Raw genomic sequence first — 53,929 nt, forward strand, 5'->3', positions numbered from 1 at the left:
TCACCACCGTGCCATGGCCGCTCGCCCCTCAGAGCAGGCGCCGTTCTCTCTCCAAAACTTTTTGCAGAACCTTCAGCACACTATCCGACTGACGTCCGCCCGGGCCTAAATGGCCGCTTTGCGCCTAATGTCGGCCGTTAAAGTTAGTTGTGCCACCGCCTTACAGCGGACATCACCGGCGACCGCGCTTGAGGGCGTAGTTGCGCCAGGAGCGGTCATTCGATGTTCTGCCGTTGAACGGCTTCATTCGCCAGTTTAGCGGAAATTGGGCGACAGCATGGTTGCCTCAACAGGGAAGTTCGAAACCCTCTTGGTCCGCGAATCCCGCTGATTGCACGCTGCGGTGCGATATTCTGCAAGATAGCCACCCAACCAACGCCGATAGCCGCATTGCTCTCGACAAGAGCACTCCTGCCGCAGACCACCTAGCTGGCAGACACTTGGCTGATCCCGGCATCGACCCAGGCACGCGTCTGCTCAAGCACTTCATCCGAGAGCGCGGGATCGTCGATCGCCCGGGCGAGGATTACTGCCCCCACCATCGCTGCCCAGCTTCCGATCGCCGCGCGGCGTCTGTCTGCCGGATCCAACTCCGGGAGCGCCTTGCCGATACGGTCGATCTGCGATCGTAGGCCTTCCGTCATGGCCGAGCGTGCAGCCGGGGTCTGATGGCGGATGGCTGCGGCAAGGCCCGCCGTCGGGCAACCGCCGGCGCAGTTGTCGCGATGCCGGGGCGAAAGATAGGAACCTACATAAGCGCGAAGATCGCCCCCTCCGCCTGAGTCCGCGGCGAGGACGTGGGCAAGGGTCTGCGCGATCAGGTCGTCCTTCGAACTGAAATGGCCATAGAAGCCGCCATGGGTGAGCCCGGCGGCCTTCATCACTTCCGCCACGCTGACCGCGTCGAACCCCTTCTCGCGAAACAGCCGGCTGGCCGCATCCAATATCCGGTGACGGTTCTCCGCCATCTGCTCTCGACTGACCTTCATTTCAAAATTCTCCGTCGGCCCCGTTGACATGTACATGATGCCCATCATATTTAGCCGCAATCATGATGATCGTCATGAATATAGGTTCCATCAGAGAAAAGAGCAATGCCATGACCACCATTCCATCAGTCCTCATCACCGGCGCCTCCACGGGCATCGGAGCTTCCTATGCCGAACGGTTCGCCCGCCGCGGACACGACCTCGTGCTGGTTGCCCGTGACGTGGCACGAATGGAGGCACTGGGAGCCCGGCTCCGTCAGGAAACTGGCGTTGCGATCGACATCGTCCAGGCTGATCTTACGCAGCCTGCCGAGCTTGCAACGGTAGAGACGAGGCTGCGCGATGACGCCCGCATCGGGATTCTCGTCAACAATGCCGGAACAGCCATCGGCGGAAGCTTCATCGAGCAGAGTACCAATGACGTCGCCCGGCTCGTTGCGCTCAACACGACCGCGCTTCTGCGACTTGCCAGCGCCATCGCCCCGCGACTTGCGAAGGCGGGTGCAGGGGCGATCGTCAACATCGGTTCCGTGGTCGGGCTGGCGCCGGAGTTCGGCATGACGGTCTACGGCGCAACCAAAGCCTTCGTGCTGTTTCTGTCGCAGGGGCTCAGCCTCGAGCTTGAGCCGAAGGGCGTCTACGTCCAAGCCGTGCTGCCCGCCACGACGCGAACCGAGATCTGGGGCCACGTCGGCGCCGACATCAACACGCTCTCCAACGTGATGGAGGTGGACGATCTGGTTGACGCGGCGCTGGTCGGCTTCGACCGCCGCGAACCGGTGACCATCCCGCCACTCCCCGATGCCGGTCAGTGGGACGCGCTTCAGGCCGCGCGCCAGGCCATGCTTCCGAACTATCGGAACGAACATCCCGCCGAGCGGTACCGCAAGGTCGCCTGAGCACCAACGAATCCATTTGATAACGACCTCGTCGCGGCGGGGACAAACAAGGTGACCTATGACCAACAAAGCACTTTTTGAGCCTTATTCTCTCGGCTCGCTGACGCTCTCCAATCGTATCGTCATGGCGCCCCTCACGCGCAATCGCGCTGGCCCGGGCTTCGTTCCGGGTGATCTTGCCGCCGAGTATTACGGCCAGCGGGCCTCCGCCGGCCTGCTGATCTCCGAGGCCACGCAGATCTCGCGGCAGGGACAAGGTTACCAGGACACGCCCGGCATCTATTCTCAGGCTCAGATCGACGGCTGGCGAAAGGTCACGACCGCGGTGCACGCCAAGGACGCGCGGATTTTCCTGCAGCTCTGGCACGTCGGCCGCGTCTCGCACGTCGATCTGCAGGAGAACGGCGCCGCGCCCGTCGCGCCCTCGGCAATCCGGGCCGCGACCAAGACGTTCGTGAACAACGGCTTTGTCGAGGTTTCGGAGCCCCGCGCGCTGGCGCTCGACGAGCTTGCGGGGATCGTCAACGATTTCCGGCAAGCAGCGGCGAACGCCATTGAGGCCGGCTTCGATGGCGTCGAGATTCATGGCGCCAACGGCTATCTGCTGGACCAGTTCGCCAAGGACGGTGCCAATGTCCGCACGGATGCTTATGGCGGATCGGTCGAGAACCGCGCCCGGCTGATGCTGGAGGTTGCGACTGCGGTGGTCGAGGAGATCGGCGCAGAGCGCACCGGCATTCGGATTTCGCCCGTCTCGCCCGCCAACGGCGTCTCGAGCAGCGCCCCCCAGGCGCAGTTCGACTATATCGTCGATCAACTCGATGCTTTGGGCATCGTCTATATCCATGTCGTCGAGGGCGCCACGGGCGGATCGCGCGATGTCGCGCCGTTCGACTTCGGATCGCTCCGCCGGCGCTTCAACAATACCTATATCGCCAATAACGGCTATGACCTCGAACTCGCGGCGTCGCGGCTCGCTGAGGGCAAGGCGGACCTCTTCGCCTTCGGGCGCCCGTTCATCGCCAATCCCGACCTTGTGGAACGGCTGAAGACGCGCACGCCGCTGACGGAGTTCAACTCGGCGACGCTCTATGGCGGCGGCTCCGCTGGCTATACCGACTATCCCGCGATCGCCGCCTCAAGCCGCCCATGAGCTATCGGAGGGCGGCGCCTGCGAGGCAGCCATCCCACGTGACAGCAGCGCCTCAGGGCATCTCTCTGGCGCTCCGCTCGAACTGGTGTCCAAACCCAGGGATTCAGGAGGGCCATGGAGGGCTATAGCATAGACGTTAGCTCCTCTGGTCCGCCCAGGACCAGCCAGGCGAGATTCGTAGCACGTCGTACGTTCGCTTTACAGGCGCAAGCGGACCCGTTCACCGTGATTTCGACTGTCGTGAATGGGTCAGATCGCGTCGATGCATGGGGGCGCCTGAACGTCCGCTTCTCACATTCCAAGCCGCCAAGCCGCAAGTCCGCTTCCGGCCCCGAACAAGACGTTCATCGAAGCGCCGCAGAACGTCCGCTATTTGCGCTACCTGCTCGTTCCGATCGATGAGACGAATGGCATCTCGGCCATTCTCGGGAGCTAGCTGATTAACCTCGGCGGTGATTCCGAACCGAAGGTCAGCGCCGCAAGATGAAACCGGTTTCGGAAAAGATCTAACAGGAAGTGCCGGGCCCTGGTCAGACCGGCCGCACCAGAACGTGTTTCTTCTTGCCGAGCGACAGTTTCGCGACGTTTTCCGGGCCAAGGTCCTGCAGCGTCACCATCCTGCGATCGTCGGAAACTGGCTGGTCGTTGAGGCGCACGGCGCCGCCCTGGATATGCCGCCGTGCCTCGCCGTTGGACCCAGCCAGCCCGGCGGTGACGAACAGCGACAATATGCCGACGCCGGCTTCAAGATCGGCCCTGCCCACCTCGACGGTTGGCAGTGTTTCGGCGAGCGCCCCTTCTTCGAACGTCTTACGCGCCGTTTCGCTGGCCTCCTCTGCCGCCTCGCGGCCATGCAGCATGGCGGTGATTTCGGTGGCGAGGATCTTCTTGGCTTCATTGATCTCCGAGCCGCCGAGCCGTTCGAGGCGTGCGACCTCGGCGAGTGGCAGGGTCGTGTAGAGCTTCAGGAAGCGGCCGACATCGGCATCCTCGGTGTTGCGCCAGTATTGCCAGAACTCGTACGGGCTCAGCATCTCCGCATCGAGCCAGACCGCGCCCGAGGCCGACTTGCCCATCTTGGCGCCGGAGGAGGTCGTGAGCAGCGGCGTCGTCAGCGCATAAAGCTGCGCGCCTTCCATGCGATGGCCGAGATCGATGCCGTTGACGATGTTGCCCCACTGGTCGGAGCCGCCCATCTGCAGCCGGCAGCCGAGGCGTTTGTAGAGCTCGACGAAGTCGTAGGCCTGCAGGATCATGTAGTTGAATTCGAGGAACGACAGCGACTGCTCGCGATCCAGCCGGAGCTTGACCGAATCGAAGGCCAGCATGCGGTTGACCGAAAAATGCCGGCCGACATCGCGCAGGAAATTGACGTAGTTGATGTCCATCAGCCAGTCGGCATTGTTGATCATGACGGCGTCGTTGGGGCCGCTGCCAAATTTGAGGTAGGGTGTGAAGTTGCGGCGGATGCCGGCGAGATTGTCCTCGATGTCCTGCGGCGTCAAAAGCTTGCGCGCCTCGTCCTTGAACGACGGATCGCCGATCATCGAGGTGCCGCCGCCCATCAGCGCGATCGGCCGGTGGCCGGTCTGCTGCAGCCAGTAAAGCATCATGATCTGGATCAGCGACCCGGCATGTAGGCTTCTGGCGGTGGCGTCGAAGCCGATATAGGCGCTCACCGTTTCCGTGGCGAAAAGCTGGTCGAGGGCGGCATCGTCCGAGGTCTGGTGGATGAAACCGCGCTCGCTCATCGTGCGCAGGAAATCGGATTTGAAGGCGGACATTTTCTTTCCCGAAAGGCTTCCGGCCGAATGCGGCTCGGCTATGCATGAAGGCGGGCGTTTAGCACTCAAGCGCGATCAGCAAAAGTGGAATCCGGTTTTGCGACACCCTCTTGCCTTCTCCCCTTGTGGGAGAAGGTGGATTGGCGCGCAGCGCCAAGACGGTTGAGGGGTGTTGGACGGAGTGCCGTCGTTGCCAAGCTGGAACACCCCTCATCCGACCGCGCTTCGCGCGGCCACCTTCTCCCACAAGGGGAGAAGGGAGAACCCCAAGCGTGCAGCCTGCTTGCGTCATTGTTTCGGCTGGCGTAATGAGGCGCCGCCAACGGGTCTCATCCGCTGGACCGCACGGCATCGATCGAATGCCATATCCTATGACAGAGTCGAGATGCCGGAGATATCCATCGTCATTCCTTGCCGGAACGAGGCGGCGAACCTGCCGCTTCTGCTCGACGAGATCGGCGCCGCGATGGCCGGGCGCGACTTCGAGGTCATCGTCGTCGACGATGGCTCGACCGACGACACGCCTTCGGTGCTTGCCGCACAAGCAGCGCTTCGCCGGTTTCCGCTGCGCCATCTCAGGCATCAGAAATCCGCTGGCCAGTCGCTCTCGGTGCGTTCGGGCGCCTGGGCGGCGCGCGGCGATATCGTCGCCACCATCGACGGCGACGGCCAGAACGACCCCGGTTATATCCCAGTGTTGATAGACGCGCTGCGGCAGGCTGGTCCCGATGTCGGGGCCGCGCAGGGACAGCGTCTGAAGCGCCGCGACAGCAAGATCAAGCAGCTGGCGTCGCGTTTCGCCAACGGGCTGAGAAAGGCCATCCTGCACGACGAGACGCGGGATACCGGCTGCGGCCTCAAGGCGATCCATACCGACATTTTGAGGAAATTGCCGTTCTTCGACGGCACCCACCGCTTTGTTCCGGCGCTGGTCATCCAGGAGGGCTACCGCGTCGTCCATTGCGACGTCGTCGATCGCTCCCGCCGTCACGGCAAATCGAATTACGGCATCTTCGATCGCGGCCTGCAGGGCGTGCTTGATCTTGCCGGCGTCTGGTGGCTGCGCCGCAGGCGCCGCAGAATGCCCAAAGTAGAGGAAATCAGGCATGGGTAACGTGCTTCAGGAATTGGCGACCTGGCTTCACGATGTTTTCGTCAAGCAATTCGATGCCTGGGTTCTGCTTGGCTTCGTCGCCCAGTTCTTCTTCACCATGCGCTTTCTGGTGCAGTGGGTGGCGTCGGAAAAGGCCAAGCGCAGCGTCGTGCCGATCGCCTTCTGGTTCTTTTCGCTGTTCGGCGGCGGCCTGCTGCTGATCTACGCCATCCAGCGTCAGGATCCGGTGTTCATCGCCGGCCAGGCCATGGGCCTGTTGATCTATATCCGCAATCTCTGGCTGATCGCCAACGAGCGCAAGGCGGCGATGACGAAGGTCGATTGAGCCCTCGACCGGCCTGAAACCGGTCGAGCAAGCACTCCAGATTACTTGCCGTCCAGCCCGCCGTAGGACCTTACCAGCCGGACCATGTCGGCCGAGTTGGCAGTCTCGCTCTCGAGCCCCTCGGCGACACCGACGCGGTCGGCGGCCGGGCGGTTCTGGCTGACTTTCCATTTGCCGCTGATTTCGGTGATTTCGATCTCCAGGCCGACGATGCCTTTGATCTGCGACTGGATGAAGGGTGCCGGCGCGTCGGTCACCGCCCACGGCGCCGAGCGGCTGCCCTCCTGCGACATCGTCAGATCGGAAATCTGCTCGGCCAGCCAATCCTGGTCTTCGATCACCGTGACGATGCCGTGCACCTGGACGATGGCGTAGTTCCAGGTCGGTACCACCTTGCCGGTTTCGCGCTTGGTCTCGTACCAGGACGGCGTCACATAGGCATCGGCGCCCTGGAAGACGACCAGCACCCGCGACAGGGGATTGTCGGCCAAAAGCCGCCATTGCGGATTGGCCTTGGCCAAATGGGCGCGCAGCCTGCCGTTCGGTGGCACATCCGCGTCTAGAAGAAAGGGAATTGCGTTGGCGATCGGCCCCTCGGCGCCGTTCGAGACCAGCAGGCCAAGCGGATGCGACCGGATCAGCCCGTGCAGGACGTCCTGCCGGGTTTCCTGGAAGTGAGGCGGTTGGTACATCGCCGACTATCTCAGCCGCTTCGGCCGTGGGTCGGACAATTCCCCGGCCAGCCGGCGATCCAGATAGTCCGCGCATTCCTCGATCAGAAGCTCCGCATGGTTGGCAAAGAAATGGTTGGCGCCAGGCAAGGTCTTCTGGGTGATGGTAATGCCCTTTTGCGTGTGCAGCTTGTCGACCAGCCCCTGCACGTCCTTGGGTGGCGCGACCTTGTCGGCGTCGCCGTGGATGATCAGGCCGGACGACGGGCATGGCGCCAGGAACGAGAAATCATAGGTATTGGGCTGCGGCGCGACCGAGATGAAGCCCTCGATCTCCGGCCGGCGCATCAGAAGCTGCATGCCGATCCACGAGCCGAACGAATAGCCGGCAACCCAGCAGCTCTTGGAATCCGGATGCAGCGACTGCACCCAGTCGAGCGCCGCGGCGGCGTCGGACAATTCGCCGGTGCCGTGGTCGAACTCGCCCTGGCTGCGGCCGATGCCGCGGAAATTGAAGCGCAGCGTGGTGAAATTGCGCTTCTGGAACATGTAGAAGAGGTCGTAGACGATCTTGTTGTTCATCGTCCCGCCAAACTGGGGGTGAGGGTGCAGGACGATGGCAATCGGCGCGCTCTTTTCCTTCGAGGGCTGATAGCGACCCTCCAGACGGCCGGCCGGACCGGTGAAAATGACCTCAGGCATGAAATACTCCACTTGGTATAAATTTGCGCGGCGCCCGGAACAACTCTTCCTCTGGCCCCAGTCTTCCCTAGGCCCCAGTCTTCCCTAGGCCTTGACGCAGGGCGAGCGTCTTTCTAGAAGCTAGTTTAGAATTGTTCAAAACTGGGCGGCCAAAAATTGTGGCTCGGCCACCCGCGCCGCAAGCCGCGTAAATAGGACGTCTTGCCTTGCAATTTCAAGGAAATAACGCGCTATCTTCGCGGAACGGCTTTTGAAGGGACCAGTTGGACGGAAATGGCCGGAGCACGCGCCTATCTCGACTACAACGCCAGCGTGCCGCTGCTTGCCGCCGCGCGCGCGGCCGTGGTCGCTGCGCTCGACGTCGCCGCCAACCCGTCCTCGGTCCATGCCGAGGGCCGCGCTGCACGGCGGCTGATCGAGGATGCCAGGCGCGACGTGGCGCGACTGGTCAGCGCCAAAGCCGAGCATGTCGTATTCACCTCCGGCGCGACGGAAGCGGCCTCGACGCTGCTGACGCCGGACTGGCAGATGGGGCGCGGTGCTGTCCGTATGAGCCGGCTCTATGTGTCCGAGGCCGATCATCCTTGCCTGCTGAACGGCGGGCGCTTCCCAGCGGCGCAGGTGACACGGATCGGCGTCGACGCCGACGGCGTCGTCAGGCTCGACGTTTTGGCCGAGGCTCTCGTCCAGCATGACAAGGCCGAAGGCTTGCCGCTGGTGGCCGTCCACGCTGCCAACAATGAGACCGGCGTGATCCAGCCGGTTGGCCGCATTGCCGAAATCGTCAAGGCGGCGGGTGGCATCCTGGTTGTCGATGCCGTGCAGGCGGCCGGCCGCATTCCGCTCGATATGTCAGCGGGTTACGCAGACTATCTGATTCTCTCGTCGCACAAGATCGGCGGACCCAAGGGCGTCGGCGCCATGGTCGCGGCGTCGGACCTGATGATGCCAAGACCGCTGGTCAGCGGCGGTGGCCAGGAAAAAGGCCATCGCGGCGGCACCGAAAACCTGGCGGCGATTGCCGGGTTTGGCGCGGCGGCGCGCGAGGCGGCTGCCGGCTTGCAAACGATCGAAACGGTGCGGCAGCGTCGCGACGAAATCGAGGCGATCGTGAAAACGCTTGTTCCGGACGCCGAAATCTTCGGGATCGGCGCGCCAAGGCTTGCCAATACGACATTCTTCGCTATTGCCGGCATCAAGGCCGAGACGGCGCAGATTGCCTTCGACCTGGCCGGTGTGGCGCTGTCGGCTGGATCGGCCTGTTCGTCGGGCAAAGTAGGGCCGAGTCACGTGCTGAAAGCCATGGGTTATGGTGACGGCCTCGGCGCGTTGCGCGTGTCCGTCGGCCACGCGACCAGCGCTGAAGATATCGAGCTGTTCCGTTCGGCGCTGGCGACGATCGTCGCGCGCCAAGCCGGTAAGGAAAAGGCAAGCAGGGAACGAGCCGCCTGAGCGCGGCAGACGAAATGTAGGGCCTTGCGGCCTGGTAGAGCCGTGCGTTCGCATTTGGCCGGGTGAATTTCCGGCATGAACGCACTATATGAAACTTACGCCGCCTCCGGTGCCTGATGGGTGCTCGTTTGCGGTGCCATAGTTTGAAAACTGCCGGGCCTTGACCCCGGCGTGGATGGAGAACGCTGATGCCTGCTGTGCAGGAGACGATCGATCGAGTTCGAAAGATCGATGTCGACCAGTATAAATACGGATTCCAGACCGAAATCGCGATGGACAAGGCCCCCAAGGGCCTGAGCGAAGACATTATCCGCTTCATTTCGGCGAAGAAGGACGAGCCGTCCTGGATGCTGGAATGGCGCCTGGAAGCCTATCGCCGCTGGCTGACGCTGGACGAGCCGAAATGGGCGCGCGTCCACTATCCCAAAATCGATTTCCAGGACCTCCACTATTACGCCGCGCCCAAGAGCACGCCCGGGCCGACTTCGCTCAGCGAGGTCGATCCCGAACTGCTGAAGGTCTATGAGAAGCTCGGCATTCCGCTCAGGGAACAGGAAATCCTCGCCGGCGTGCAGAAGACCGATGCGTCGGAGCTCGAGGAAGCCAGCGACAACGTCTACAAGTCGGGCCGCGTCGCCGTCGATGCGGTGTTCGATTCCGTCTCTGTCGTCACCACTTTCAAGAAGGAACTGGCGCAGGCCGGCGTCATCTTCTGCTCGATCTCGGAAGCCATCCGCGAGCATCCGGAACTGGTGAAGAAATATCTCGGTTCTGTCGTGCCGACCTCCGACAATTTCTACGCAACGCTGAATTCGGCCGTGTTCACCGACGGTTCGTTCGTCTTCGTGCCCAAGGGCGTGCGCTGCCCGATGGAACTGTCGACCTATTTCCGCATGAACGAGAAGAACACCGGCCAGTTCGAGCGCACGCTGATCATCGCCGAGGAGGGGGCTTACGTCTCCTATCTCGAAGGCTGCACGGCGCCGCAGCGCGACGAGAATCAGCTTCATGCCGCGGTGGTCGAGCTGATCGCGCTCGACGATGCCGAGATCAAATATTCGACGGTGCAGAACTGGTATCCCGGCGACGCCGAAGGCAAGGGCGGCATCTACAATTTCGTCACCAAGCGCGGCGACTGCCGCGGCCATCGCTCGAAGATTTCGTGGACGCAGGTCGAGACCGGTTCGGCCATCACCTGGAAATATCCGAGCTGCATCCTGCGCGGCGACGATTCCAGCGGCGAGTTCTATTCGATTGCCGTGTCGAACGGTTATCAGCAGGTCGACAGCGGCACCAAGATGATCCATCTCGGCAGGAACACGTCGAGCCGCATCATCTCCAAGGGCATTGCCGCCGGCTTCTCGCAGAACACCTATCGCGGCCAGGTCTCGGCGCACCGCAAGGCGACCAACGCCCGCAACTTCACCAATTGCGATTCCCTGCTGATCGGCGATCAGTGCGGCGCACACACCGTGCCCTACATGGAAGCCAAGAATTCGACCGCGCAGTTCGAGCACGAGGCCACCACCTCGAAGATTTCCGAGGACCAGAAGTTCTATGTCATGCAGCGCGGCATTCCGGAAGAAGAGGCGATCGCGCTGATCGTCAACGGCTTCGTCAAGGACGTCATCCAGCAACTGCCGATGGAGTTCGCGGTCGAGGCGCAGAAACTGATCGGGATCAGCCTCGAGGGGAGCGTTGGGTGAGTGACGATGAGGCAGAGGACGGTCCGCCGTTGGTCGCACGCGTTCACCAGTTTGACAGGCATTCTGGTGAGCTACCCGACAACTATCGGGCCGACCTCGATGAGCAGATTTGCGGAGAATTGGCAACGTCGCTCGGGAACTACCTTCGAAGCTTTGCTGCCGAAAGGAAAGTTGTCGTCAGGATCGAAGTCGAAGCCAACCGAATTAGCGCTGGGCGCGAAGACGGCACGGAGTTGATGATCACCGTCTACGGCCCTGAGATTTTTGAAATCACCAGGTGGCCGAATCCCGCCGACGCCGTCGAGGACGGAAGTATGCGATTTGACTTGGCACCTGAACTTGAAAGCGACGTCGCCGTTGCCCTAGCTCGGCGATATGTAGTTAACGGAACGATAGAGCAAGAGAATGCTTGAAATCAGAAACCTCCATGCCCGTATCGTCGACGACGGCACCGAGATCATTCGCGGCCTGAATCTTTCGGTGAAGGCCGGTGAGGTCGCCGCCATCATGGGGCCGAACGGCTCGGGAAAATCGACGCTGTCCTATATCCTTGCCGGGCGCGAGGATTATGAGGTCACCGAGGGCGATATCCTCTACAACGGCCAGTCGATCCTCGAAATGGATCCGGCCGAGCGCGCCACCGCCGGCATCTTTCTCGCCTTCCAGTATCCGATGGAGATACCGGGCGTGGCGACGATGGAATTCCTGAAAGTGGCGATGAACGAGCAGCGCAAGGCGCGCGGCCAGGAACCGCTGAAGATCCCGGAATTTCTCAAGCGCGTGAAGGAAGCGGCGGCCTCGCTCAACATGGACATGGCGATGCTGAAGCGGCCGCTCAATGTCGGCTTCTCCGGCGGCGAGAAGAAGCGTGCCGAGATCCTGCAGATGAAGCTGCTCGAGCCAAAGCTCTGCGTGCTCGACGAGACCGATTCCGGTCTCGATATCGACGCGCTGAAGATCGTCGCGGACGGCGTCAACACGCTGCGCTCGCCGGACCGGGCCATCGTCGTCATCACCCATTACCAGCGCCTGCTCCAATACATCGTGCCGGATACGGTGCACGTGCTCTACAGGGGTCAGGTGATCAAGTCGGGCGACAAGTCGCTGGCGCTCGACCTCGAGGCCAATGGCTATGCCGGCGTGATCGGGCAAGCCGCGTGAGATGCCAGCAGGCCCGGAAGGCAAGCCAAATAAGGCGATACTGATGAATATGCACACGACACCCCAGCGAACATTGGCCGAAACGGCGCTGATCGACGCCTTTGGCGAGCGGCTGTCGCTGCTGCCCGGCGACGGCGCGGTGATGCTGAAGCGCGACGACGCCATCGAGGCGATCAAGGGCGGCCTGCCGACGCGGCGCGTCGAATCCTGGCATTATACGGACCTGCGCCGGCTGCTGACTTCGGTGCCGGACTTCGATCCGGCAGCGGTCGCGAAAGCCATTGCGCCGATCGTCGAAGGCTCCAGCGTTTTACCGGTGCTGAACGGCGTTTCGAGCGCGAAATGGGCTGTTGTCGAGGGCGTCACGGTACAGCGCCTATCGGAGAAGCTGACCGACGGCAGCATCGCCCCGGGGCTGGATTCCTATGGCAGCGACGATGCCATCGGCGCGCTCAACACCGCCTTTGTCGCCGACGGCTATTTCGTCGACATCGCCGACGGTGCCCAACTGGACAAGCCGGTCGAAATGCAGAATTTGCAGGCCGGTGGACAGACGCATGTACGCTTGGCCGTCCGCGTCGGTGCCCGCGCCAACGCTGTTATCGTCGAACGCCAGGCGGGCGAGGGGGCGGCGCTGGTCAGCGCGGTGAGCCAGCTTGTGCTTGGCGAGGGCGCCGAGGTGACATGGCTCATCGTGCAGGAGCAGCCGGATACGGCGACGCACCTTGCCCAGTTCAAGGCGCATCTCGGCAAGAATTCGAAGCTGACGCTGTTCGTCATGAATGCCGGCGGCAAGCTGGTGCGCCAGGAGGTCGTCGTGAAGACGACCGGCGAGGGCGCCGAATTCACCCTGCGCGGCATCAATCTGCTCGCCGGCGACACCCATACCGACGTCACCATGGTGCTCGACCACGCCGTGCCGCATACGGCCTCGACTGAAGTCATCCGCAATGTGGTGACCGGCAGAGCGCGCGGCGTCTTCCAGGGCCGCATCAACGTCCATCAATATGCCCAGAAGACCAACGCCAAGATGGCCTGCAACACGCTGCTTCTGTCGGACGACGGCGAGTTCTCGACCAAGCCGGAGCTTGAAATCTTCGCCGACGACGTCGTCTGCGGCCATGGCGCGACCGTCACCGAGATCGACCACAATCATTTGTTCTACCTGATGGCGCGCGGCATCGACGAGAAGACCGCGCGCGGCTTGCTGGTCAAGGCCTTCGTCGCCGAGGTGATCGAGGAACTGGACGACGAGGCCATCGTCGAGGCGCTGGAACGTCGGCTCGACGATTGGTTTTTGACGCACGGGTAGAGGTGACTGAGGGGTTGGTGCCAATACCCCTCATCCGTCGCCTTCGGCGCCACCTTCTCCCACAAGGGGAGAAGGAGAGGCGCTCTTCCTTCTCCCCTTGTGGGAGAAGGTGGCCGAGCGAAGCTCGGTCGGATGAGGGGTGCTGGACGGAATGAGGCGGTGCCTCGAGAGAGTTGTGATGGACCAGAAAGTCGAAAACATCCCCTACGACGTCGAGGCGATCCGCCGCGACTTCCCGATCCTGTCGCGGCAAGTCTACGGCAAACCGCTGGTCTATCTCGACAATGGCGCCTCGGCGCAGAAACCGCAGGCCGTGCTCGACGCCATCCAGCACGCCTATTCCCAGGAATACGCCAACGTCCATCGCGGCCTGCATTTCCTGTCGAATGCCGCGACCGACGCCTATGAGAGGGCTCGCGAGACGGTGCGCCGTTTCCTCAATGCGCCGAGCACCGACAACATCGTCTTCACCTCGAACACCACGGCGGCGATCAACACGGTCGCCTATGGTTTCGGCATGCCGAACATCGGCGAAGGCGACGAGATCGTGCTCTCGATCATGGAGCATCATTCCAACATCGTGCCGTGGCATTTCATCCGCGAGCGGCAGGGCGCCAAGCTGGTCTGGGTACCGGTCGACGATCTCGGCGTCTTCCATATCGAGGAATTCGAGAAGCGGCTGACCGACCGGACAAAACTGGTCGCCATAACCCACATGTCGAATGCGCTGGGCACGGTGACGCCGATCAAGGAAATCGTGCGCATCGCGCATGCGCGCGGCATCCCGGTGCTGGTCGACGGCAGCCAGAGCGCCGTGCATATGCCGATCGACGTGCAGGACCTCGACTGCGATTTCTTCGTCTTCACCGGCCACAAGGTCTATGGCCCGTCGGGCATCGGCGTGCTCTACGGCAAGAAGGATATTCTGGAGCGCATGCGCCCGTTCATGGGCGGCGGCGAGATGATCGAGGAGGTGACGCAAGACATCGTCACCTACAACGATCCGCCGCACCGTTTCGAGGCCGGCACGCCGCCGATCGTCCAGGCGATCGGGCTGGGTGCCGCGCTCGAATACATGGAAAACATCGGCCGCGAGCGCATCGCCGCGCACGAGGCCGATCTGAAGGATTATGCGCATCAAAAACTGCGCGCCATCAACTCGCTGCGCATCTTCGGCGATGCGCCCGGCAAGGGCGCCATCATCTCGTTCGAGCTGCAGGGCATCCACGCGCATGACGTGTCGATGGTCATCGACCGGCAGGGCGTGGCGGTGCGCGCCGGCACCCATTGCGCCCAGCCGCTGTTGAAACGCTTCGGCGTAACATCCACATGCAGGGCATCGTTCGGCATGTATAATACCAGGGCCGAAGTCGATGCTTTGGCCGATGCGCTGGAAAAGGCGCGAAAGTTCTTCGGGTGACGATCATGGATGATGCCAGCCACACCGCCGAAAGCACGGCACTGGATATGACCACCAATGCGGCGGTTTCCGGGTCAACGATTCCCGCCGACGAACTGGCGCGGCTGACCGACGACATCGTCTCGGCGCTGAAGACGGTCTATGACCCGGAAATCCCGGCCGACATCTATGAGCTCGGCCTGGTCTACAAGATCGACATCGAGGACGACCGCTCGGTCAAGATCGACATGACGCTGACCGCGCCGGGCTGCCCGGTGGCTGGCGAAATGCCGGGCTGGGTCGAAAACGCCGTCGGCGCCGTCGAAGGCGTCTCCGGCGTCGAGGTCAACATGACCTTCGACCCGCCCTGGTCGCCCGACCGCATGTCGGAAGAGGCGCAGGTGGCGGTTGGGTGGTACTAGCATCCGACCAGCCAGAGGCTGGCGCACTTGCGCCGGGTACAAAACTTCACCATTTTAGGTGAGGAATCATTCGGCAGGCCTTGAACCTGCGCGCATGGAGAAGGAAAACATGGGACGCTTCGCCGTCATCACGATGACCGAAAAGGCCGCCGACCGGGTTCGCGAGATCGTTGCGACCCGTGAGAATGCGCATGGCATTCGCCTTGGCATCAAGAAGGGCGGCTGCGCCGGCATGGAATATACGGTCGATCTGGTGACCGAACCCAATACCAAGGACGACCATATCGAGCGTGACGGCGCCCATGTCTATGTCGCGCCGGAGGCGGCCCTTTTCCTGTTCGGCACCGAGATGGATTTCGAGCAGACGACGCTGCGCACCGGATTCACCTTCCGCAATCCGAACCAGAGCTCGGCCTGCGGCTGCGGCGAATCGGTCGAATTGAAGCCGGCTGATCTGAAGGCACTGGCCGAAGCACGCGCTTCGGCCTGAGAATTTTCTTTTCCTTAGTAGGATTTCGCGAGACCCCCTCATCCGGCCGCTTCGCGGCCACCTTCTCCCCGAGGGGAGAAGAGGTCGCGAACGGTTGAGCCAGTCTCTTCTCCCCAGCGGGGAGAAGGTGGCCCGAAGGGCCGGATGAGGGGGACTGCCGAAGCTAATCCACCCACATCCCCGTTCGCTTGTGCCAGTCTGCGATCGACTCCTCCGGGTAGACGTCGAACACCTTGTCACCCTTGCCGATGTCGGGCTCGACCCAGTTCGCCTTGTATTTCAGCATCAGATGCACCTTCTCCGGCGGTTTCGGCAGGTCTGTGTCGATCGCCGAGGCAAACGGATGCACCAGCTCCGGCCAGGTCGGATCGTAGAGCCAGAGTGCCGTCCCGCATTTCGTGCAGAAGTTCCGCTCGCCCGTCGAGGTCTCGCGTTGCGGGTGCTCGTCGTCCTCGATCTCGGCGCGGTAGACGCCGAGATGGCGCTTGCCCTGGATTTTCAGCGTTTCGTAATCGGCGCCGAGATTGATGGCAAAACCGCCGCCGCCCTGCTGCTTGCGGCAGATCGAGCAGTAGCACAGCATGAACGGCACCGGCGTGTGGCTTTCCACCTCGAAACGCACGGCATTGCACCGGCAGGACCCTTTGAGCAGAAGCGGCATGAAAAACTCCGACGAAATTGATTCCGAACTTGTCAGGATGGTGCCGGTTGCGTCGATGACAAGGGGAAATCCGGGTGACATGATCGCCGCATGGACAACGAGCGCATAGAAGAGCTTTTCGAAGGCCTCGGCCCGGTCAGCATCCGCAAGCTGTTCGGCGGCAAGGGCATCTATTTCGACGGCGTCATCGTCGCCATCGTCATCCGTGGCGAATTGATGCTGAAGGCCGACGCCGAAAGCGCCCCGGATTTCGAAGCGGCCGGCTGCCGGCAATGGACCTATACCGGCTCGCGCCACGGCAAGCTCGTGTCGATGCCCTATTGGAGCGTTCCCGACAGCGCCTTCGACGATCCCGACGAGATGGCGATCTGGGCACGCCGCGCCTACGAGGCAGGACGGCGCGCCGGCAAATAGGCTGCGTCATGCTTCGGCAATTCCGGGCCGCACTTCACGCCGGGTCCCGCGCTTCGGGCACGAGCGCCAGCGCCTCGGCAAAGCTGGCGCTGGTGAAGGCGGCGCGCTCGACGGCGAGCATCGCGGCGGCAACGCCTTCGCGCAGCGCTGCGCGCAGCGTCAGGCCGCGCAGCAGGGCGGCGATCGTCGCGCCTGCCAATGCGTCGCCGGCGCCGGCAGCATCGGTCCGCTTTTGTAGCGGCGGTGGCGAGATCGAGAACGCGCTCAATTCGTCGAAACCGAGCACTGGTTCGTCGCCGGCGGTGATCACGCCGCTTTTCAGCCCGGCGCGTCTCAGGCCGTCGACGATGCCTTGATCGATTTGGACGCCGGCGAGCACGCCGGCCTCGTGCCGGTTCATGAAGGCCAGCGCCAGACGGTCGAGCACCGGCGTCAAACGCGCCGCTTTGTTGGGCGAGACCGCAAGCGCAAACACCGGCTTGCCGGCGGCGAGTGCCGCCAGCCGCTCCAGCGCGGTCGACGGCAGGTTGGCGTCGCACAGCACCGCGTCGGCCGAACCGATCGCTTCCCGCACCTTGGCACGGCGGATCTGCTTGGGAAGCGCCAGCTCGTAGAGCACCATGTCGGCAAGGCCGGCGATCAGCCCGCCGTCGCTGTCGATCAGCATCGTATGGCTTGGCGTTGCTCGGTCGAGGAACACCGCCGACAGGTCGGCAATGCCGGCCTCGGTGACGGCGCGTAAAACCGTGTCGCCAAGGGCATCGCCGCCGCGCACCGAAAGCAGCGAGGCCGAGACGCCGCGGCGCACGGCACAGCGCAAGGCGTTGAAGACGGCGCCGCCGACATGTTCGCGCATCGTGCCCGGGTTGGAAGCGGCCGGCACGAAGGCGCCGGCAATCCGGCCGCGCCGCTCGATATAGGCGCCGCCCACGGCCAGGATCGTCGGGGATTTGATCATGCCGTCAAAATGCCCTTTAGCTGTTGCCCGGGGGAGACTAGGTCGCCGGGCGGAACCCTGCAATCGCGGGTCCGATTCGGTTGGTGACGGCAACGGCGCCGCATGCGAGGCGAGACACATCGGAAGCAATAATTGCGAAACAAAAATAGAACAAATATGGATATCCGTTATTTTTCAAACCCTTGGTGCTCATTGACAAATGAGAACAAATGAGGTACATTCTTTTAAGGATTGCGGGATTGTCCGGCCTCCATTGACGACCACGGGGTGATGTATCATGGCTCAGAATTCTTTGCGGCTTGTAGAGGACAAAGCGGTGGACAAATCAAAGGCTCTGGATGCGGCGCTGTCGCAAATCGAGCGTGCCTTCGGCAAGGGCTCGATCATGCGGCTCGGCGCGAACGAGCAGGTCGTCGAGATCGAAACGGTGCCGACCGGCTCGCTTGGGCTGGACATCGCGCTTGGCGTCGGCGGCCTGCCGCGCGGCCGCATCGTCGAGATCTACGGACCGGAAAGCTCGGGCAAGACGACGCTGGCGCTGCACACGGTGGCCGAAGCCCAGAAGAAGGGCGGCATCTGCGCCTTCGTCGATGCCGAGCACGCGCTCGACCCGGTCTATGCCCGCAAGCTCGGCGTCGATCTCGAAAACCTGCTGATCTCGCAGCCCGATACCGGCGAGCAGGCGCTGGAGATCTGCGACACGCTGGTGCGCTCCGGCGCCATCGACGTGCTGGTGGTCGATTCGGTGGCGGCGTTGACGCCGCGGGCGGAAATCGAAGGCGAGATGGGCGATTCGCTGCCCGGCCTGCAGGCCCGCCTGATGAGCCAGGCACTGCGCAAGCTCACCGCCTCGATCTCGCGCTCCAACACCATGGTCATCTTCATCAACCAGATCCGCATGAAGATCGGCGTCATGTTCGGTTCGCCCGAGACGACGACCGGCGGCAATGCGTTGAAATTCTATGCCTCGGTCCGCCTCGACATCCGCCGCATCGGCTCGGTCAAGGATCGCGACGAGGTCGTCGGCAACCAGACCCGCGTCAAGGTCGTCAAGAACAAGCTGGCGCCGCCCTTCAAGGTGGTCGAGTTCGACATCATGTATGGCGAGGGCGTCTCCAAGACCGGCGAACTGGTCGATCTCGGCGTCAAGGCGGGCGTGGTCGAAAAGTCGGGCGCCTGGTTCTCCTACAATTCGCAGCGTCTTGGCCAGGGCCGCGAAAACGCAAAACTGTTCCTGCGCGACAATCCCGACACGGCGCGCGAGATCGAGCTGGCGCTACGGCAGAATGCCGGGCTGATCGCTGAGAAATTCCTTGAGAACGGCGGCTCCGAAAGCAGCGACGACGGTTTCGAGGACGACGCTGGGGTGATGTAGGGCAAGCGACGCCTCGCTGAGCCTCAGCCAGGTTTCGATTTGATGTTTTGATTTTGAGTTTGCGTAATCGATGCGTTTCGAACCGCCGGCCCAGGGCCGGCGGTTCGCGTTTGACGGCGAGGCAGACGCATTTCAAGGCGCTGGTGAACGCCGGGATTTGTGCCCATTTGGTGTTTCTGGACAGGCTGCGGTGCGACCGCTAAAAGGCCATGTCTATTTTCCGCCGGCAGCCGGCGGTTCTCTCGAAAAGGCAGTATTCATGAGTGGCGTCAACGAGATCCGGTCGGCATTTCTCGACTATTTTCGCAAGGAAGGTCACGAGGTCGTCGCGTCAAGCCCGCTGGTGCCGCGCAACGACCCGACGCTGATGTTCACCAATGCCGGCATGGTGCAGTTCAAGAACGTTTTCACCGGTCTGGAGAAGCGGCCCTATTCGCGCGCCACGACCGCCCAGAAGAGTGTTCGCGCCGGCGGCAAGCACAACGACCTCGACAATGTCGGCTACACCGCGCGCCACCTGACCTTCTTCGAGATGCTCGGCAATTTTTCCTTCGGCGACTATTTCAAGGAGCGGGCCATAGAGCTTGCCTGGAACCTGATCACCAGGGAGTTCGGGCTGAAGAAGGACAAGCTGCTGGTCACCGTCTACCACACCGACGACGAGGCGGCCTCGTACTGGAAGAAGATCGCCGGCCTTTCGGACGATCGCATCATCCGCATCGCGACTTCGGACAATTTCTGGGCAATGGGCGACACTGGACCTTGCGGGCCGTGTTCGGAGATATTCATCGACCGTGGCGAGCATATCTGGGGCGGCCCTCCCGGCAGCCCCGAGGAGGATGGCGACCGTTTCCTTGAATTCTGGAACCTGGTGTTCATGCAGTACGAACAGGTGACGAAGGACGAGCGCGTCGACCTGCCGCGTCCGTCGATCGACACAGGCATGGGCCTCGAGCGCATGGCATCCATCCTGCAAGGGGTTGAAAGCGTCTTCGAAACCGACCTGTTCCGCCACCTGATCGACGCTGCGTCGTCGGCGCTCGGCCGCGGTCCGGATGCGGACGCCGTCGCATCGTTGCGCGTCATCGCCGACCATTTGCGTTCGTCCTGCTTCCTGGTCGCCGACGGCGTGCTGCCGTCCAACGAAGGACGCGGCTACGTGCTTCGTCGCATCATGCGCCGCGCCATGCGCCACGCGCAGTTGCTCGGCGCCCGCGATCCGCTGATGTGGCGCCTGGTGCCGGCACTGGTCCGCGAGATGGGCCAAGCCTACCCGGAACTGGTGCGCGGCGAACAGATGATCACCGAAACGCTGAAGCTTGAGGAAACTCGTTTCCGCAAGACGCTGGTGCGCGGCTTGGGCTTGCTTTCGGAGGCGACGGAAAAGCTGGCCTCCGGCGACATGCTGGATGGCGAGACAGCGTTCAAGCTCTACGACACCTATGGCTTTCCGCTCGATCTGACGCAGGACGCGCTGCGCCAGCGCAACATCTCGGTCAACCTTGCCGGCTTCACCGAGGCGATGGAGCGGCAGAAAGCGGAGGCGCGCAAAAGCTGGGCCGGCTCCGGCGACGTGGCGACCGAGACGGTATGGTTTCCGGTGCGCGAGAACGCCGGCGCCACCGAGTTCCTCGGCTATGAGACCGAGCAGGCGGAAGGCCTCATCCAGGCGCTGGTCAGGGACGGCAAGACCGTCGACAGTGCCGGCAAAGGCGACGCCGTTGCCGTGGTTGTCAACCAGACGCCGTTCTATGGCGAGTCCGGTGGCCAGATGGGCGATACCGGCGTCATTTCGGGCGACGGGTTCTCGATCGAAATATCCGATACCCAGAAGAAGGCCGATGGGCTTTTCGTGCATCTCGGCAAGGTGGCCAACGGCACGGTCAAGACGGGCGCGACCGTCGAGCTGAAGGTGGACCACGCGCGTCGCTCCAGGCTGCGCGCGAACCATTCCGCCACGCATCTGATCCATGAGGCGCTGCGCGAGGTGCTGGGTACCCATGTGGCGCAGAAGGGCTCGCTGGTCGCGCCCGAGCGTCTGCGCTTCGACATTTCGCACAACAAGCCGATCTCGCCTGACGAGCTCGAAGAGGTCGAGCGCATGGCAAACGAGATCGTCGTTCAGAACGGCCCTGTAACCACACGCCTGATGTCTGTCGACGACGCCATTGCCGAAGGCGCCATGGCGCTGTTTGGCGAGAAATATGGCGATGAAGTGCGCGTCGTTTCGATGGGCACGGGCTTGCATGGCGCCAAGGCCAACCGGCCTTATTCGGTCGAGCTATGCGGCGGCACGCATGTCAGGGCGACCGGCGATATCGGCCTGGTGCGCATCGTGTCCGACAGCGCGGTCGCTGCCGGCGTGCGCCGCATCGAGGCGTTGACCGGCGAGGCGGCCAGAAAGCATCTCGACGAACAGGACAAGCGGTTGAAGGCGGCCGCCGCCGCGTTGAAGATTTCGCCGGCCGATGTGCCGGCCCGCGTCGAGGCGCTGCTGGACGAACGCAAGAAGCTCGAAAAGGAGCTGATCGAGGCGCGCAAGAAGCTGGCGCTGGGCGATCGCTCGCCAGCCGGTGTGCCTGCGGAAAACGAAACCATTGCCGGTGTCGGTTTTCTCGGCAAGGCGGTATCGGGCGTCTCGCCAAAGGATCTTAAGCCGTTGGCCGATGCCGGCAAGAAGTCGCTCGGCTCCGGCATCGTCGTCTTTGTCGGCGCCGGCGAGGACAACAAGGCGAGCGTCGTCGTCGCCGTCACCGATGATCTGACCGGCCGCTTCAACGCCATCGATCTGGTGCGCGTCGCGTCCGCGGCATTGGGCGGGCAGGGCGGCGGCGGGCGACCCGATATGGCTCAGGCCGGCGGCCCGGACGGCTCGAAGGCCGAAGACGCGATCGCTGCGGTGAAGGCGGCTCTCGAAGCGGCGTGAACCTGCACCGGGGGCGGCACGGCCGAAATGGCGCGCCGCCCAGCGGATATCTTTGAGGGCCGATATGCCGACGCTGACGATGTATCAGGTCGATGCCTTTGCCGAACGGGCCTTCCAGGGTAACCCTGCCGCCGTTCTCCTTTTAGAGGAATGGCTGTCGGAGCAGGTAATGCAGGCCATCGCCAACGAAAACAATCTTGCTGAAACCGCGTTTGTGCGGCCGAATGGCAAAGGTTGGGATTTGCGCTGGTTCACGCCGGTCCATGAAGTCGACTTCTGCGGCCACGCCACTCTTGCGGCCGCCCATGTGCTGGCTACGGAATACAATGGTCAGGGCGAAATGGCCTTCGCCACCCGGGTCGGCGAGCTGCGGGTTTCCCGGTGGGGAGGGGCCTATCAGCTTGATCTGCCGTGTTTTCCGCCGCAGCCCATCGAGGAAGAGCTGAACTCGGCGCTGCAAGCGATATTGCCTCAGCGGCCGGTTGCGAGCTTCCGCAATTTCGAGAACCTGTTTGTCGAGCTTGCCGACGAGACAACCGTGCGATCTTTCGTTCCCGATCTGCTCAGGATCGGACGTTTTCATCCTCTCGGCCTGGTTATTACCGCGCCTGGGCGAGCCCACGATTTCGTCTCCCGTTACTTTGTGCCCGGGGCGGGCATTCCCGAGGATCCGGTTACCGGCTCCATTCATGCGACGCTGGTACCTTACTGGGCTGAAAAACTCGGCAAGACGCATCTGTCGGCATTCCAATGCTCGCAGCGCGGCGGGCATTTGCTATGCGAACTGGCCGGAGATCGCGTGCTGATCACAGGCCGTGCGAAGACCTTCATGAAGGCGGAGATCTACCTTCCCGATTGAGCGGCTTGCGAGGCAGAGAAGGCAAGGATCTGGGAGAATTGTCGCCAGCCTCGGCGGGACAGCACCCCCCTCTGTCCGGCAGGACAGAGGGGGGTGCTGTCCCTCGGCCTCTCGTATCTTTGTCACCCTGCCTTTTCGGCTTTCGCAAAACTCGCGCGTTGAGTGATGCGCGCATACCAATCCCGAATATCGGCAAACTCGGCCAGCAGGGCTTGTCCCTCGGCGACCTTAACGAAATAGCCGATGATCGGTGCGGCGTGCAGGTCGGCCAGCGTCAGGTCCGTCCCCAACAGCCAAGGCCCTTCGGCTTTCAGCGAGGAGAGCGCCTGCAATGCCGTTCTTGCCTGCCGCAACCCGTTGGCGATCACGGCTTCGTCGGGCGGCGTTTTTTCCAGCCGCTCGACAGCGACATCCCAGACCATGGTCCTGTAGGCGTAGGCGTCGAGCAGGCCGGTGATCTGGTTCATGCGTGCTCGAGGCCGGGCTCCGGCCGGCTGCAGCGCCGGGCCGTCAAAGGCTTCGTCGACATAACGGGCAATCGCGCCAGTCTCGTAGAGGCGAAAGCCGTCATGCTCGAAGGTCGGGATGCGGCCGAACGGCTGGTGCTCGAAATACCAGCCGGGAATGCCGTCCGCGGCAAAGACGTCGACGGGCACGAGCTCGTAGCCGACGCCCTTTTCCTCCAGCACCAGCCGCACGATGCGCACATAGACGCTGTAGTCCGCGCCGTAGACGACGGGCTTGCCCATGCCGGTTGGGCTCAGGCCATCGCTTTCTGCAAATTCTCGTCGATCTTGTCGAGGAAGCCGGTGGTCGAAAGCCATGGCTGGTCGGGGCCGATCAGCAGCGACAGGTCCTTGGTCATGAAGCCGGACTCGACCGTCTGGATGCAGACCCTTTCCAGCGTCTCGGCAAAGCGCTTCAGTTCGGCATTGTCGTCGAGCTTGGCGCGATGCGCGAGGCCGCGCGTCCAAGCGAAGATCGAGGCGATCGAATTGGTCGAGGTCTCCTCGCCCTTCTGGTGCTGGCGATAGTGGCGGGTAACGGTGCCGTGCGCGGCTTCCGCCTCGACGGTCTTGCCGTCCGGCGTCATCAGCACCGAGGTCATCAGGCCGAGCGAGCCGAAGCCTTGCGCCACCGTGTCGGACTGAACGTCGCCGTCATAATTCTTGCAGGCCCAGACATATCCACCCGACCATTTCAGGCTCGAGGCCACCATGTCGTCGATCAGCCGGTGCTCGTACCAGAGCTTCTTCGCTTTGAATTCTGTTTCGAACTCCGCCTCGTAGACCTCCTGGAAGATGTCCTTGAAGCGGCCGTCATAGGCTTTGAGGATCGTGTTCTTGGTCGAGAGGTAGACGGGGTAATTACGCAGCAGGCCGTAATTCAGGGAGGCGCGGGCGAATTCGCGGATCGATTCGTCGAGATTGTACATGGCCATGGCGACGCCGGCGCCGGGTGCGTCGAAGACATCGTGCTCGATCACCTGGCCGTCCTCGCCGACGAATTTGATCGTCAGCTTGCCCTTGCCGGGAAAGCGGAAGTCGGTGGCGCGGTACTGGTCGCCGAAGGCGTGGCGGCCGACGATGATCGGCTTGGTCCAGCCGGGCACCAGCCGCGGCACGTTCTTCATGATGATCGGCTCGCGAAAGATGGTGCCGCCGAGGATGTTGCGGATGGTGCCGTTCGGCGACTTCCACATCTTCTTCAGCTTGAATTCCTCGACGCGCTGCTCGTCGGGCGTGATCGTCGCGCATTTCACGCCGACGCCGTATTTCTTGATGGCGTTGGCGGAATCGATGGTCACCTGGTCGTTGGTGGCGTCGCGGTGCTCGATGCCGAGGTCGTAATATTCGAGCTTGAGGTCGAGATAAGGGTGGATCAGCTTGTCCTTGATGAACTGCCAGATGATGCGGGTCATCTCGTCGCCGTCGAGTTCGACGACCGGGTTCGCCACCTTGATCTTCGCCATGGAAAGAATGCCTCGCTTTTGGGGAACGGAACGGCGTTGCCCGCACGGCTGCCGGCCCTGGGATGCGGCCCGTATATCAAAGGCTTTTTGGCCGCGCAAACGGCGAACCGCGCCGTAGTGCCGGCATTCCTTGCGAAAGCTTCATTTTCGCCGCCAAATGTGGCAGGGGACTGCGAAATGCCGCAAACAGCAGTTCACTGACAACCATGGCCGCTACCCAGGATCCCGACACCCCTCTTGCCTCTGGAACTCCAGCGTCCGGACCGGCGATCATCCTGGTCGAGCCGCAGCTCGGCGAGAATATCGGCATGGTTGCACGCGCCATGGCCAATTTCGGCCTTTCCGAGCTGCGGCTCGTCAATCCGCGCGACGGCTGGCCGAGCGAGAAGGCGCGTGCCGCCGCAAGCCGCGCCGACCACGTCATCGATGCCGTCAAGGTGTTCGATGACCTGGCCTCGGCGGTTGCCGATTTGAACTTCGTCTTCGCCACCACGGCGCGCGCGCGCGACAATTTCAAGCCGGTGCGCGGTCCGGTCGAGGCGGGCAGGGCGCTGCGGGCGCGGCAGCGGGCCGGCCAGCGCACCGGCATCCTGTTCGGCCGCGAGCGCTTCGGCCTCTATAATGACGAGGTCGGCCTTGCCGACGAGATCGTCACCTTCCCCGTCGATCCAGCCTTCTCCTCGCTCAACATCGCCCAGGCTGCCCTGCTGATGTCCTATGAATGGATGAAGTCCGGCCTGGAAGACGAGACCAGGACCAACTTCTCCGGCCCCGAAATGCCGCCGGCTGCGAAGGAAGAATTGCACGGCCTGTTTGCGTATCTGGAAGGTGCACTGGAGGCGCGCGGCTATTTCCGCCCGGCAGCGAAGAAGCCGAAGATGGTCGACAATTTGCGCGCTGTGCTGACCCGCCCCGGCTTTGCCGAGCCGGAGCTCAAGGTGCTGCGCGGCATAATATCATCGCTGGACAGGTTCTCGCCGGCCATGCCGCGCGGCGACGGATCGCCCGGCGACGACCCAAGGCGGCTCCCGGCGGCCGCGGCACGCGCTGCGAGGGCGAAAGACAAAGACTAGCCTCGGAACGACCCATACCTCACCAGTAACCGAATGTTATTTGGTGTGATCCATTGTCCGGCGAACGATGGATCCTTTCGATGTTCAATTCAAATATCGGGCGTCTTCGCTTTTTCTTCTATTCCGCGGCCTTGCTGGTTGCGGAAATCGTGACCTTTGTGCTGTGCGTCGTGGGGACCGTCGGCTTCGAGGGTTTGGCCAATTCGAAACCCGGTCCTTCCAGGGAAGGGCTGGCCGCGGCTGTTCTCGTTACCTCGCTGGTGATCGTTCTGTTCCGCGCGAATTTCGCCTGGCGTCGAAGTCGCGACGCGCAAGGGTCGGGTTGGATCCTTTGGTCGTATATCGTGTTCTCGACGCTGTTCGCGATCCTGCAGGCCGGTACTGTTCTTGTCGTAAAATTCGACGGCGAAGATTCGCATTCCGGCCTTAACCTGCTGGGATTAGCTCTTGTCGGGCTGTGGGCCGTCATCTTGGCGGGCAAGCCGGCGGGTGGCGGCTCTTCGGATATGGCGTCATCCCTGAGTTTCGACGATTTCGACCCGCCCGGGCCGCTGCGCGGTCGCGGGGCGCCCTATTCAGAGTCAGCCGCCGGCGTGACGGCCCAGGCTCCAGCCTACGCCACGCGGGCCGCGCCGGTGCCGTCGAACCACCCTGCATCTCAACCTGCATCTCCGGCGAACGGCCGGCCGCGGCCCAGCGGCTTCGGCAAGCGCGGCCTTGTGTGACCGGCTCGCCGCATCAAGGCCATGATGGTTCCACATAGAAGCGGCCGGGATAAAGCATCATTGGCCGAAGCAGCAAGCATGGGCCGGGCCTCCCTCGTGATCTCGTTTGTGATTCCCAGCCCTTAGTGACTCAATGACAATGACCGATCCATCGAGCGCCCGTCCGATCCTGATGTTCGATTCCGGCATTGGCGGCCTCACCGTGCTGCGTGAGGCGCGCGTGCTGATGCCTGACCGCCGCTTCATCTATGTCGCCGACGACGCGGCGTTCCCCTTCGGCGGCTGGGAGGAGCCAGCGCTGAGAACACATATCCTGGAGTTGTTCGCCAGGCTGCTCGACCGGTTTTCGCCGGCCATTTCGGTCATCGCCTGCAACACCGCCTCGACGCTGGTCATCGATGCGTTGCGCGAGAGGTTTCCCGGCCATCCTTTCGTCGGCACCGTGCCGGCCATCAAGCCGGCGGCGGAACGCACGCGCTCAGGTCTGGTTTCGGTGCTGGCGACGCCCGGCACCGTCAAGCGCCAGTACACGCGCGACCTGATCAGCAAATGGGCGCAGAAATGCCATGTCCGCCTGGTCGGCAGCGACAGGCTGGCTGGATTGGCCGAAGCCTATATGCGCGATGGTTTTGTCGACGAGGACGCCGTGCGCGCCGAGATCGCGCCGTGCTTCGTCGAGCATGACGGGCTGCGCACCGACATCGTCGTGCTTGCCTGCACCCATTATCCGTTTTTGGCCAACCGCATGCGCAAGACAGCACCGTGGCCGGTCGACTGGCTCGACCCGGCCGAGGCGATCGCACGCCGCGCGCTGTCGCTGCTTGCCGATACCGAGGCCGGTTATCGCAGAGAGGCACTGCCGGAAGGCGCCGACCTTGCATTCTTCACCTCGAACAGCGCCGATTTTCCGACGCGCCGGCTGATGCAGGGATTTGGCCTGGCGATATCCTGATCGCAGGCAATTTTCGCTTTGGGAACATCACACCGGACAATGCGTTTTCCTCTCATTGGAAACGGGAGAAACCATCATGCCAGCCACCTCAAAAGCCCAGCAGAAAGCGGCCGGCGCGGCATTGTCAGCCAAGCGCGGCGAGACCAAGAAGGGCGCGCTCAAAGGCGCGTCGAAGGGAATGTATAAATCCATGAGCGAAAAACAGCTCGAGGAATTCGCCGAGACCAAGCGCAAGGGCCTGCCGGAAAAGAAGTCGAAACACTGATCGACTGGCCATTCTGACGGCGGATGCCGGTCAATAAAAGGCCCGCGGCTGAGCCGCGGGCCATGAAGTCTCAACGGGACGAAAATTACCAGTTCCAGCCCCACCCGCAGCGCCGCACTTTGTAGCGGATCACCTTGCGATGACCGTGGCGCCACACCACCTTCTTCTTGACCACGATGCGGCAGACCTGGTGATGCCTGTGCCCATGCCAATGCCGGGCCTGCGCCGGCTCGGGCGCGACCGCCATCGTGCCGGCCATCACCGCGGCTCCTACCAACGTAAGGAAGAACTTCTTCATGCGAATTCCAGCTCCTCTGACTTCAGTCCCTTCCTGATGCCGCTGGCGCAACCTCCCGCCACATCCGGCACGTTCTACAACCGTAACACTATCCGGTTCGGCGATTCGCGCCAGCCAGAAGCTTGACAGCGGTTAAATCTCCGTTTAACCAGCCCACCAACACCGGGCCGCAATGCCCGGTGGTTTTCTTTATGTGTGCAAGACGTTTGGGAAGCCGGTTTTACTTTCCCTATGTCTTGTTTGAAATGACGTGTCCCGTGGGTTTTCCGTCGCGTTGCGTGGAAAACCCTGTCAGGTCTCGAAAACGGGGGCCAGAGGAGGGCGCGTTTCCTTCACCCGGATCATGAGGTTCCGGGTGCATTGTTTTGAAAGGGAATGCGATGAGCAAGCGCGAATCCGCGAAGTACAAGATCGACCGCCGTCTTGGCGAAAACATCTGGGGCCGCCCGAAGTCCCCGGTCAACAAGCGTGAATACGGCCCCGGCCAGCATGGCCAGCGCCGCAAGGGCAAGCTTTCCGATTTCGGCCTGCAGCTGCGCGCCAAGCAGAAGCTGAAGGGCCACTACGGCGACGTTTCGGAAAAGCAGTTCCGCAAGGTCTATGAAGAGGCGGACCGCCGCAAGGGCGACACCTCGGAGAACCTGATCGGCCTGCTCGAATCGCGCCTCGACGCAGTCGTCTACCGCGCCAAGTTCGTGCCGACCATCTTTGCGGCGCGCCAGTTCGTCAATCACGGCCACGTCAACGTCAACGGCAGGCGTGTCAACATCGGCTCGTACCGCTGCAAGCCGGGCGACGTCATCGAAGTGCGCGAGAAGTCGAAGCAGCTGGTCATCGTGCTGGAATCGGTGGGCCTGGCCGAGCGCGACGTGCCCGATTACATCGAGGCCGATCACAACAAGATGACCGCGGCTTTCACGCGCATCCCCGGCCTGGCGGACGTTCCGTTTGCCGTGCAGATGGAACCGAACCTGGTCGTCGAGTTCTATTCACGCTGATCGGCGCGTTCGTCGCGATACAATCGAAGGCCGCCCGTCGAGGCGGCCTTTTCTTTTTCGTTCCTTTTCCGCGGCGTGATTCCGAAATCGATTTCGATTTTCGGTCCGATGCGGTACTGCGGGCTGCAACAGGATCTTGGGGCCGAAGCGCCATGAATATGCTGCCAGACGCCGAAACACTCGAACCGGTCGCCGACACCGAAGGCGGCTTTCATCCGCTGTTTGCCGATGTGCCGTCCTCCGTCGAGTTCAACAAGCTGCGCAAGCGGCTGTTGCGGCTTGCCCGGCAGGCGATCGACGATTTCTCCATGGTGAGGCCCGGCGACCGCTGGCTGGTCGCTCTGTCGGGCGGCAAGGATTCCTACGGCCTGCTTGCCGTGCTGCTCGATCTCAAATGGCGCGGGCTGCTGCCGGTCGAGCTGTTGGCCTGCAATCTCGACCAGGGCCAGCCGAACTTTCCCAAGCACATATTGCCCGATTATCTCGATAGATATGCCATTCCGCATCGCATCGAATATCAGGACACCTATTCGGTGGTCACCGACAAGCTGGCCGAGGGCAGCACCTATTGCTCGCTGTGCTCGCGGCTACGGCGCGGCCATCTCTATCGCATTGCCCGCGAGGAGGGCTGCTCGGCGCTGGTGCTCGGCCACCACCGCGAGGACATACTGGAAACCTTCTTCATGAACCTGTTCCATGGCGGGCGCCTGGCCGCCATGCCGCCGAAGCTGCTCAATGACGAAGGCGATGTCATGGTGCTGCGGCCGCTCGCCTATTGTGCGGAAGCCGATCTCGAGAAATTCGCCGGCGCCATGAAATTCCCGATCATTCCGTGCGATCTGTGCGGTAGCCAGGAAGGCCTGCAGCGCAACGCCATGAAGGCGATGCTCGACGACATCGAGAAGCGCATGCCCGGCCGCAAGGACACGATGATCCACGCCATGACCAATGTGCGGCGTTCGCATCTGCTCGACAGGAAGCTGTTCGATTTCGCCGCCCTCAACGAAACCCTCACCACCAGGCGTCCCGATGACATTTGACGATAGCGCGATCGACTGGCTTGCCGACCTTCTGTCGGAAGCCGCCGTCGCCGAGATCATGCCACGCTTTCGCCGGTTGAGCGAGGGCGACGTCCGTCGCAAGACCTCGGCCGCCGATCTCGTCACCGAGGCCGACGTCAATGCCGAACGGCTCATCACCGCCAGGCTGCGCCAGCGTTATCCCCACGCAATGATCGTCGGCGAGGAGGCCTGCTCCGACGACCCGACGCTGCTCGACGGTCTCGGCGATGCCGAACTCGCCTTCGTCATCGACCCGGTCGACGGCACCTTCAACTTCGCCTCCGGCGTGCCGCTGTTCGGCGTCATGCTTGGCGTCGTGATCAAGGGCGAGACGGTCGCCGGCATCATTCACGATCCCGTCGGCAAGGATTGGCTGATCGGCGTTAGTGGCGCCGGCAGCCATATCCGCCATGCCCATGGCGATCTGGAAAAGGTCCATGTCGCCAAACCGGCGCCGATGTCGGAAATGACCGGTGCGGTCTCATGGCACTATGTGCCCGAGCCGGACCGCTCACGTTTGGCGCGCAACCAGACCAAGTCGCTATCGCAGTTCAACTATCGCTGCGCCGCCCACGAATACCGCCTGCTGGCCAGCGGCCACGGCCATTTCGTCGTCTACAACAAGCTGATGCCTTGGGACCACTTGGCCGGCGTGCTGATCCATGCAGAGGCCGGCGGCCATGCCGCGCGCTTCGACGGCAGCGCCTATCTGCCGTCGCATGTCGGGGGCGGCCTGCTGGTCGCGCCGGACAGGGAGAGCTGGCGAGAGCTGCGCCGCGAGCTCTGGGCGGAATAACTCTTCGCTGCCAAAGTTGTCCAATCTTGTGCGAAACCGGAGATCTCGAATGAAACCTCGGTCCGCAATTGTTGCAACGGCCTTTGCCCTTGCCTTGGTTGCCGGTGTCAATGAAGCAAGCGCTGGGGAACGCGCATGTCGCAGTCCCGACTCCGTCGACACCATAGACGAGATGTTCTCCGCGATCTTCGCCTGTTGGAAGCCGCCGCCCGGAACCGCGGGCATGACCCTGACACTGCAGTTCTCAATTCGCCGAAACGGCACGCTTATCGGCAAGCCGCGCGCCACTTACTCCCATCTAGGGGACGATGGTCCGCTCAACCGGGCCTTCGTGGCTTCCGTCCTCGAGGCGCTCGACAAGGCTCTTCCACTGCCCGTTTCGGACAGTATGGGTGGAGCAATCGCAGGACGTACGCTGTTCCCTCGCTTCACCGCGGTCAGTGAGGGTGCATCCTAGGCGCACGCGCAATGTGCATTAGACCGGCGGGTTATGCGGCTGGAACAGTCTGCCGCGCTCGGCCAGCAGGATCATCAGCAGCGCCGCCACCGACACGCTGCAGAACCCGGCGGCCAGCGGCGTCACCGTGCCGTTGAAGGCTTGGCCGATCAGCGTGCCGAGAATGCCGCCAAGAAATGTCTGCATGAATCCAAGGATCGACGACGCAGTGCCGGCCAGGTGCCCCAGCGGCTCCATGGCGAGCGCGTTGAAGTTGGCGCCGAGCGCGCCGAACGGGACCATGGCGCAGGCAAAGAAGGTAATGAAGAGCCAGAGCGGCATCTTTATTTCGATGGAAACGACCAGCCAGGCAAGGCTGATGGCCAGAAACAGCAGCAGCGCGCTTTGCGACAGCCGGCGCATGCCGATGCGGCCGACGAGGCGCGAGTTGAGGTAGTTCGAAAAAGCAAGCACGCCGGCAACCCCCGCGAAGATGACCGGGAACATCTCGCCGACATTGAACACGCTGACATAGATCTGCTGGGCCGAGGCGATGAAGCCGAACATGGCGCCGAAGATGAAGGTGCTGGCGAAGGCATAACAGAGCGCGATGCGGTTGGTGAGAACGATGCGGAAGCCACCGATGATGGAGGATACCGTCAGCGGCCGGCGATATTCGGGGTGTAGTGTCTCGGGCAGGCGCAGCAGCGACCAGGCGGACACGATCAGCGCGCCGGCTGCCATGGTGACGAAGATCACATGCCAGGTCGCAAACAGCATGATGAACTGGCCGATACCGGGCGCCACCACCGGAATGGCCATGAACACCATGAAGATCAAGGACATGACTTCGGCCATGCGCCTTCCGTCGAACGTATCGCGCACGATCGAGACGGCAATGACGCGCGTCGCCGCCGCGCCGATGCCTTGCACCGCCCGGTATAGCAGAAGCGTGGTGAATGACGGGGCGATTGCCGCAGCGCCGGCCGCCAGGACGTAGATCACCAGCCCTGCGACTAGAGGCGCGCGGCGCCCGAAGCGGTCCGAGATCGGCCCGAAGAACAGCTGTCCGCCGCCAAAGCCAAGGATATAGGCGGTGACCACATATTGCCGGTGGTTTTCATTTTCGATGCCAAGCGAAGCGCCGATCTGCTGCAGCGCCGGCAGCATGATATCGATGGCCAGCGAATTGAGCGCCATCAGCGCCGCGCATAGCGCAATGAATTCCCAGCGCGGAATAGGCAAGATGCCTGCCTTTTGCTGCGCTTGTGCTTGCTGATCCACGGCCAGTCCGATCTTCAAACGAAAATGCGCCGGCGTGCCGACGCATCCATTCGTTGATTGCCCGATAGCGGGCAGAACTTTTTGCCAAGGTGGGGGCTGCCCCGGCGCTTAGCGCATGACCCCCGAAAATCGCAGGCGGAAGGTCATACGCAGAAACAGAAGTCAGGCGGCGCCTTTGACGCTGACGCCCTTTTCGACGAGGAAGGTCTGCAATTCGCCCGCCTGGAACATCTCGCGGATGATGTCGCAGCCGCCGACGAACTCGCCCTTGACGTAGAGCTGCGGGATGGTCGGCCAATTGGAATAGTCCTTGATGCCTTGCCGCAGTTCGGCCGACGTCAGCACGTCGACGCCCTTATAGTCGGCGCCGATATAGTCGAGGATCTGCACGACCTGGCCGGAAAATCCGCATTGCGGGAAGCCGGGCGTGCCCTTCATGAAGAGAACGACGTCGTTGCCCTTCACTTCATTGTCGATGTAGTCGTTGATGCCGCTCATGGAATACCCTTTCATGCCTGTGGGAGTCAGGCTCGAACATTACCCTTCAAATAAACCCATGGGTTGCGCGAAACAAGATGTTTGCCGCCTTGCCACGCAAATGGCGCAAAGGAACGTCTGATCTTGGGCCAAGAGCGTTGGCCACCATCTTTCCCGAGGCGCGATGAAAAGACGATATCTCGCCGGGTTCCTCCTCGCCGTTCTGTTCGCCGCACTGTCCTTGATCTGGTGGGCCAGGTCGCCGAGACAGCCATCTCTCGTCGTCGGCGGTGAATTACCGGCGCCGTGCCGCGATACGAGCTTCGAGGCGGTCGCCTATGTCGTCTGCGAAATCGATCTGCGCCGCTATGACGTCGGTGTGTTCCACACAGGCCTCGACGGCAAGGCTTTCGGTTCACTGGACAAATTCGACAAGGCGATGGCGGATCAGGGCCGGACGGTGCTGCTCGCCATGAACGCCGGCATGTATCACCAAGACCTGACCCCAGTCGGCCTTCTCGTCGAAGACGGCCGGGAGAAGGCGCCGATCAACGTCGCCGACAGCGGAGGCAATTTCTTCCTGAAACCGAATGGCGTATTCCTGGTCCGCAAGGACGGCAAGGCGGCGGTCATGGAGACAAGCGCCTATGCTGCGACCAGACTGGACGTGATGTTTGCCACGCAATCCGGCCCGATGCTGGTGATAGACGGCCGGCTTCATCCCCGCTTCGAGCAGAACGGCACATCACGCTATATCCGCAATGGCGTCGGCGTGCGTGACGAAAATACGGTCGTGCTGGCGATCTCACGCTCTGAAGTCAGCCTCGGCAGCTTCGCACGGCTATTCCGGGATGCGCTCGATTGTCCCAACGCGCTTTTCTTCGACGGGGTCGTTTCGGCGCTGTCGAACGGCGAGCGGATGATTGTGGGTGGAAAGTATCCGGCGGGGCCGATCATTGCCGTGACCGGTAAGAAGCTTGCGAGCCGGTAACTGCAAGAGAGCTCAGTCCGGCACGCTGGTCTGCAGGGCAAGCGCGTGCAGTACGCCGCCCATGTTGCCCTTCAGCGCGTCATAGACCATCTGGTGCTGCTGGACGCGGCTTTTGCCGCGAAAGCTTTCGGCCACAACCTCAGCCGCATAATGGTCGCCGTCGCCGGCCAGGTCGCGAATCGTCACCTTGGCGTCCGGAATGCCTTCCTTGATCAGCCGTTCGATGTCGTGGGCGTCCATTGCCATGTGAGGATTCCTTGTTCAGGTCGTGATCTCATAGATATGGTCGAAATGGCGGATGAACCACAGGGAAAGGGGCCCACTCGATCACATCACGGGTCCACGACCTCATTTGCCATGAAGCGAGGGAACCAGGATTCGTGGGCGGCGGTCAATTCGCTGACCGGTATCGCACGCGCCTCGCCCAGCTTCAGTTCGCTGCCGCCGGTCGAGCCGATCCACGGCGCAAAAACGCCGAGCTTGTTTTGCTGTTCGCGAATGGCGTCCCATTGCTCGCTCTGCGGGTCGATCGACAGCGTCAGCAGATAACGGCCCTGGTCCTCGCCGAACCAGACCGGGATCGGATCTGCACCGATCAGGCCGGGAATGGTCGCGCCGATGCCGGAGGCCATCGCCATCTCGGCCAGCGCCACCGCGATGCCGCCATCGGAAACGTCATGCGCCGCGGTAACAACACCGGAGGCGATCAGTGCCCGCACATGGTCGCCGACCCGCTTCTCGTGGCCGAGATCGACCGGCGGCGGCGGGCCGTCGGCGCGGCCAAAGATGTCGCGCATATAGACCGACTGGCCAAGATGCGAGCCCCATATCGTCGGGGCGCCGACCAGCACGATCATCTGGTCTTCGGCGGCAAAGCCGATGCGCACCATTTTCGACCAGTCGGCAATCAGACCGACGCCGCCGATGGTTGGTGTCGGCAGGATGCCCTGTCCGTTGGTCTCATTATAGAGGGAGACGTTGCCGGAGACGATCGGAAAGCCAAGCGCCCGGCAGGCATCGCCGATGCCTTTCACAGCACCAACCAGCTGGCCCATGATCTCGGGCCGTTCCGGATTGCCGAAATTGAGATTGTCGGTGGCCGCGAGCGGCAGAGCGCCGGTGGCGGTAAGATTGCGCCAGCATTCGGCAACCGCCTGCTTGCCGCCCTCGTAAGGGTCGGCCTCGCAATAGCGCGGCGTCACGTCGGAGGAGAAGGCGAGCGCCTTGGTCGGATGACCGTCGACGCGCACGACACCGGCGTCGCCGCCGGGAAGCTGCAGGGAATTGCCCTGGATCAGCGTGTCGTACTGCTCCCACACCCAGCGGCGCGAGGAAAGGTCCGGTCCGCCCAGCAGCTTGAGCAGTGCGTCGGCCACATCGGTTCGCGGTGCATCGCCGGCCAGCGGCGCCGGCTTCTTCGGCTCGACCCAGGGACGGTCATATTCCGGCGCCTGGTCGCCGAGATCCTTGATCGGCAGATTGGCAACCTCGTCGCCCTGATGCAGCACGCGAAAGCGCAGATCGTCGGTGGTCTTGCCGACGATGGCAAAGTCGAGGCCCCATTTGTGGAAGATCGCCTCGGCCTGTTTTTCCTTTTCGGGGCGCAGCACCATCAGCATGCGCTCCTGGCTCTCCGACAGCATCATCTCATAGGCGCTCATGCGCTCTTCGCGCACCGGCACCTTGTCGAGGTCGAGCTCGATGCCGAGGTCGCCCTTGGCGCCCATCTCGACCGCCGAGCAGGTGAGGCCAGCGGCACCCATGTCCTGGATGGCGATAACGGCGCCGGACGCCATCAGTTCGAGGCAGGCTTCGAGCAGGCATTTTTCGGTGAAGGGATCGCCAACCTGGACCGTGGGCCGCTTCTCGTCGATCTTGTCGTCGAACTCTGCCGAGGCCATGGTGGCGCCGCCGACGCCGTCGCGCCCGGTCTTGGCGCCGAGATAGACGACCGGCAGGCCGACGCCCTTGGCCTCGGACAGAAAGATTGCGTCCGTCTTCGCGAGGCCCGCGGCAAACGCATTGACCAGGATATTGCCGTTGTAGCGGGCGTCGAAATTGACCTCGCCGCCGACCGTCGGCACGCCGAAGGAATTGCCGTAGCCGCCGACGCCGGAAACGACGCCGGCAACCAGATGCCTGGTTTTGGGGTGGTCCGGCGCGCCGAAGCGCAGCGCGTTCATCGCCGCGATCGGTCGCGCGCCCATGGTGAAGACATCGCGCAGGATGCCGCCGACGCCGGTCGCGGCACCTTGATAGGGCTCGATGTAGGAGGGGTGGTTGTGGCTCTCCATCTTGAAGACGACGCAGTCGCCGTCGCCGATATCGACCACGCCGGCATTCTCGCCCGGGCCCTGGATGACTTGCGGCCCGGTGGTCGGCAGCGTGCGCAGCCACTTCTTCGAGGATTTGTAGGAACAATGCTCGTTCCACATCGCCGAAAAAATACCAAGTTCGGTAAAGCTCGGTTCGCGCCCGACCAGGTCGAGGATGCGCTGGTACTCGTCGGGCTTCAGCCCGTGCGCGGCAATGAGTTCAGGAGTGATCGGCACGGAATTGGAAATGGTCATGATCGGCAATTGTGTCCTTGGGATCGAGTCCCGTCTTATCGCAAGCGTTGCAGCCGATACACCCCGTTGGATGACTAAAACGATGGAAAGCAACAGCTGACCGCAAGTAGCGAAAGATCGCCACTCGACCCGCCGGTTTCAAGCCGGTTCAAGAAAAGCTGTCGTAGCCGGCGCGGCCTTCGTCCAGAAGCCGCCGGATTACCGCGACCCCGTGCGCGATATCGTCCCGCTGTCGCGGTTGCGAGATGCCAAACCGCACGCCGTGAAAGGCCTGTTCGGAACGCCCTGCCTTGAACTCGTCCTCGTCGTCGATGAGCACGCCATGTTCGAGGCAGGCCTGCTTGAAAGTGCCGGAAAGCCATGGGTCCGGCAAAGTGAGCCAGACGAACGGCACGTTATCCAGCGCCTTGAAATCGAAGCCGTCGAGTGTCTCGCGCACGATCGCGATGCGCGCACCGATCTCGGCAATGCTGCGCTTGCGCACCTCAGCGGCCTGACCGGACAGCACCAGCCGGCTGCCCACCTCCGCCAGCAGAAAGGGCAGGCCGCCCGTCATCATCTTGTGGGCAACCCGGATGCGGTGACGATAGGCCGGCGGGCAAGCGAGCCAGCCGCCGCGAACACCCGCCGCAACCGATTTCGACAGGCCGCCGGCAACGATGGTCCGTTCGGGAGCATATTCGGCCATTAAAGGCGTTGGGTCATCGGTCAGTCCGCCATAGAGATCGTCCTCGATCAGGACGACGTTATATTGACGGGCGACATGCGCGATTGCCTCGCGGCGCGATGCCGACAGCGTTGTCAGCGTCGGGTTCTTGGCCGTCGGCATCAAAAACATCATCTTCGGGTGCTTTTGTGCGCAGACGCGCTCGAAATCCTGGGGATCGATGCCCTCGTCGTCAGTCGCCACCAGTGCGGTCCGGCGACCGATCAGGCCGGCACTGCGCGAGATCTGCGAATAGGTGAGGTGCTCGAAGACGACATAGTCGCCGGGGGCGGTGAGCCCCGCAATGGTTGCCATCACTGCGGCGTGGGTGCCGAGCGTGGGAACGATTGCATCCGCCGCCGGGCGATAGGAATTTCGCGACAGCCAGCGCCTGCCCGCTTCGAACCAGCGGTCCGGGAAATCACGAGTATAGCTTGAAATCTCATGCGGATGGTCTTGCGCCGTGCGTGTCAACACGTCGGCGACGATGGCACCCTGGCCGACGTCCGGTGCGGCCGTGCTATCGAAGCGCAGCTTGTTGCCGGGCGCATCCATATAGCGCGTGCCTTGTTCGACCGGCACCAGGAAATCCGGCTTTGCGCTCTCCGACTGTTGAGCGATGACATAGGTTCCGCGGCCGACCTCGCCGCTGACCAATCCCCGCTCGCGCAGCAATTGATAGGCCCTGCCGACCGTGCCGACGGTCGTGCCGATGTCGTATGCCAGATCGCGCTGCGGCGGCAGCTTTGCCCCTGCACCGATCAGGCCGCGGTCGATGTCCGTCTCGATGGAATCAGCAAGCCGCTGATAGAGCGGGCCGGTGCCGGCGGTAAGGTCTGGAAGCCAAGTTGTCATGGTGACAATTTTTTACATTGCACCGAAATGAGAGTCAATACATATGAAGCGGGGCGTACGAAAAGGCACAATTGCAATCTTGGCAGAAAGAAAATGGGTACAATAGAGACAATCCGCTACGCCGCAGTTGAATTGCAGGTGCAGGTGGCGCGCCCGCCGGGCAGGCCAACCTATGTCAGTCGGCTGGTGCGTACGCTCAGATCCTTCGCGAGGTGGATCGACGGGTTAATGGATCGCCGGCGCAGCCGGCTGGTCCTGCTCGAGATGACTGACGACCAGCTCAAGGACATCGGTATCTCGCGTTGCGATGCCCATCGTGAGGGGCTGAGGGCGTTTTGGGACTGAGAAGCAGCCGGATGCTCCGTCTCGAACGTCGCGTGGCATATCGGCGGTTAGACGAGAGCGTCAATATCGACATCGGAACCAACGCGATCTTCTTCATCACTGAGATACCATCCTCCTTCGTGCCCTCACAGCATTCGCTCGCGACGTCTCCAGTGAATAGGGGTATTGCTGAAAATAGCTAATTCCCTTATTTTCGGGATAACGAAGGAGATGACCGTGGCAAGTTTCACCCTCACAGATCTCGGCAACAAATCCGGCGAGGTTGTTGAGGCCGCGTTCCGCGGCCCTGTTGACATCACCAAGCGCGGCAAGCGCAAGTTCGTTCTCCTGACGGCAGAGCAGTTCGACCGCATCACCAGTCGCAGCGCGCAACGGGCACACCGCGTCGAGGATCTGTCGGCCGAGGAACGCGACAGGCTTCTAACCGGCCTCGACGCAGTCGCGCGAGATGATGTTCGGGATGACTGAACCCGGCCACGGACAGATCATTCTCTATTCCTATTTGTGGGCAAGGGAATATGACCGGGGCGAGGAAAGCGGACGCAAGGCGCGGCCGACTTGCGTTATGCTGATCGTTGCCGGCAAGAATGGCCGCAAGCAGGCCCTGCTCTTTCCAATCACGAGCCAGCCGCCACGACCTGGCGCGCACTATGTTGAGATTCCTGAGACCGAGGCCCGCCGCGCCACCCTCTTTACCCCAGCCTGGGTTATCGTCGACGAATTCAACACCGATGATCTCGCGACGAGCTGGGCGCTCGAAGATGCCAAGCCGCTCGGCCAATTCACGCGCAAGTTCATGTCACGGATCGCTGGCGAAGCTGCTGCGGCGATCCGTGCAGGCGCCGCGCGAACCGTGCCAAGACGCTAAAGGCTGCCGCGGCGGGAGAGCATCATCGCGGATGAACGCCCGCCGCCCTGATCCGCGTGACACCGTGGTCCACAAGCACCGCCACGATGCACAGCATCAGAAAGAGCCCGGTGATGGCCAGAGCCGAGACGGCGACGCTGGTCGCGCCGTTCTTGGCGAGATCGAGGAACGGGTAGGGCACTTCACCGGCAATCGGCGCCCGCAGCAGCGCGTAGGCCAGATAGGCGATCGGATAGATCATCCACCAGGAGATGTCGCGCCACCGCGTCGAGCCGTCGGCGCCTGCCACAAGCCACCACAGCACGAACAACACCGGCGTCACATAGTGCAGGAGCACATCGCAGAGCAGGAACAGCCCTTGCGGCTGCCAAAGCTGCGCCAGGACCGTTGCATAAACGATGAGGACCAGCGTTATGGCGACGGCTACGCCCGCCCGCATCCGTGGCGCGGAAAAGGCCGGAAACCAGGCATAACCCGTCGACGACAGCAACGAGGCATGGACGAGCACCGCGCCGATGTTGGTCAGGATGGTGAAGAAGCTGAAATAGAAGACCAGCGAGCCGACAAAGCCGCGGCCGGCTTCCATTGACGCCGGAACGGTGATGCAGAGCTGCAGGACGAGCCCGGCCAGGCCGACGACCAGACCGATGATCTGCAGCAGGCGACCCATTGGGCTAGGCAGCAGCGCCGCAGGCCGGATTGCCCGCCTGCCAGCGGGCAATGTCCGAGCCAATGCGCGCGCCGAGCGGTTCCGCCATCAATGGGCCGAACACGTCGACGCGGCTCGAATTGCCTTGCGCCTGCACGACCAGCAGCGGCTTTCCGCCATAATGCTTGGCCGGCACCAGCAGGAAGCGGGGCGTGCCGCTAAACGAATTCAGTTCGTTGGCCATCTGGTAAGATTTGAAGGCAGGGTCCTTGCTGGCGATCCAGCATTTGTGGGCACCGATTGCCACCTGTTCCATGGCAAGCAGTGACGCGCTCTTGCCCGCCGGCGCCGGCGTGCTCTTCGGGCCTGACTGGCATGAGGCGAGTACAAGCCCGGCGGCAGTAGCGACGGCGAGGCGCGTGGTCGTCGGTCTCATGTTCAAGCGGCGCCCATCTCGAGTTCGGACAGAAAGATCTTCAGACCGTCTGTCATCTCACCCCAGACGCGCGACAGCGCCGGATGCTGCAAGGCGATTTGCTCGTAGGCATCGAATTTCGGATAGGCGTCAAGCAAATCGGGGCGGCCCATCGTTGTCCTGAAATTGTTGAAGACGAAGCGGGTCGGCGTCAACCACGCATCGGCAAAGGAGATGTCGTCGCCGAGCGCGAACGGGCCATGCGCCATGCGGGCCTCGATTGCCGCAAGCCCGTGATGCAATCGGGCGAACTGTGCCTTGATCTCCGCCTCGTTGCGCTGCGGCACGAAATAGAGTTCGAACAGCTTCATGGTCGGGGCGAGCACGTCAAGGTCGGTGATGCGGGCGAACATGCGCACCAACGCCCGGTCTTTCGTATCCTTGGGCAGCAGCGCCGGCTCGGGGAAACGCTCCTCCAGATATTCGGCAATGACTACCGATTCGACGATCGTTTCGCCGGAACCGGTGATCAGCACCGGAATCCTGTTGAGCGGCGAGATGGCACGAAATGCCTCGGGGATGGGAAACCCCGGCGGCGGTGCCATGAGCTTGAGCGGCACGTTCTTGATGTAGGCCAACGCCCGCACGATCGACGAATAGGGCGACAACGGCCGCGAATAGAGTTTCATGACCGTCGCTCCAGGAGGAAAATTGAAGGTATCAAGCGGCGATGCCCAGCGCGCTTTCGAACAGCGCCCGGCCGTCGCTTCCGCCATGCGCCGCTTCGATCAGGTTCTCGGGATGCGGCATCAGGCCGAGCACATTGCCATGGCCGTTGACGATGCCGGCAATGTCGTTGATCGAGCCGTTGGGATTGGTGCCTACGGCATAGCGGAACACCACCTGGCCTTCGCCTTCGAGGCGGGCCAGCGTTTCGGCATCGGCAAAATAATTGCCGTCATGGTGCGCCACCGGCGCGCGGATGATCTGGCCCGGCTGATAGCGGCGGGTGAACATCGTGTTGGCGTTGGCGATCTGCAGCTTCACCTGACGGCAGACGAATTTCAGCGAGGTATTGCGCATCAATGCGCCCGGCAGCAAGCCGGCCTCGACCAGGATTTGGAAGCCGTTGCAGACGCCGATGACCGTGACGCCCTTGGCCGCCTTTTCGGCCACAGCCCGCATTACTGGCATGCGCGCGGCAATGGCGCCGCAGCGCAGATAATCGCCGAACGAAAAGCCGCCGGGAATGGCGATCAGGTCGACATCGGGAATTTCGGTGTCGGTCTGCCAGACGGTGACCGGCGGCGTGCCGGAAATCTTGGTCAGCGCCGCGATCATGTCGCGGTCGCGATTGAGGCCTGGGAGCAGGACGACGGCTGATTTCACCTCAGGCGATCTCCACCGCGTAATTCTCAATCACTGTATTCGCCAGAAGCTTGTCGCACATGGCTTTCAGATCGGCCTCGGCCTTGGCGCTGTCGCTCTCGGCCAATTCGACGTCGAAAACCTTGCCTTGCCGCACCTGGCCGACGCCGCCGAAACCCATTCCGGACAGCGCGTGCTCGATTGCCTTGCCTTGTGGGTCTAGCACGCCGTTCTTGAGGGTTACGGTAATGCGGGCCTTGATCACGCTGGACATGCTCCTGTTCACCTGTTGAGCGGGCAAGCCGTCAGTGCGGCTTACCTTTGACACCGTCGGTCGATGCGACGAGCACCGGCCCGGCCGGACGCGGTGGCTCGTTCTCGTTCATGATGCCGAGACGGCGGGCAACTTCCTGATAAGCCTCGACCAGCCCGCCCATGTCGCGGCGGAAGCGGTCCTTGTCGAGCTTGTCCTGCGTCGCCACGTCCCACAGCCGGCAGGAATCCGGCGAGATCTCGTCGGCAACGACGATGCGCATCATGTCGCCTTCGAACAGGCGGCCGCATTCGATCTTGAAATCGACGAGCTGGATGCCGACACCCATGAACAGGCCGGAAAGGAAGTCGTTGACGCGAATGGCCAGCGCCATGACATCGTCGATCTCCTGCGGGCTCGCCCAGCCGAAGGCGGTGATGTGCTCTTCCGAGACCATCGGATCGTCGAGCGCATCGGCCTTGTAATAGAATTCGATGATCGAGCGCGGCAGCACGGTGCCTTCCTCGATGCCCAGGCGCTTGGCCAGCGAGCCGGCGGCGACGTTGCGCACCACCACTTCGAGCGGGATGATCTCGACTTCCTTGATCAACTGCTCGCGCATGTTGAGCCGGCGGATGAAGTGGGTCGGAATGCCCATCCGGTTGAGATGGTTGAAGATGTGCTCGGAAATGCGGTTGTTGAGCACGCCTTTGCCATCGACGATTTCATGCTTCTTCTTGTTGAAAGCGGTAGCGTCGTCCTTGAAGAACTGGATCAGCGTGCCAGGCTCCGGTCCCTCATAAAGGATCTTGGCCTTGCCTTCATAAATGCGGCGGCGATTTTTCATCTGATTTTTCTCTGGATTTGCGGGCAGGCGGCAAGCGACCAGTTCCTGTCCGTCTGCCTAAAATAAGATGGCGACGGTGGGGTTCAATGCCGGTGTCTATCCCAATCGCACTGTTTGCTCAATCGGCAAATCCTTTCAATCAACCGCTTTCGGGCACCGAAATGCCGCAGCGCAGCAAGCAATGTAGCATATTGACCGGCCGGCGCCCTTTTGGTTTGTGCTCCGGCAACACATATTGGCACAACGAATCGGATTTCACGGAGGGATGCCATGAGCAGCATGAAAGACCGCGAAGAGGGCTTTGAGCGCAAATTCGCATTCGACGAGGAACTTCGGTTCAAGGCTGCGGCACGCCGCAACAGAGCGCTCGGCCTGTGGGCTGCCGAAAAGCTCGGCAAGTCCGGCGCCGATGCCGACGCTTATGCCAGGGAAGTGGTCGTCAGCGACATCGAGGAAGCCGGCGATCACGACGTTTTCCGCAAGATACGCAAGGATTTCGATGCGGCCGGCATCGACCAGTCGGACCATCAGATCCGCCGCACCATGGATGAATTGATGGCGCAGGCGATCGAGCAGATCAAGAACACCTGATCCCCATCGATACTCTTCGAATGCTGGACCAATCGACCGCCCGGCCTCACCGGGCGGTTTTTCTTTGCCTTTGCGGTCATTTCCGGCTGAATTGCTGCAAGCAAAGAGGAAATCGCCAATGTCCCTGAAGTCACGCCTTGCGGCCGACGAGACGCTGTTCACCGCATGGTCCGGCGTGCCGGATGCCTTGACGGTCGAGATACTGGCCAGGCAAGGGTTCGACGCGGTTACGCTCGATATGCAGCATGGTGGGCATCACGAGGATAGCGTGCTGCGCGGGCTTGTGCCGGTGCTGGCCGCCAACAAGCCGGCTTTGGTACGCATCCCGGTCGGCCGCTTCGACATGGCCAGCCGTGCGCTTGACTTCGGCGCCGAGGCGGTGATCGCCCCGATGGTGAATTCGGTGGCGGACGCAAAGCTGTTTGCTGCCGCAATGAAATACCCGCCACTCGGCGAGCGCTCCTGGGGCCCGACCTATGCTTTTCCGCGCCATGGCAAGGGCGACTATGCCGACTGGCTGCGCGACAGCAACCAGCGCACCATGGCGTTCGCCATGGTCGAAACGCGGGCCGCGCTTGATGCACTCGACGGCATCCTCGACACGCCGGGCATCGACGGTATCTTCCTTGGCCCGTCGGATTTCTCGATCGCCTGGTCGCAGGGCACCACCGTCAGTTCGACGCTGGAGAGCATGATGGGGACCGTCGCCTCGATCGCCGAGCGCACCCGCAAAGCCGGCAAGCATGCGGCGATCTATGTGATGGAACCGGCCATCGCCGGTCGCGTGGTGTCGATGGGTTACCGGCTGCTGGCGATGGGTTCCGAGCATTCGCTGATTTCGCTTGGGGCAAAGACCCTGCTGAGCAGCGTCAGGGATTCGATCGCTTCCTAGAGCAATTCCAGAAAAGTGTGAAACGGTTTTCCGTCCGGAATTGCGTCAAAACAAAGAGATAGAGCGGTTCGCCGTTTCCGTGAAGCGGTGAACCGCTCTAGAGATCCGTCAGGAATTTTGCGAACGTCATCGAGCCTTCAGGCCAGGGGCCGAAGCCGGAATCCGCGTTGAGATGACCGGCATCCCCGGCGTCGATGAACAGCGAGCCCCACGCCCCGGCAATGTCCTCGGCGACGCCGAAGGCGCAGAACGGGTCGTTGCGGCTGGCGATCACCACCGACGGAAACGGCAGCGGGTCGCGCGGATAGGGGCCGAAGGTCATCAGGTGCCTCGGCTTTATCTCTGGATTGGCGACATCGGGCGGCGCCACGAAGAAAGCGCCGGCGACCGGCCTCTCGAACCGAGGCAATGCTTGAATGACCGCCGCGACGCCAAGCGAATGGGCGACGATGACGACCGGCCGCTCGGCCTCGTTAACCGCCTTGGCGACACCGGCCGTCCAATCCTCGCGCACCGGCTTCGACCATTCCGCCTGTTCGACGCGGCGCGCTGTCGATAGTTTCGACTGCCAGCGGCTCTGCCAATGATCGGGGCCGGAATTGGTGTAGCCCGGCACGATGAGAATATCTGCTTCCCTGACTTTCATGGCGCGCATGTAGCGAGAGGCGCTGTCGGGTGCAACCGGGTATGAACTCAACAGCGACACGCAAACGGCCGCTCACGAGCCCGGTTCTGCTCGCTATTGTGAACACCCTGTTCGCTTCTTGCGCTCTTGTGTGAACGATCGCGATCAACGATCTGTCGCCAGGAAAGAATGGCTGTTCCGAGATTTTGGCACGGACATGGCGTAGAATGATTGATGGCGCCGGATTGCTCTGTTGGAAGCTTGTCGAGCGCCGCCTGAACGGAGCACTTTGATGAGCGAACTGCCTTTTGCCGCGACGACCCCGGTCAGCGTTGCCCGCGTCGGCTTGCGGGCGCGCGATGCAGACAATCTCGCTGCCTACTATCGCAAAGTCGTCGGTTTGCAGGAACTGAGCCGCGCCGGCGGCACGATTACGCTCGGCGCAGTCAATCGCCCTTTGCTCGACATCGAAGCGGATCCGGCCGCGAAACCCGATGACCCGCGCAGCGCCGGTCTTTTCCACACCGCCTTCCTGCTACCCAGCCGGGCCGATCTCGGCCGCTGGATCAATCACGCCATCGCCGGCAAGATCGGCATCGAGGGCGCATCCGATCATCTGGTCAGCGAGGCTCTTTACCTAACCGATCCGGAAGGCAACGGCATCGAGATCTATGCCGACCGCCGTCCGCAGGACTGGAAATGGAACGGTGACAAGATAGCGATGGCGACGGAGCGGCTGAACATTCCGTCGGTCGTTGCCGAGGTGCCGGCCGGCGACACCGGCTGGCAGGGCGCGCCGGAAAACAGCATTATCGGCCACGTCCATTTGCGGGTCGGCAGGCCGGAAGAAGCCGAAGCATGGTGGCATCAGGAGTTCGGTTTCGACACAGTGGCAAAGTACGGTGGCGCGGCGGTGTTCCTGTCGTCCGGCGGCTATCATCACCACATTGGCGCAAATGCGTGGCAGAGCGCGGGCGCCGGTCGCCGCGATCCCGCCCGCTCCGGCTTGGCCTGGGTCGAGATGCGCTCGGACAATGCCGCAAGCGAGACCACCCGCGAGGATCCGTGGGGCACGGTAATAAGGACGGTTCCCGGTAAGGCGTAGGTTAGAGGTTCGCTTTTTCGAGCAAGCGGCCAAGCATGAGCAGGCCCGCTGGCCATACGCCCAGGCGGGCCTCGTTTCCCATATGGCCGAGATCGCCGGCATCGGCGATATCCGCGCCCCAGGCTGCGGCAAAAGCGGTCGCCTTGTCGAAGGTGACGCGTGGGTCGCTGCGGCTCGCCACCACCAATGTCGGGAAGGGCAGGCGCTTCAGCGGCATCGGCGCGAACGGGCGCACCGCGTCGAATGAGGGATCGGCATCGTCGACATTGGTCGCGGCAACCAGGAATGCCGCCGCGACCTTGTCGAGTTGGCCTTGACTGGCCCCAGCAGCCCACTTCACCGCCGTCGCCACCGCCAGCGAATGCGCAAGCAGCACGACGCGGCGCGGAGCGGCGGCCACCGCGGCATCCACCTGGCCGATCCAGTCTTCAGGCTTTGGCCGGTCCCACTCGGCCTGCAGCACGCGGCTCGAATTGGGGAACACCCGGCACCAATGCGACATCCAATGATCCGGCCCGGAATTGCCGCGCCCGGGCAGGGCGAGGAAATCGAAATCTCCGGCCGACGAAATCATCAGGCTTCTCCAAACACTCGGCTAAAGATCGTATCGACGTGCTTGGTATGATAGCCCAAGTCGAATTTCTCGCGGATCTCGGCCTCGGGCAAGGCTGCGACAACGTCCTTGTCGGCCAAAAGTTCCTCAAGAAAATCAGCGCCTTGCTCCCATACCTTCATGGCGTTGCGCTGCACCAGCCGGTAGGCGTCCTCGCGCGAAACACCGGCTTGCGTCAGCGCCAGCAGCACGCGCTGCGAATGCACAAGGCCACGGAATTTGTTCATGTTCTTCAGCATGTTGTCGGGGTAGACCAGCAGTTTGTCGACGACGCTGGTCAGGCGTGAGAGCGCGAAATCGAGCGTCACCGTCGCGTCGGGCCCGATCATGCGCTCGACCGAGGAATGCGAGATGTCGCGCTCGTGCCACAGCGCCACATTCTCCATTGCCGGCAATGCGAAGGAGCGCACCATGCGGGCAAGGCCGGTGAGGTTCTCGGTCAGCACCGGGTTGCGCTTGTGCGGCATCGCCGACGAGCCCTTCTGTCCGGGTGAAAAGTACTCTTCTGCTTCAAGTACCTCGGTGCGCTGCAGATGGCGCACCTCGATCGCCAGCCGCTCGACCGACGAGGCGATCACGCCGAGCGTGGCGAAGAACATCGCGTGGCGGTCGCGCGGGATCACCTGCGTCGACACCGGCTCCGGCTTCAGTCCGAGTTTCTTGGCCACGTATTCTTCGACATAAGGGTCGATATTGGCGAAGGTGCCGACCGCACCAGAGATGGCGCAGGTGGCGATGTCCTCGCGTGCGTGCACCAGCCTCTCGCGGCAACGCGAGAATTCGGCATAGGCCTGCGCCAGCTTGACGCCGAAGGTGGTCGGCTCGGCATGGATGCCATGGCTGCGGCCGATTGTGATCGTGTCCTTGTGCTCGAAGGCGCGGCGCTTGAGCGCCGCAAGCAGCCCGTCAATGTCGGCCAGCAGGATGTCGCTGGCGCGGGTGAGCTGCACGGCAAAACAGGTGTCGAGAACGTCGGAGGATGTCATGCCCTGGTGGATGAAGCGGGCATCCGGCCCGACGAATTCGGCAAGATGGGTGAGAAAGGCGATGACGTCATGCTTGGTGACCCGCTCGATCTCGTCGATGGCGTCGACGTCGAACTTCGCCGCTCCGCCTTTCTCCCAGATGGTCTTGGCGGCCTCCTTCGGGATGACGCCGAGCTCGGCCAATGCGTCGCAGGCGTAGGCCTCGATCTCGAACCAGATGCGGAACCGGGTTTCGGGCGACCAGATGGCCACCATTTCCGGCCGGGAGTAGCGAGGGATCATCAGTCGGTCCTGACTTGCGAGAGCATTTGCCCGCGTCCTAACAGAGGCAGGCAAAATGCTCAACGTTGCTGGCGCGCAAACCAGACACTGGCGACAGCTAGCGCAATGAAACCGAGCGGAAAATACAGCCGGATGCCGAGGACGACGAACTGGTAGAGCGCCGTCAACATCGTGAACACGAACTGGAAAACCCAGGTGATGGTGAGCGCGGGTGCATGCCATTGGACGTAGTAGGAGCGGTATTGCAGCCCAAAGAGGCCGCCGGTGAAGGTAATTGTCGCGGCGAGAAGGCAGACGAAGGCGGCGGCGAGGGCGATTTCCCAGTGGCGTCCGAGCGAGACGAGCCGCGCCAGAAACAGCCCAACCGGGAAGGCCAGCGCGCCGCCGGCAGCATAAAGCAGCGAGACGAAGCGGACCTTCGCCGGGGTCTCCCAATCGTACAACAGCAGATTGAGCAGCGCGCTGGCGCCCATCGCCATGGCCCACAACAAGGCACCGGCAAATGCGGTGCGCAGCGGCGGCAAGGAGCGGCGGAGACGATGCAGGGCGCGATAGCGCATGGCGGGGAACGTCACAGGCGACCGGTTACCGCGATCCAGCGATAGTCCGGCCCTTCGAAGCCGTATTGGCGCACCGCGATCAGCACGGCATAGGTGCTGACGCTATCCAGCGAAAATGTCTGAACCGCGCCGATCTGGTAGCCATTCGGACAGCCTCTGCTTTGCGGGATCGATTTGTCCTCGTGAATGATCCTCGTCTGGCCGCCATCCTTCGCCTCGATGCGCAGCAGGCGAAAGCCATTGATCTCGCCCTGGCTCTGGCAGCGTTCGGTGTCGTTCATGCCGATCTGGTCGAGCCGGAACTCGAGCGGATCGTCGACCGGCGAGAAGATCGGGCGCGGATTGACCACCATGCGGAAGGGATCGGCAGAAAGCTCGGTCACCGGGTTGAAGCCGGCGGTGATGCCGCGATTTGCCGTGAGTTCCGCCTGACCGACGATCGCTTCGCCCCTTTGCCGGGCCTGCAGCCGCGCTGCGGCCACCGTGGCATTCTCGTCGTCGAGCCGGACACGTATCGGCGAGCCCTTCAGGAAACTGTCGTCGGCCGTGTCGATATAATAGCGGGTCGCATAGGGAAATCCCGATCCGTCCTGGACGCCGTATTCCTCGAAGGCAAAGACCCCGCCATCACTGCTGAAGCCGAGGATCTCAAGCTCGGCGACATCGCCTGCGTGGGCGGCGGCCAAAGTTGCAAGCGGGGCAAGCAGGCAGACTGCAAACAGGGCAAGATTTCGCATGGGGCTTTCCATTCCGGCGGTCGACGCCGTTAAATTCCTATCACGATGCCGTCAAAAGATCGTGCTGACTGAAACACAAAGTCGATGCATCCAATCCGGCCGCCGTTTGTTATTGTCGGCAGCTTCACCGCATTGTGCCTTCCGAAAATCAGAATCGATTTTCGGAAGGCACGATGCATTGATTCAAAATGTTTAGAGCGTCGTTTGCGCGTCCAAAGGGACGCGCGGCGCTCTAAGGGAGACCCCCATGACAGATGCAGCCAAGATTCGCGAACGTATGGAAGTGATCGGTGCCGACGGCGTCCATGTCGGTACCGTCGACAAGGTTGACGGAGATCGCATAAAGCTGACCAAGCGCGACAGCGGCGAGGGCGCGCACAGGGGCCATCACCACTTCATTCCTCTCAGCCTTGTCGCCGAGGTCGAGGGCCAGAAGGTGCGGCTGTCGGCAAACTCGGATGTTGCGGTCACGTTCGAGGAAGAAAAATCCGAACCCACCTGATCATAATCCAGTCTGATTACGGCTCACCCGAATGAGCGTTGCGCGTTCAGCGCGACGACCAGACCGGGAACAGATCGCCCTCGGCCGGCGTCGCGGCAAAGACGCCGCGGCTGATGGCGCGCGCCATCGTGGCGCCGGCCGCGGCGTAGAGATCGATTGCATCGTCGGGCTCAAGCTCGATGCCGCTCTTGCCCGTTGCCAGCGCGAAGACCAGATCGCCGTCGGCGGGCGTATGCGTCGGCCAAATGGCGCGGACAAAGCCGTCATGCGCCGATATCGCCAGGCGTTTGGCGGCGGCCTTCGTGAGTACCGCATCGGTGGCGATCACGGCGATGGTCGTGTTGGCGCCGGTTTCCGCCTGCTCTGCCGCATGCTTGTCACGGAACTTCAGCAGGACCTTTCTGGCATCGTCAGGCATCGGGTGGGGATAGCCTAACCCGCCGAACTCGTCGCCGATCTCGAACGGTGCCGCCCAGAAATGGCGGGTCCCGGCGACCGTCACCGAGCCGGTCGGGTTGACGGCGGCAAGCGCGCCGATGGTGACGCCGCTGTCCAGCACCGTCGAGGCCGAGCCGAGCCCGCCCTTCAGGCCGGAGCTCAGCGCGCCGGCACCCGCGCCGGCGGTGCCGAGCGCAAAGTCGATCGCGGCGGCTTGCGCGGCTTCGTAGCCGAGGTCGCGGTAAGGCGGATACCGGCCCCAATCCTTGTCGCCGCCATTGCGCAGATCGAACAGGATCGCCGCCGGCACGATCGGCACGCGAAAGCCGCCGACCTCGACGCCGATGCCCCTTTCACGCAATGCCGCCTGCACCCCCGACGCGGCGTCGAGGCCAAAAGCCGACCCGCCCGAAAGCACCACGGCATGGATGGCGTGGATCGAATTGTGCGGCTCGAGCAGGTCGGTTTCGCGGGTGCCCGGCGCACCGCCCAGGATTTGCACGCCGGCCACGGCCGGTTCGTCGCAGATGACGGTGGTCACACCGGATTTCAGCTTGGCATTCGCCGCATTGCCGACACGCAGGCCGGCGACGTCCGTGATGAGATTGCGCGGACCCGTATGGAACATCCCTGTGCTGGACATCATTGGCTCTCCGCCGGCGCGAAACGGCCGCCGTCGAAACGGTAGGCTCGATAAGGATTTTGCGTCAGGTCACCTTTTTCGTCAAAGCGGATCGGTCCGATCGCCGTGGTGAAGTCATGCGCGGTCAGCACGTTGGCCAGCCTCTCGCCGGAGCTTTGCGGCAATGCTGAAGCCGCCTTGGCGATCTCGACCGCGGCATAGGCGGGAAGCGTGTAACCTTCCGGCACGATGTTTTGTGCTGCAAAGCTTTGCAGTACCTTGGGGTCGGCGACGTCGGCCCATTCGGGCGGCGCGATCATCAGCGTGCCGACGGCATAAGGCACGTCGCCGAGCGGCGCGCGCAACGCTTCGCCGCCGGCAAACACCATGCCGGTATTTAGCTGGCCGGCATCCCGGCCCATAATGGCGACATCATCGCCGTCGCCGCCGGCAAAGACATGCGTTGCGCCGGCTTTCTTCAGCCGGCCGATCAGGCCGATCTGGTTGTCGAGCTGCGGCCGGAACGTGTCGACGAACACCGGCTTCAGAGCCGCTTGCTCGGCGGCTGCCCGAAACGTCTCGGCCATTTCGCGGCCATAGATCGTGCCGTCGTCGACTATGGCGAACAGCTCGGTTTGCCATAGGCGGGTGAGGATGGCAGCGACGGCATTGCGCTCGTCGTCGCCGCGCGGCCCGAGACGATAGATCGGCCATCCGGTCTTGGCGCGCCGGTCGGTCAGGCTTTCCGTGCGCACGCCGACGGTGATCACCGGTATGCCGGCATCCTTGAGGATCGGCAGAGCCGCCTCGATTGCGTCGGTGCACAAAAACCCGATGACGACGTTGACCTTGGCCGCGGTGAACTCCCGCGCGGCGGCGGCGCCACCGTCGGCCGTGCAGGCGTCATCGATCGACTTGATTTCGGCATCGTTCGCTTCAGCCGCCATTGTCGCGCCGGCCTCGATCTGTTTGCCGAGGATCGCCGACGGCCCCGACAAAGGTGCCGCGACGCCGACCAGCAGCGTCTCGGCATTTGCACTGCAGGCGACCGAGAGCCAGGCCAGCACCGCTATCGTGGTTGTCCAAGGTCGCATGCGAGCGAAGAATTCCTCCACGCCGGTCGCGTGGTTGCCGGCGCCAATGCCGTCAAGACCTAAAGGCTGGCCAGCTTTGGCGCAACACGCGAATTCGGGATATAGGTCAAGCACTTCGCTTGTGGCCTGCAATATCCCCCCATATATAACGGTTGGTTCTGACTAGTGGAAAATCATCGGTGCTGAAGAAGAATGACATCGGGCCGCAGGCCTACCGCGACGCGATGGCCCATTTTGCTGGCCATGTGCATGTAGTCACCACCGATGGCCCTGCCGGCAGGCGCGGCGCGACGGTGATCGCGGCCTGCTCGGTGTCGGACACGCCGCCAACCATCCTGGTTTGCCTCAATCGTGAAAATCCCAAGAACGAGCCGTTCGTGGAAAACGGCAAATTTGCCCTGAACACGCTGGCTTCGGATCAGGAGCCGCTGTCGATCGCCTTTTCCGGCATTACCGGCCTGCCGGTCGAGGAGCGTTTCGCGTTGGCCGAATGGGATGTGATCTCGACCGGTGCGCCGACGCTGAAGGGCGCGCTCGCCGTCTTCGACTGCGAACTGATCGACTCCAAGGATCTGGCCACCCACCGTGTGCTTTTTGGCAAGGTTACAGGTTTGCGCATCGGCGATAATTTGCGGCCGCTGATCTATCACAACCGCGGCTACCACGCTTTGTAGAGGCTTTCAGATGGCCGCGCCCGCGAAGACAGAATGACCGAGTTGAAAACCGCGTCCGGCGCCGCGGATGATCGACGAGACGCTCGATCTGTTGACCCGTGCGGATTATGTGGCGGACCGGTCGCTGGCGACCGTGCTGTTTTTATGCGTTCGGTCGACCCGCGGCGGTGGATCCAGGCTGGCGCGAAGCGCGTCGCATAACCACATGTCTGCCAGGGAGAAAATCATGGAACACAGTATCTATCTCGATGAGGCCCGCGATCCGCTGATCATCGCGGAGGGCTGGATGAAGGACGGCAAGGATGTCGCCATTGCCACCGTGGTCGAGACCTGGGGCTCGGCGCCGCGCCCGGTCGGCAGCCACCTAGTGATCGACGCGGAAGGCAATTTCCACGGCTCCGTCTCGGGCGGCTGCGTCGAAGGCGCGGTGGTGACCGAGGCGGTCGATGTTATCGATAGCGGCACGGCCAAAATGCTCGAATTCGGCGTCGCAGACGAGACCGCCTGGCAAGTCGGCCTGTCATGCGGCGGCCGCATCAAGGTCTATGTAGAAAGATTGGGTTGATCTCGAATGGATCCCTATGCGCTGAAGACACTCAACGCCGAACGCCGCGCCCGCCGCGCGGCAATCCTGGTCACCGATCTCGGCGACGGCCGCGACCGTGTCGTGCGCGAGGGCGACCGGGTAGCCGGCGAACTCGGGGCGGCCATCGCCAAGGCATTTCGCACGGGCAATTCCGGTTCGGCCGAAGCTGAGGGACGGACCTTCTTCCTCAACGCACATCTGCCGCAGCCGCGCCTGGTGGTGATCGGCGCCGTCCACATCAGCCAGGCGCTGGCACCGATGGCCAGGATCGCCGGCTATCCTGTCGAGATCATCGATCCGCGAACGGCCTTTGCCACGCCCGATCGTTTTCCCGATATCGCGCTGCATGCCGAATGGCCAGAGGATGTGCTGACGCGTCAGCCGCTCGATAGCTATACGGCGCTGGCTGCTCTCACCCACGATCCGAAGATCGACGATTTCGCGCTGAAGGCGGCGCTCGACGCCGGCTGCTTTTATGTCGGCGCGCTCGGCAGCCGCAAGACCCACGCCAAACGTGTGGAACGCCTGCTGGCTTCGGGAGCGACCGCCGACCAGATCGCCCGCATTCATGCCCCGATCGGCCTCGACATTGGGGCTGCCAGCCCGGCCGAGATCGCCGTCGCGGTGTTGGCGCAAGCGATCCACG

General features: G+C 62.6%; 62 protein-coding genes (1 of these 62 cut by a window edge). 35 read left to right on the forward strand and 27 right to left on the reverse strand.

What is annotated here, in order from left to right:
• Positions 1 to 425 precede the first annotated feature (425 nt).
• Positions 426 to 989, reverse strand: a complete 564-nt coding sequence (locus NKI16_RS22830) for a TetR/AcrR family transcriptional regulator (protein WP_023674676.1) — start codon at positions 987 to 989, stop codon at positions 426 to 428.
• 110 nt (positions 990 to 1,099) lie between these two features.
• On the opposite strand from NKI16_RS22830, the gene NKI16_RS22835 reads away from it, so the two are divergent.
• Together NKI16_RS22835 and NKI16_RS22840 are read left to right on the forward strand one after the other, a co-directional pair.
• Entirely contained in the window at positions 1,100 to 1,888 is a 789-nt protein-coding gene (locus tag NKI16_RS22835) for an SDR family NAD(P)-dependent oxidoreductase (protein ID WP_352572762.1), read from the forward strand.
• Positions 1,889 to 1,946: 58 nt separating this feature from the next.
• On the forward strand, positions 1,947 to 3,041 hold the full coding sequence (locus NKI16_RS22840) for an alkene reductase (RefSeq protein ID WP_023674678.1): 1,095 nt from the start codon (positions 1,947 to 1,949) through the stop codon (positions 3,039 to 3,041).
• Between the two features lie 530 nt (positions 3,042 to 3,571).
• Here the strand turns inward: NKI16_RS22840 and tyrS are convergent.
• On the reverse strand, positions 3,572 to 4,825 hold the full coding sequence (gene tyrS, locus NKI16_RS22845) for a tyrosine--tRNA ligase (protein WP_352782748.1): 1,254 nt from the start codon (positions 4,823 to 4,825) through the stop codon (positions 3,572 to 3,574).
• A 385-nt stretch (positions 4,826 to 5,210) separates the two neighbouring features.
• Here tyrS and NKI16_RS22850 point away from each other — a divergent pair, with 385 nt between their 5' ends.
• Both NKI16_RS22850 and NKI16_RS22855 read left to right on the forward strand, forming a co-directional pair.
• Entirely contained in the window at positions 5,211 to 5,939 is a 729-nt protein-coding gene (locus NKI16_RS22850) for a glycosyltransferase family 2 protein (RefSeq protein WP_031211231.1), read from the forward strand.
• Positions 5,932 to 6,264, forward strand: coding sequence for a lipid-A-disaccharide synthase N-terminal domain-containing protein (locus NKI16_RS22855; protein WP_023674681.1), 333 nt, complete (start codon positions 5,932 to 5,934; stop codon positions 6,262 to 6,264). Before NKI16_RS22850 ends, NKI16_RS22855 begins: the two co-directional genes overlap by 8 nt.
• Before the next feature lie 41 nt (positions 6,265 to 6,305).
• Here the strand turns inward: NKI16_RS22855 and NKI16_RS22860 are convergent, their stop codons facing one another.
• Positions 6,306 to 6,956 (reverse strand): FMN-binding negative transcriptional regulator, encoded by a 651-nt coding sequence (locus NKI16_RS22860; protein WP_352625331.1) that lies wholly within the window; start codon positions 6,954 to 6,956, stop codon positions 6,306 to 6,308.
• A 6-nt stretch (positions 6,957 to 6,962) separates the two neighbouring features.
• Positions 6,963 to 7,637, reverse strand: coding sequence for an alpha/beta hydrolase (locus tag NKI16_RS22865; RefSeq protein WP_023674683.1), 675 nt, complete (start codon positions 7,635 to 7,637; stop codon positions 6,963 to 6,965).
• 273 nt (positions 7,638 to 7,910) lie between these two features.
• Between NKI16_RS22865 and NKI16_RS22870 the strand changes: the two genes are divergently transcribed.
• The 8 genes from NKI16_RS22870 (at position 7,911) to sufA (ending at position 15,579) form a co-directional block, all read left to right on the forward strand.
• Complete coding sequence (locus tag NKI16_RS22870) at positions 7,911 to 9,089, forward strand: cysteine desulfurase family protein (protein WP_352625333.1); 1,179 nt, start codon at positions 7,911 to 7,913, stop codon at positions 9,087 to 9,089.
• Positions 9,090 to 9,277: 188 nt separating this feature from the next.
• Entirely contained in the window at positions 9,278 to 10,795 is a 1,518-nt protein-coding gene (gene sufB, locus NKI16_RS22875; protein ID WP_352458429.1) for a Fe-S cluster assembly protein SufB, read from the forward strand.
• On the forward strand, positions 10,792 to 11,208 hold the full coding sequence (locus NKI16_RS22880; protein WP_352458428.1) for a hypothetical protein: 417 nt from the start codon (positions 10,792 to 10,794) through the stop codon (positions 11,206 to 11,208). The genes sufB and NKI16_RS22880 overlap by 4 nt, the downstream gene beginning before the upstream one ends.
• Complete coding sequence (sufC, locus tag NKI16_RS22885) at positions 11,201 to 11,956, forward strand: Fe-S cluster assembly ATPase SufC (RefSeq protein ID WP_352458427.1); 756 nt, start codon at positions 11,201 to 11,203, stop codon at positions 11,954 to 11,956. The genes NKI16_RS22880 and sufC overlap by 8 nt, the downstream gene beginning before the upstream one ends.
• Before the next feature lie 43 nt (positions 11,957 to 11,999).
• Positions 12,000 to 13,268 carry a Fe-S cluster assembly protein SufD gene (sufD, locus tag NKI16_RS22890; RefSeq protein WP_352625336.1) on the forward strand — a complete coding sequence of 423 codons (1,269 nt, stop codon included), beginning with the start codon at positions 12,000 to 12,002 and terminating at the stop codon, positions 13,266 to 13,268.
• 178 nt (positions 13,269 to 13,446) lie between these two features.
• Positions 13,447 to 14,688: a cysteine desulfurase gene (locus NKI16_RS22895; protein ID WP_352625338.1), complete on the forward strand. Its 1,242-nt coding sequence runs from the start codon at positions 13,447 to 13,449 to the stop codon at positions 14,686 to 14,688.
• Positions 14,689 to 14,693: 5 nt separating this feature from the next.
• Positions 14,694 to 15,089 (forward strand): SUF system Fe-S cluster assembly protein, encoded by a 396-nt coding sequence (locus NKI16_RS22900; RefSeq protein WP_352458424.1) that lies wholly within the window; start codon positions 14,694 to 14,696, stop codon positions 15,087 to 15,089.
• Between the two features lie 109 nt (positions 15,090 to 15,198).
• Positions 15,199 to 15,579, forward strand: coding sequence for a Fe-S cluster assembly scaffold SufA (sufA, locus tag NKI16_RS22905; protein ID WP_006206001.1), 381 nt, complete (start codon positions 15,199 to 15,201; stop codon positions 15,577 to 15,579).
• 163 nt (positions 15,580 to 15,742) lie between these two features.
• Here sufA and NKI16_RS22910 read toward each other — a convergent pair whose 3' ends face one another.
• The gene (locus NKI16_RS22910; RefSeq protein WP_352458423.1) at positions 15,743 to 16,240 is read right to left on the reverse strand and encodes a GFA family protein; all 498 of its coding nucleotides are present in this window, start codon (positions 16,238 to 16,240) and stop codon (positions 15,743 to 15,745) included.
• Positions 16,241 to 16,330: 90 nt separating this feature from the next.
• Here NKI16_RS22910 and NKI16_RS22915 point away from each other — a divergent pair, with 90 nt between their 5' ends.
• Complete coding sequence (locus NKI16_RS22915) at positions 16,331 to 16,654, forward strand: TfoX/Sxy family protein (protein WP_023717364.1); 324 nt, start codon at positions 16,331 to 16,333, stop codon at positions 16,652 to 16,654.
• A gap of 34 nt (positions 16,655 to 16,688) precedes the next feature.
• Here the strand turns inward: NKI16_RS22915 and NKI16_RS22920 are convergent, their stop codons facing one another.
• Positions 16,689 to 17,612, reverse strand: a complete 924-nt coding sequence (locus NKI16_RS22920; protein ID WP_352625340.1) for a PfkB family carbohydrate kinase — start codon at positions 17,610 to 17,612, stop codon at positions 16,689 to 16,691.
• Positions 17,613 to 17,889: 277 nt separating this feature from the next.
• Between NKI16_RS22920 and recA the strand changes: the two genes are divergently transcribed.
• From recA to NKI16_RS22935, 3 genes are all read left to right on the forward strand, one after another.
• Positions 17,890 to 18,987 (forward strand): recombinase RecA, encoded by a 1,098-nt coding sequence (recA, locus tag NKI16_RS22925; RefSeq protein WP_023674696.1) that lies wholly within the window; start codon positions 17,890 to 17,892, stop codon positions 18,985 to 18,987.
• 259 nt (positions 18,988 to 19,246) lie between these two features.
• Positions 19,247 to 21,913 (forward strand): alanine--tRNA ligase, encoded by a 2,667-nt coding sequence (gene alaS, locus NKI16_RS22930; RefSeq protein ID WP_352625342.1) that lies wholly within the window; start codon positions 19,247 to 19,249, stop codon positions 21,911 to 21,913.
• A gap of 64 nt (positions 21,914 to 21,977) precedes the next feature.
• Positions 21,978 to 22,772, forward strand: coding sequence for a PhzF family phenazine biosynthesis protein (locus tag NKI16_RS22935; RefSeq protein WP_352590660.1), 795 nt, complete (start codon positions 21,978 to 21,980; stop codon positions 22,770 to 22,772).
• A 122-nt stretch (positions 22,773 to 22,894) separates the two neighbouring features.
• On the opposite strand, the gene NKI16_RS22940 is transcribed toward NKI16_RS22935, so the two are convergent.
• Together NKI16_RS22940 and NKI16_RS22945 are read right to left on the reverse strand one after the other, a co-directional pair.
• Positions 22,895 to 23,521: a glutathione S-transferase family protein gene (locus tag NKI16_RS22940; RefSeq protein WP_352590663.1), complete on the reverse strand. Its 627-nt coding sequence runs from the start codon at positions 23,519 to 23,521 to the stop codon at positions 22,895 to 22,897.
• A gap of 11 nt (positions 23,522 to 23,532) precedes the next feature.
• Positions 23,533 to 24,744, reverse strand: a complete 1,212-nt coding sequence (locus tag NKI16_RS22945) for an NADP-dependent isocitrate dehydrogenase (RefSeq protein ID WP_352457792.1) — start codon at positions 24,742 to 24,744, stop codon at positions 23,533 to 23,535.
• Between the two features lie 206 nt (positions 24,745 to 24,950).
• Between NKI16_RS22945 and NKI16_RS22950 the strand changes: the two genes are divergently transcribed.
• The 4 genes from NKI16_RS22950 (at position 24,951) to NKI16_RS22965 (ending at position 27,759) form a co-directional block, all read left to right on the forward strand.
• Positions 24,951 to 25,817, forward strand: a complete 867-nt coding sequence (locus tag NKI16_RS22950; protein WP_352623654.1) for an RNA methyltransferase — start codon at positions 24,951 to 24,953, stop codon at positions 25,815 to 25,817.
• Between the two features lie 80 nt (positions 25,818 to 25,897).
• Positions 25,898 to 26,542: a DUF805 domain-containing protein gene (locus tag NKI16_RS22955; protein WP_502897616.1), complete on the forward strand. Its 645-nt coding sequence runs from the start codon at positions 25,898 to 25,900 to the stop codon at positions 26,540 to 26,542.
• A gap of 139 nt (positions 26,543 to 26,681) precedes the next feature.
• Entirely contained in the window at positions 26,682 to 27,494 is an 813-nt protein-coding gene (gene murI, locus NKI16_RS22960; RefSeq protein ID WP_352623651.1) for a glutamate racemase, read from the forward strand.
• Positions 27,495 to 27,570: 76 nt separating this feature from the next.
• Positions 27,571 to 27,759 carry a DUF3008 family protein gene (locus tag NKI16_RS22965; RefSeq protein ID WP_023674705.1) on the forward strand — a complete coding sequence of 63 codons (189 nt, stop codon included), beginning with the start codon at positions 27,571 to 27,573 and terminating at the stop codon, positions 27,757 to 27,759.
• Between the two features lie 85 nt (positions 27,760 to 27,844).
• On the opposite strand, the gene NKI16_RS22970 is transcribed toward NKI16_RS22965, so the two are convergent.
• Positions 27,845 to 28,057 carry a hypothetical protein gene (locus NKI16_RS22970; RefSeq protein ID WP_023674706.1) on the reverse strand — a complete coding sequence of 71 codons (213 nt, stop codon included), beginning with the start codon at positions 28,055 to 28,057 and terminating at the stop codon, positions 27,845 to 27,847.
• Between the two features lie 380 nt (positions 28,058 to 28,437).
• Here NKI16_RS22970 and rpsD point away from each other — a divergent pair, with 380 nt between their 5' ends.
• The 4 genes from rpsD to NKI16_RS34090 all read left to right on the forward strand — a co-directional run bounded on the left by rpsD (position 28,438) and on the right by NKI16_RS34090 (position 31,369).
• On the forward strand, positions 28,438 to 29,055 hold the full coding sequence (gene rpsD, locus NKI16_RS22975) for a 30S ribosomal protein S4 (RefSeq protein WP_352623650.1): 618 nt from the start codon (positions 28,438 to 28,440) through the stop codon (positions 29,053 to 29,055).
• Between the two features lie 152 nt (positions 29,056 to 29,207).
• A complete protein-coding gene (ttcA, locus tag NKI16_RS22980; RefSeq protein ID WP_352623648.1) occupies positions 29,208 to 30,095 on the forward strand; it encodes a tRNA 2-thiocytidine(32) synthetase TtcA in 888 nt (295 codons plus the stop codon).
• A complete protein-coding gene (locus NKI16_RS22985; RefSeq protein WP_352576004.1) occupies positions 30,085 to 30,912 on the forward strand; it encodes an inositol monophosphatase family protein in 828 nt (275 codons plus the stop codon). The genes ttcA and NKI16_RS22985 overlap by 11 nt, the downstream gene beginning before the upstream one ends.
• A gap of 49 nt (positions 30,913 to 30,961) precedes the next feature.
• Entirely contained in the window at positions 30,962 to 31,369 is a 408-nt protein-coding gene (locus NKI16_RS34090) for a UCP034077 family protein (protein ID WP_352501584.1), read from the forward strand.
• Positions 31,370 to 31,387: 18 nt separating this feature from the next.
• On the opposite strand, the gene NKI16_RS22995 is transcribed toward NKI16_RS34090, so the two are convergent.
• Entirely contained in the window at positions 31,388 to 32,587 is a 1,200-nt protein-coding gene (locus tag NKI16_RS22995; RefSeq protein WP_352623656.1) for a multidrug effflux MFS transporter, read from the reverse strand.
• 207 nt (positions 32,588 to 32,794) lie between these two features.
• On the reverse strand, positions 32,795 to 33,130 hold the full coding sequence (grxD, locus tag NKI16_RS23000; protein WP_023674712.1) for a Grx4 family monothiol glutaredoxin: 336 nt from the start codon (positions 33,128 to 33,130) through the stop codon (positions 32,795 to 32,797).
• Between the two features lie 163 nt (positions 33,131 to 33,293).
• Between grxD and NKI16_RS23005 the strand changes: the two genes are divergently transcribed.
• Complete coding sequence (locus NKI16_RS23005; protein ID WP_352623646.1) at positions 33,294 to 34,100, forward strand: phosphodiester glycosidase family protein; 807 nt, start codon at positions 33,294 to 33,296, stop codon at positions 34,098 to 34,100.
• 12 nt (positions 34,101 to 34,112) lie between these two features.
• On the opposite strand, the gene NKI16_RS23010 is transcribed toward NKI16_RS23005, so the two are convergent.
• From NKI16_RS23010 to NKI16_RS23020, 3 genes are all read right to left on the reverse strand, one after another.
• Positions 34,113 to 34,346 carry a BolA/IbaG family iron-sulfur metabolism protein gene (locus tag NKI16_RS23010; RefSeq protein WP_023674714.1) on the reverse strand — a complete coding sequence of 78 codons (234 nt, stop codon included), beginning with the start codon at positions 34,344 to 34,346 and terminating at the stop codon, positions 34,113 to 34,115.
• An 86-nt stretch (positions 34,347 to 34,432) separates the two neighbouring features.
• Positions 34,433 to 36,670 carry a phosphoribosylformylglycinamidine synthase subunit PurL gene (gene purL / locus NKI16_RS23015; protein WP_023674715.1) on the reverse strand — a complete coding sequence of 746 codons (2,238 nt, stop codon included), beginning with the start codon at positions 36,668 to 36,670 and terminating at the stop codon, positions 34,433 to 34,435.
• Between the two features lie 148 nt (positions 36,671 to 36,818).
• Entirely contained in the window at positions 36,819 to 38,231 is a 1,413-nt protein-coding gene (locus tag NKI16_RS23020; protein ID WP_352623644.1) for an aminotransferase-like domain-containing protein, read from the reverse strand.
• Between the two features lie 93 nt (positions 38,232 to 38,324).
• Here NKI16_RS23020 and NKI16_RS23025 point away from each other — a divergent pair, with 93 nt between their 5' ends.
• The 3 genes from NKI16_RS23025 to NKI16_RS23035 all read left to right on the forward strand — a co-directional run bounded on the left by NKI16_RS23025 (position 38,325) and on the right by NKI16_RS23035 (position 39,444).
• Positions 38,325 to 38,576, forward strand: coding sequence for a DUF1127 domain-containing protein (locus NKI16_RS23025; protein ID WP_023674717.1), 252 nt, complete (start codon positions 38,325 to 38,327; stop codon positions 38,574 to 38,576).
• A gap of 210 nt (positions 38,577 to 38,786) precedes the next feature.
• Positions 38,787 to 39,044 (forward strand): type II toxin-antitoxin system prevent-host-death family antitoxin, encoded by a 258-nt coding sequence (locus NKI16_RS23030; RefSeq protein ID WP_245274625.1) that lies wholly within the window; start codon positions 38,787 to 38,789, stop codon positions 39,042 to 39,044.
• A gap of 97 nt (positions 39,045 to 39,141) precedes the next feature.
• Positions 39,142 to 39,444, forward strand: a complete 303-nt coding sequence (locus NKI16_RS23035; RefSeq protein ID WP_245274623.1) for a hypothetical protein — start codon at positions 39,142 to 39,144, stop codon at positions 39,442 to 39,444.
• Between the two features lie 22 nt (positions 39,445 to 39,466).
• Here the strand turns inward: NKI16_RS23035 and NKI16_RS23040 are convergent, their stop codons facing one another.
• The 6 genes from NKI16_RS23040 to purC are packed head-to-tail and all read right to left on the reverse strand — an operon-like array spanning position 39,467 to position 42,976.
• A complete protein-coding gene (locus NKI16_RS23040; RefSeq protein WP_023674720.1) occupies positions 39,467 to 40,114 on the reverse strand; it encodes a Pr6Pr family membrane protein in 648 nt (215 codons plus the stop codon).
• A 4-nt stretch (positions 40,115 to 40,118) separates the two neighbouring features.
• Positions 40,119 to 40,529, reverse strand: a complete 411-nt coding sequence (locus tag NKI16_RS23045; protein ID WP_023674721.1) for a hypothetical protein — start codon at positions 40,527 to 40,529, stop codon at positions 40,119 to 40,121.
• Between the two features lie 2 nt (positions 40,530 to 40,531).
• The gene (locus tag NKI16_RS23050) at positions 40,532 to 41,197 is read right to left on the reverse strand and encodes a glutathione S-transferase family protein (protein WP_023674722.1); all 666 of its coding nucleotides are present in this window, start codon (positions 41,195 to 41,197) and stop codon (positions 40,532 to 40,534) included.
• Between the two features lie 31 nt (positions 41,198 to 41,228).
• A complete protein-coding gene (gene purQ / locus NKI16_RS23055) occupies positions 41,229 to 41,897 on the reverse strand; it encodes a phosphoribosylformylglycinamidine synthase subunit PurQ (protein WP_352623640.1) in 669 nt (222 codons plus the stop codon).
• 1 nt (position 41,898) lies between these two features.
• A complete protein-coding gene (gene purS / locus NKI16_RS23060) occupies positions 41,899 to 42,141 on the reverse strand; it encodes a phosphoribosylformylglycinamidine synthase subunit PurS (protein WP_023674724.1) in 243 nt (80 codons plus the stop codon).
• 40 nt (positions 42,142 to 42,181) lie between these two features.
• On the reverse strand, positions 42,182 to 42,976 hold the full coding sequence (gene purC, locus NKI16_RS23065; RefSeq protein ID WP_023674725.1) for a phosphoribosylaminoimidazolesuccinocarboxamide synthase: 795 nt from the start codon (positions 42,974 to 42,976) through the stop codon (positions 42,182 to 42,184).
• A 270-nt stretch (positions 42,977 to 43,246) separates the two neighbouring features.
• On the opposite strand from purC, the gene NKI16_RS23070 reads away from it, so the two are divergent.
• Together NKI16_RS23070 and NKI16_RS23075 are read left to right on the forward strand one after the other, a co-directional pair.
• Complete coding sequence (locus tag NKI16_RS23070) at positions 43,247 to 43,567, forward strand: DUF1476 domain-containing protein (RefSeq protein WP_023674726.1); 321 nt, start codon at positions 43,247 to 43,249, stop codon at positions 43,565 to 43,567.
• Between the two features lie 118 nt (positions 43,568 to 43,685).
• Entirely contained in the window at positions 43,686 to 44,459 is a 774-nt protein-coding gene (locus NKI16_RS23075; RefSeq protein ID WP_352623638.1) for an HpcH/HpaI aldolase family protein, read from the forward strand.
• Positions 44,460 to 44,556: 97 nt separating this feature from the next.
• On the opposite strand, the gene NKI16_RS23080 is transcribed toward NKI16_RS23075, so the two are convergent.
• A complete protein-coding gene (locus NKI16_RS23080; protein WP_023674728.1) occupies positions 44,557 to 45,105 on the reverse strand; it encodes an RBBP9/YdeN family alpha/beta hydrolase in 549 nt (182 codons plus the stop codon).
• 271 nt (positions 45,106 to 45,376) lie between these two features.
• On the opposite strand from NKI16_RS23080, the gene NKI16_RS23085 reads away from it, so the two are divergent.
• The gene (locus NKI16_RS23085) at positions 45,377 to 46,189 is read left to right on the forward strand and encodes a VOC family protein (protein WP_352590699.1); all 813 of its coding nucleotides are present in this window, start codon (positions 45,377 to 45,379) and stop codon (positions 46,187 to 46,189) included.
• Between the two features lies 1 nt (position 46,190).
• Here NKI16_RS23085 and NKI16_RS23090 read toward each other — a convergent pair whose 3' ends face one another.
• Genes NKI16_RS23090 through NKI16_RS23105 form a run of 4 tightly spaced genes read right to left on the reverse strand, consistent with a single transcriptional unit; the run spans position 46,191 to position 49,367 of the window.
• Entirely contained in the window at positions 46,191 to 46,763 is a 573-nt protein-coding gene (locus NKI16_RS23090) for an alpha/beta hydrolase (RefSeq protein ID WP_352590702.1), read from the reverse strand.
• A complete protein-coding gene (gene purB / locus NKI16_RS23095; protein ID WP_352623636.1) occupies positions 46,763 to 48,070 on the reverse strand; it encodes an adenylosuccinate lyase in 1,308 nt (435 codons plus the stop codon). Before purB ends, NKI16_RS23090 begins: the two co-directional genes overlap by 1 nt.
• Before the next feature lie 59 nt (positions 48,071 to 48,129).
• Positions 48,130 to 48,630: a hypothetical protein gene (locus NKI16_RS23100; protein ID WP_352623634.1), complete on the reverse strand. Its 501-nt coding sequence runs from the start codon at positions 48,628 to 48,630 to the stop codon at positions 48,130 to 48,132.
• Between the two features lie 11 nt (positions 48,631 to 48,641).
• On the reverse strand, positions 48,642 to 49,367 hold the full coding sequence (locus tag NKI16_RS23105) for a DUF2259 domain-containing protein (RefSeq protein ID WP_352590711.1): 726 nt from the start codon (positions 49,365 to 49,367) through the stop codon (positions 48,642 to 48,644).
• A gap of 247 nt (positions 49,368 to 49,614) precedes the next feature.
• Between NKI16_RS23105 and NKI16_RS23110 the strand changes: the two genes are divergently transcribed.
• Complete coding sequence (locus NKI16_RS23110) at positions 49,615 to 49,869, forward strand: DUF2171 domain-containing protein (protein WP_023674734.1); 255 nt, start codon at positions 49,615 to 49,617, stop codon at positions 49,867 to 49,869.
• A 46-nt stretch (positions 49,870 to 49,915) separates the two neighbouring features.
• Here the strand turns inward: NKI16_RS23110 and NKI16_RS23115 are convergent, their stop codons facing one another.
• Together NKI16_RS23115 and NKI16_RS23120 are read right to left on the reverse strand one after the other, a co-directional pair.
• Positions 49,916 to 50,935, reverse strand: coding sequence for a P1 family peptidase (locus NKI16_RS23115; protein WP_352590756.1), 1,020 nt, complete (start codon positions 50,933 to 50,935; stop codon positions 49,916 to 49,918).
• Positions 50,936 to 50,949: 14 nt separating this feature from the next.
• Positions 50,950 to 52,023, reverse strand: coding sequence for a branched-chain amino acid ABC transporter substrate-binding protein (locus tag NKI16_RS23120; RefSeq protein ID WP_352590714.1), 1,074 nt, complete (start codon positions 52,021 to 52,023; stop codon positions 50,950 to 50,952).
• Between the two features lie 179 nt (positions 52,024 to 52,202).
• Between NKI16_RS23120 and NKI16_RS23125 the strand changes: the two genes are divergently transcribed.
• From NKI16_RS23125 to NKI16_RS23135, 3 genes are all read left to right on the forward strand, one after another.
• Positions 52,203 to 52,697: a flavin reductase gene (locus tag NKI16_RS23125; protein WP_023674737.1), complete on the forward strand. Its 495-nt coding sequence runs from the start codon at positions 52,203 to 52,205 to the stop codon at positions 52,695 to 52,697.
• 226 nt (positions 52,698 to 52,923) lie between these two features.
• Entirely contained in the window at positions 52,924 to 53,262 is a 339-nt protein-coding gene (locus tag NKI16_RS23130; protein WP_352570856.1) for an XdhC family protein, read from the forward strand.
• Between the two features lie 6 nt (positions 53,263 to 53,268).
• Positions 53,269 to 53,929, forward strand: partial view of an XdhC family protein gene (locus NKI16_RS23135; protein WP_352590717.1) — the 5' portion only. The gene runs 44 nt beyond the window's last position; only the first 661 of its 705 coding nucleotides appear in the window; its start codon is at positions 53,269 to 53,271; its stop codon lies beyond the right edge, outside the window.

The organism is Mesorhizobium sp. M0698, from assembly GCF_040320455.1.
In the GTDB taxonomy this organism is placed as follows: Bacteria; Pseudomonadota; Alphaproteobacteria; order Rhizobiales; family Rhizobiaceae; genus Mesorhizobium.

Coding starts and splice junctions, on each gene's coding strand:
- NKI16_RS22830 (WP_023674676.1), bottom strand. CDS start 989: ATGAAGGTCAGTCGAGAGCAGATGGCGGAGAACCGTCACCGGATATTG.
- NKI16_RS22835 (WP_352572762.1), top strand. CDS start 1,100: ATGACCACCATTCCATCAGTCCTCATCACCGGCGCCTCCACGGGCATC.
- NKI16_RS22840 (WP_023674678.1), top strand. CDS start 1,947: ATGACCAACAAAGCACTTTTTGAGCCTTATTCTCTCGGCTCGCTGACG.
- tyrS (WP_352782748.1), bottom strand. CDS start 4,825: ATGTCCGCCTTCAAATCCGATTTCCTGCGCACGATGAGCGAGCGCGGT.
- NKI16_RS22850 (WP_031211231.1), top strand. CDS start 5,211: ATGCCGGAGATATCCATCGTCATTCCTTGCCGGAACGAGGCGGCGAAC.
- NKI16_RS22855 (WP_023674681.1), top strand. CDS start 5,932: ATGGGTAACGTGCTTCAGGAATTGGCGACCTGGCTTCACGATGTTTTC.
- NKI16_RS22860 (WP_352625331.1), bottom strand. CDS start 6,956: ATGTACCAACCGCCTCACTTCCAGGAAACCCGGCAGGACGTCCTGCAC.
- NKI16_RS22865 (WP_023674683.1), bottom strand. CDS start 7,637: ATGCCTGAGGTCATTTTCACCGGTCCGGCCGGCCGTCTGGAGGGTCGC.
- NKI16_RS22870 (WP_352625333.1), top strand. CDS start 7,911: ATGGCCGGAGCACGCGCCTATCTCGACTACAACGCCAGCGTGCCGCTG.
- sufB (WP_352458429.1), top strand. CDS start 9,278: ATGCCTGCTGTGCAGGAGACGATCGATCGAGTTCGAAAGATCGATGTC.
- sufC (WP_352458427.1), top strand. CDS start 11,201: ATGCTTGAAATCAGAAACCTCCATGCCCGTATCGTCGACGACGGCACC.
- sufD (WP_352625336.1), top strand. CDS start 12,000: ATGAATATGCACACGACACCCCAGCGAACATTGGCCGAAACGGCGCTG.
- NKI16_RS22895 (WP_352625338.1), top strand. CDS start 13,447: ATGGACCAGAAAGTCGAAAACATCCCCTACGACGTCGAGGCGATCCGC.
- NKI16_RS22900 (WP_352458424.1), top strand. CDS start 14,694: ATGGATGATGCCAGCCACACCGCCGAAAGCACGGCACTGGATATGACC.
- sufA (WP_006206001.1), top strand. CDS start 15,199: ATGGGACGCTTCGCCGTCATCACGATGACCGAAAAGGCCGCCGACCGG.
- NKI16_RS22910 (WP_352458423.1), bottom strand. CDS start 16,240: ATGCCGCTTCTGCTCAAAGGGTCCTGCCGGTGCAATGCCGTGCGTTTC.
- NKI16_RS22915 (WP_023717364.1), top strand. CDS start 16,331: ATGGACAACGAGCGCATAGAAGAGCTTTTCGAAGGCCTCGGCCCGGTC.
- NKI16_RS22920 (WP_352625340.1), bottom strand. CDS start 17,612: ATGATCAAATCCCCGACGATCCTGGCCGTGGGCGGCGCCTATATCGAG.
- recA (WP_023674696.1), top strand. CDS start 17,890: ATGGCTCAGAATTCTTTGCGGCTTGTAGAGGACAAAGCGGTGGACAAA.
- alaS (WP_352625342.1), top strand. CDS start 19,247: ATGAGTGGCGTCAACGAGATCCGGTCGGCATTTCTCGACTATTTTCGC.
- NKI16_RS22935 (WP_352590660.1), top strand. CDS start 21,978: ATGCCGACGCTGACGATGTATCAGGTCGATGCCTTTGCCGAACGGGCC.
- NKI16_RS22940 (WP_352590663.1), bottom strand. CDS start 23,521: ATGGGCAAGCCCGTCGTCTACGGCGCGGACTACAGCGTCTATGTGCGC.
- NKI16_RS22945 (WP_352457792.1), bottom strand. CDS start 24,744: ATGGCGAAGATCAAGGTGGCGAACCCGGTCGTCGAACTCGACGGCGAC.
- NKI16_RS22950 (WP_352623654.1), top strand. CDS start 24,951: ATGGCCGCTACCCAGGATCCCGACACCCCTCTTGCCTCTGGAACTCCA.
- NKI16_RS22955 (WP_502897616.1), top strand. CDS start 25,898: ATGTTCAATTCAAATATCGGGCGTCTTCGCTTTTTCTTCTATTCCGCG.
- murI (WP_352623651.1), top strand. CDS start 26,682: ATGACCGATCCATCGAGCGCCCGTCCGATCCTGATGTTCGATTCCGGC.
- NKI16_RS22965 (WP_023674705.1), top strand. CDS start 27,571: ATGCCAGCCACCTCAAAAGCCCAGCAGAAAGCGGCCGGCGCGGCATTG.
- NKI16_RS22970 (WP_023674706.1), bottom strand. CDS start 28,057: ATGAAGAAGTTCTTCCTTACGTTGGTAGGAGCCGCGGTGATGGCCGGC.
- rpsD (WP_352623650.1), top strand. CDS start 28,438: ATGAGCAAGCGCGAATCCGCGAAGTACAAGATCGACCGCCGTCTTGGC.
- ttcA (WP_352623648.1), top strand. CDS start 29,208: ATGAATATGCTGCCAGACGCCGAAACACTCGAACCGGTCGCCGACACC.
- NKI16_RS22985 (WP_352576004.1), top strand. CDS start 30,085: ATGACATTTGACGATAGCGCGATCGACTGGCTTGCCGACCTTCTGTCG.
- NKI16_RS34090 (WP_352501584.1), top strand. CDS start 30,962: ATGAAACCTCGGTCCGCAATTGTTGCAACGGCCTTTGCCCTTGCCTTG.
- grxD (WP_023674712.1), bottom strand. CDS start 33,130: ATGAGCGGCATCAACGACTACATCGACAATGAAGTGAAGGGCAACGAC.
- NKI16_RS23005 (WP_352623646.1), top strand. CDS start 33,294: ATGAAAAGACGATATCTCGCCGGGTTCCTCCTCGCCGTTCTGTTCGCC.
- NKI16_RS23010 (WP_023674714.1), bottom strand. CDS start 34,346: ATGGCAATGGACGCCCACGACATCGAACGGCTGATCAAGGAAGGCATT.
- purL (WP_023674715.1), bottom strand. CDS start 36,670: ATGACCATTTCCAATTCCGTGCCGATCACTCCTGAACTCATTGCCGCG.
- NKI16_RS23020 (WP_352623644.1), bottom strand. CDS start 38,231: ATGACAACTTGGCTTCCAGACCTTACCGCCGGCACCGGCCCGCTCTAT.
- NKI16_RS23025 (WP_023674717.1), top strand. CDS start 38,325: ATGGGTACAATAGAGACAATCCGCTACGCCGCAGTTGAATTGCAGGTG.
- NKI16_RS23030 (WP_245274625.1), top strand. CDS start 38,787: ATGACCGTGGCAAGTTTCACCCTCACAGATCTCGGCAACAAATCCGGC.
- NKI16_RS23035 (WP_245274623.1), top strand. CDS start 39,142: ATGCTGATCGTTGCCGGCAAGAATGGCCGCAAGCAGGCCCTGCTCTTT.
- NKI16_RS23040 (WP_023674720.1), bottom strand. CDS start 40,114: ATGGGTCGCCTGCTGCAGATCATCGGTCTGGTCGTCGGCCTGGCCGGG.
- NKI16_RS23045 (WP_023674721.1), bottom strand. CDS start 40,529: ATGAGACCGACGACCACGCGCCTCGCCGTCGCTACTGCCGCCGGGCTT.
- NKI16_RS23050 (WP_023674722.1), bottom strand. CDS start 41,197: ATGAAACTCTATTCGCGGCCGTTGTCGCCCTATTCGTCGATCGTGCGG.
- purC (WP_023674725.1), bottom strand. CDS start 42,976: ATGAAAAATCGCCGCCGCATTTATGAAGGCAAGGCCAAGATCCTTTAT.
- NKI16_RS23070 (WP_023674726.1), top strand. CDS start 43,247: ATGAGCAGCATGAAAGACCGCGAAGAGGGCTTTGAGCGCAAATTCGCA.
- NKI16_RS23075 (WP_352623638.1), top strand. CDS start 43,686: ATGTCCCTGAAGTCACGCCTTGCGGCCGACGAGACGCTGTTCACCGCA.
- NKI16_RS23080 (WP_023674728.1), bottom strand. CDS start 45,105: ATGAAAGTCAGGGAAGCAGATATTCTCATCGTGCCGGGCTACACCAAT.
- NKI16_RS23085 (WP_352590699.1), top strand. CDS start 45,377: ATGAGCGAACTGCCTTTTGCCGCGACGACCCCGGTCAGCGTTGCCCGC.
- NKI16_RS23090 (WP_352590702.1), bottom strand. CDS start 46,763: ATGATTTCGTCGGCCGGAGATTTCGATTTCCTCGCCCTGCCCGGGCGC.
- purB (WP_352623636.1), bottom strand. CDS start 48,070: ATGATCCCTCGCTACTCCCGGCCGGAAATGGTGGCCATCTGGTCGCCC.
- NKI16_RS23100 (WP_352623634.1), bottom strand. CDS start 48,630: ATGCGCTATCGCGCCCTGCATCGTCTCCGCCGCTCCTTGCCGCCGCTG.
- NKI16_RS23105 (WP_352590711.1), bottom strand. CDS start 49,367: ATGCGAAATCTTGCCCTGTTTGCAGTCTGCCTGCTTGCCCCGCTTGCA.
- NKI16_RS23110 (WP_023674734.1), top strand. CDS start 49,615: ATGACAGATGCAGCCAAGATTCGCGAACGTATGGAAGTGATCGGTGCC.
- NKI16_RS23115 (WP_352590756.1), bottom strand. CDS start 50,935: ATGTTCCATACGGGTCCGCGCAATCTCATCACGGACGTCGCCGGCCTG.
- NKI16_RS23120 (WP_352590714.1), bottom strand. CDS start 52,023: ATGCGACCTTGGACAACCACGATAGCGGTGCTGGCCTGGCTCTCGGTC.
- NKI16_RS23130 (WP_352570856.1), top strand. CDS start 52,924: ATGGAACACAGTATCTATCTCGATGAGGCCCGCGATCCGCTGATCATC.